Raw genomic sequence first — 56,735 nt, 5'->3', positions numbered from 1 at the left:
AGGAGAACCAGAAGTGGCAGAACCGACTGAAAAGAAAAACAATTATGATTTCTTAAAGACTAGCCAAATATACAATAAAGATCAGCACAAGTTGAAACCACAGCCAATCAAACAAGAATTGGATTTAACCCATCTAGATCAAGAATAAGGAGAAAACATGTCTAATACATACCATTTTATTGGAATTAAAGGAGCAGGGATGAGTGCTTTAGCCCTCATGCTTCACCAAATGGGACATACGGTTCAAGGGTCAGATGTTGAGAAGTATTACTTTACGCAACGTGGCTTGGAACAAGTAGGAATTCAAATTTATCCATTTGATGTGAAAAATTTGGAAGGCGACAAGATCCTCATTGCCGGGAATGCTTTCCGTCCAGATAACAATGTGGAAATTGCTTATGCAGATGAGCATGGCCTAACTTATAAACGCTACCATGAATTCCTTGGTGAATTTATGCGTGACTTCGTCAGCATGGGGGTTGCCGGAGCACACGGAAAAACCTCGACAACAGGGATGCTTTCTCACGTCTTATCAAATATCACTGACACCAGTTATTTGATTGGTGACGGGACAGGTCGTGGCTCTGCAGCAGCCAAATACTTTGTCTTTGAATCAGATGAGTATGAACGCCACTTTATGCCTTACCATCCTGAATACAGCATCATCACCAATATTGACTTCGACCATCCAGACTATTTCACGAGCTTGGAAGATGTCTTTAATGCTTTTAACGATTATGCCAAACAAATCAGTAAGGGCCTCTTCATCTACGGAGAAGACAAAGAATTGCGTCGGATTACCTCATCAGCACCAATTTATTACTATGGTTTTGATAAGGAGACGAACGATTTTGTGGCAAGCAACTTGCTTCGCTCAACGACAGGTTCAACCTTCAACGTTCATTTCCGTGGAGAAGATTTGGGGCAATTCCATATCCCAACATTTGGTCGTCACAACATCATGAATGCTACAGCAGTCATTGGTTTGCTTTACATTGCAGGATTTGATTTAGATTTAGTCCGCGAGCATTTGAAGACCTTTGCTGGAGTGAAACGTCGCTTTACTGAAAAAGTAGTCAATGGAACAGTGATCATCGATGACTTTGCGCACCATCCAACGGAAATTATTGCAACCTTGGATGCGGCCCGTCAAAAATACCCAAGTAAAGAGATTGTGGCCATTTTCCAACCACATACCTTTACACGGACCATTGCCTTGTTAGATGAATTTGCAGAAGCCTTGAATCAAGCAGATGCTGTTTACTTGGCACAGATCTATGGCTCTGCGCGTGAAGTCGATCACGGCGATGTGAAAGTTGAAGATTTGGAAGCAAAAATTGTCAAACGCTCAGCGATTATTACAGCTGAGAATGTTTCTCCTCTTCTTGACCATGATAATGCAGTCTATGTCTTTATGGGAGCAGGAGATATTCAAACCTATGAATACTCATTTGAGCGTTTATTATCTAGTTTGACACATAGTGTACAATAAGAGATGATTGAGTCTGGAATCTTTTGGTTCCAGACTCAAATTTATCTGTCCACTGAAGGAGTATGAGATGAGGAAAGCAGGATGATGATTCGATCAATCACCCCAGCTGATCAAGAACAGCTGCTGTTACTAGAAGAAGAACTTCATGGCAATGAAGGAAAGGAGCACAGGGCCACTCTTGAGGAAGCGCTAGGTTCGAAGGAAGCCATTTCTTTGCTTGCAGAGCAGGCGGGGGATGCTGTGGCTTACTTGTTGGCGACAGAAGACCAGCCTTTAAAAAGAGACCTAATTGTATTGCGACTAGCAGTGAGACCAGCCTTTCAAGGTCAAGGCTATGGTTCTATTTTAATCGCTGCTTTAAAGGATCTAGCTGTTCAAAAGGAAAAGGAAGCCATTTGGATCGATTGCCCAGAAGACTTACTATCTTATTTTTCCCAGCAAGGATTTCGAGATGAAGCTGAGTCTGATCGAGGTGTCCATATGGTTTGGGAACGATAGAAGGAGTAAATGATGAAAGAAAAGATTCACATTAGACAGGCAGAGCTGCAGGATTTGGATGCCATCGAGCGCATTGAGCTTGAGAATTTCTCAGAAGAAGAAGCGATTGCGCGTGAGATTTTAAAAGATCACATCGAAAAGATTCAAACGACATTTCTTGTAGCAGAGTGCCAGGGTCAGATTTTAGGCTATTTAGAAGGACCTGTTAGACCGGAGCGCTATTTGATCGATTCCTCTTTTTCAGAGGTTGAAGATCTAAGTCAGTTAGAACAGGGCTTTATTTCCATTACGAGTCTATCCATTGCTAAAGAAGCTCAAGGACTTGGAGTGGGAACCCTTTTGCTTGAAGCGATGAAAGAGATTGCGTTGAAAGATAATCGCCAAGGGATCAATTTGACCTGTCATGATTATTTGATTCCTTATTATGAAAAGCAAGGATTTACCAATGAAGGCCGGTCAGAATCCCAATATGCGGGTGAAGTTTGGTACAATCTGGTCTGGGAAAATGAAAAACTTGATTAAATAGGTATTTTAAAGAAGAAAGGCGATTTGTATTGCTTTTCTAAATCTTTTAAGATATAATATTAAGGATTATGATGAGGGAGGTCAATTATTTGACTGATAAATCACAAGACAGTGAGAAGTTATTAAGCTTCAAAGAGCAGATCCTCAGAGACTTAGAAGAGGCCAATGAGCAACTTCTAAAAATCGAAAAAGAGTATGATCTACCTGATCGAAGTATTGAAACCCCTTCTTCACTGAAAGAGGAGGAAGAAGCAACACTACCTCCAAAAGTAGAAGAATCTGCGTTGGCTCCCAAAGAAGAACCAGTGGAGCCGGTAAAGGCGACTCCTGCTGTGGAAGAAAAGAGTGAGCTTACAAAGCCTGCTAAAAAAGAACCAAGTCAGGAACCGGTAGAGGAAAGCTTATCGCGCTCTTCTCGTAACCAGCGCCAACAAAAACAAAAGAAACAAAATAAAATCGCTAAACGAATTGTGCGGACAGTAGTCAGCCTTTTGCTGATTGTGATCGTAGCTACAGGGATCTTTGCTGTGACCTATATCCATTCAGCTGTCAAGCCGATGGATAAAAATGCAACAGAATTCGTAACGGTTGAGATTCCAGCAGGTTCAAGTAATCGTGAGATTGGCGCGATCCTTGAGAAAAAAGGACTCGTGAAAAATGGTCAGTTCTTTAACTACTATACCAAGTTCAAGAACTATAGCAATTTCAAATCTGGTTATTTCAATTTGCAAAAGAGCATGGATCTAGAAACCATCATCCAAAAACTGCAAGAAGAGGGAACCAAAACTCCTCAGGCTCCAGTTCTTGGAAAGGTCACGATTCCAGAAGGTTATACGATCGATCAGATTGCGACGGCTATCACCACCAATGTCTCCACTAAGAAGGCAGGCAAGACTCCATTTAAGAAAGAAGATTTCTTGAAGGCTGTCCAAGACGATGCCTTTATTGAGAAGATGGTGGCCAAATATCCTAAGCTCTTGGCGAATCTGCCAAGTAAGGATTCTGGTGTTCGCTACCGTTTAGAAGGTTATCTCTTCCCAGCAACTTATAACTATGGGAAAGATACCACAGTGAAAGAGATGATCGATCAGATGCTTGCGGCAATGGATCAAAACTTAAGCCCATACTATGAAACACTTGAGAGCAAGAACATCAATGTAAACGAAGTATTGACTCTTGCTTCCTTGGTTGAAAAAGAAGGGGCGACGGATCAGGACCGCAAAGATATCGCGAGTGTCTTCTATAACCGTTTGAACCAAGATATGCCTTTGCAAAGTAATATTGCAATTCTTTATGCCGAAGGGAAACTTGGTCAAAAGACGACCTTAAAAGAAGATGCAACGATCGATACAGAGCTGGATTCACCTTATAATATTTATAAGAATACCGGCTTGATGCCTGGCCCAGTGGATAACCCTGGAGTATCAGCGATCGAAGCGGCAGTGAACCCAAGTAAGACCGATTACTTGTATTTTGTCGCAAATGTCGAAAATGGTGAAGTTTTCTTCGCTAAGACATACGAAGAACACAATAAAAATGTTGAAGAACATGTCAATAGTAAATTGACACAAGCAAGTTCAAACTAGAAAAAGCATGTGGCGCGTCCACAGCTTTTTCATTCAAATAATAGAAAGAGAAGAATAATGGCAGAAAAAACATACCCAATGACACTAGCAGAAAAAGAAAAATTGGAACAAGAATTAGAAGAATTGAAATTGGTCCGTCGACCTGAAGTGGTAGAACGGATTAAGATCGCTCGTTCATATGGTGACCTCTCAGAAAACTCTGAGTATGAAGCAGCAAAAGATGAACAAGCTTTTGTGGAAGGTCAAATCTCTAGCTTGGAAACAAAAATCCGTTATGCAGAAATCGTCGATAGTGATGCTGTTGCAGTAGACGAAGTTGCGATCGGAAAAACCGTTACAGTCCAAGAAGTTGGCGAAACAGATGAAGAAGTTTACAGCATCGTCGGTTCAGCAGGGGCAGATGCCTTTGCAGGAAAGATTTCTAACGAAAGCCCAATCGGTCACGCTTTGATTGGTAAGAAGACAGGTGACGTTGTCACTGTTGAGACACCAGCTGGAAGCTACCAAGTGAAAATTTTGAACGTAGAAAAAACAGCGTAACTATAAAACGCAAGCCCTCCAAGAGGGCTTGTTTTTTTGTGCTCTTAATCTTTTTGTGAGAGTGAAAATTCTTTGCTGACTGAACGATATCAAAAAAAGCACTTGAACCTTGGGTTCAAGTGCTACTGTATACCGCTAGAATTAGTAGTTTGTACTACTTTCTATTGCGTTGTTTTCCTGCATTGCGGTTGTTTTTTGGTTTGTGTTGGATTTGTGTCGTTGCAGTAGGTGTGACATCTTTTTTCACGCGGTGACTAGTCGCTTTAGGAGGATTGTTTTTGTATTCCTCAGCGACTCGTTTGCGAAGATTTGGACGAATCAAGTAGTTGATGACAAATTGTTGGATAATTTGGATCACCCCACCGACTACCCAGTAAAGAGTTACTCCGGCTGAGGAGATCAATGAGAAGACACCGATCATAATCGGACTCATCAGTGATGCTTTGCGCATGCTTTCCTTTTGGGTTTCATCTTCAATTCCATGAAGAGAAAGCATACTTTGGATATAGTAAAGAACTGCTACGATCGCTGTCAAGAGCAAGCTTGGTTTGCCGAGAGCAATGCCAAGGAAGCTACTATCTGCTACCCCTTTGGTGTGCTGAGCTGCAAAGAAGAGAGCTGAGAAGAATGGCATTTGGATCAAGAGTGGCAAACACCCAACTCCACCAAACATGCTAACTCCATTTTCACGTTGAGCAGCCATTAATTCCTGTTGCGCCAATAGCTTTTCTTCTTGTGTGCTAGCGTTCTTTATGCGCTCTTGGATTGGCCCAAGGATAGGTTTTAAGTAGTTCATCTTTTCAGATTGGTAGGTTGCCTTCCATGATTGGTACAAACCAAGTGGCAAGATGATTAACCGTACGATCAAGGTGACGATAATAATCCCGATCCCAAAGCCTAAGCCAAGGTTGTTGGCAAAGAATTTGATGGCTTCGCCCATTGGACGGCCAAGAAGATTCCAGATCAATCCAGTCGGATTTCCAGTTTTCCGATCGACACTCACGCATCCTGATAAGAAGACAAGCGAAGCTAGTCCCATCGATGCAAGTAATGCAAGTTTATTTTTTTTCACAAATAGTTCCTTCTTTTTTTTAATGTTACCTTTCTATTCTACTGTTTTTTTTGAAAATACACAATAGTTCTCTAGTCTTAATTTGCAATTTTGAAGTCTGTATAGTTTTCAAAGTTTGCGAGCGTAACATCTAAATAAGTCACATGCGCAAAAGGCGTAGGACCTTTGCGAATTTCTTGGATGAATTTGGCCATTTGGCTACTAGACTCTGCCTGTGCCAGAATGCCAACTGTTCCGTCGTCATTATTCCAGACACGGCCAGTGATCCCACCGATCTCTAAAGCAAGACTGTAGACTCCCCAGCGAAAGCCAACCCCTTGAACCCGTCCTTGGGCAATCATTTTTACCTTTTGCATGTGCGACCTCCTTGACTCGAAGAAATCTATCTGAGGTATGATTTCTTCTTTTTCTTTGTGCTATAATAGTTCTATGAATATTATAACGTCTAAATCCAATAATGTAATCAAAAATGCAAAAAAATTACATCAAAAAAAATACCGGACAGATTCTTATCTCATTGAAGGCTGGCATCTGTTTGAAGAGGCAGTAGAAAATCATGCGAAGATTCGGCAGGTCTTTGTTTTAGAAGCCTATTTAGACCGGGTAGAGGACATCCAAAAAGTCACTATCGTGACTCCGGAGATCTTAAGCCTCTTGGCAGATTCGAAGACTCCTCAAGGGATTGTCGCAGAGATTCTTCTAGAGCAGCCAGAGCTTCCGGATCAGCTACAAGGGCGATTCCTCTATTTGGAGGATGTACAGGATCCTGGCAATGTAGGGACGATGATTCGAACAGCAGATGCAGCAGGTTTTGATGGCGTCATGCTTTCGAAAGCCTCCGCTGATCTATACAGTCTCAAGACCCTTCGATCCATGCAGGGCAGTCATTTCCATATTCCTATCTGGAAACTGGATCGAGAAGAACTATTGGAGCGAGCTGCGCACTCTCATCTAGCAGTTCTCGCAACGACGCTTTCAGAAGCTTCCATTGACTACCGTCAGCTTTCTCAGACCGATCAGTTTATCCTGGTTATGGGGAATGAAGGAAATGGCATCAGCCAGGAAATGGCGGCACAAGCAGACCAGCTGGTTCATATTCCCATGCCAGGTCGGGCAGAGAGTTTAAATGTTGCAGTGGCAGCAGGAATTTTGATGTTTTCTTTAAGGAAATTTTGAGAAAAAGAAGTATACTTAACCTGTAAGAAGAAGTTGATGGAGATCTTATTGGGAGAGCTTATCAACAAAAGGTGGTTATCTTATGCAATATCATCGTGACAAAGAATACATGACCTATGTAGGCCATCTGATCCAGCATCCTAAGGTTCAAAAATTAGCCGACATTCCCCACCATATTCATTCCAATCGTTTGGAGCATTCCATTCATGTTAGCTATACTAGTTATAAATTGGCAAAAAAATTTGGCTGGGATGCCAAAAGTACGGCTCGGGGTGGGCTCTTGCATGACCTCTTTTACTATGATTGGCGCGAGACCAAGTTTACCAAGAGTCACGCCTGGATCCATCCCCGCATCGCCGTGAGAAATGCGCGAAAGATTACAGATCTCAATGCCAAGGAAGAAGACATCATCATTAAACACATGTGGGGAGCTACCCTTGCTCCGCCTCGCTACAAAGAATCCTTCGTAGTGACCATGGTAGATAAATACTGGGCTGTTAAAGAAGCTTCAGAACCTTGGCGTAAAAAGATGGCTAAAAAGAGATTTTTTCATCGAAAAATGTTAAAATCGTAGTAAACAAATTTGAAAGGAACTTGTTAATATGTATAATGATTCAGTAATCCAAGAACAAAGTGGATTGAATGCTTTTTATAACAAAATCTATTCATTAGTTGGGATCGGTGTAGGGATTTCAGCCCTTGTGTCTGGCCTGATGATGACAGTCTTTCAAGACTTCTTCGTACAAATCTTGACAACCGCACCAATGGTTTACTACGCAGCAGTTGTTGTAGAATTGATCTTGGTCTTTGTTGCAAGTGGGAAGGCTGTTAAAAATAGCCCGTCTGCTCTTCCGATCTTCTTGATCTACTCAGCTTTGAATGGCTTTACCTTGAGCTTTATCATTGCTCGCTACATGCAAGCGACTGTCTATAAGGCTTTCTTGGTCAGTGCCTTGATGTTTATTGTCATGGGAGCTATCGGACGCGTCGTGAAAAAAGACCTGTCTGGTATGGGACGTGCCTTGATGGGAGTCTTGATCGGTGTGATCATCGCTTCTGTTGTGAATATGTTCTTGAGAAGTTCTGGAATGGACTATATCTTGAGTATTATCTCTGTCTTCCTCTTTGCAGGATTGACAGCTTGGGATAACCAAAAGATTCGCTATGTCTATGATCAAACAAATGGTCAACCTGCTACAGGCTGGGCAGTTGCCATGGCTTTGGAACTTTATCTTGACTTTATCAACCTCTTTATCAGCCTTCTTCGTATCTTCGGAAGAAACGACTAATCAAAGAGTAATTGAGCTGGGGCAGTTGCCTCGGCTTTTTTTGTCTTCCGACTTGTGCTATACTAATAGTGACTAAAGTATAGAAATGAGCGCTTATGAAAACACCTTTTGTAACCCGTGAACAATTAGAAAGCCTGACCCAAGAATTTCCGACCCCTTTCCATCTCTATGATGAAGCAGGAATTCGTGAAACGGCTCGTGCCCTCCATCAAGCTTTTGCTTGGAATGAAGGATTTAAGGAATATTTTGCCATCAAGGCGACTCCTAACCCATCGATCCTAAAAATTTTGCAAGAAGAGGGCTGTGGTGTCGACACTGCCAGCTATGTCGAATTGTTAATGGCGGATAAACTGGGCTTTAGTGGAAAAGAGATCATGTTTTCTTCTAACAATACGCCAGCAGATGAATTTGTCTATGCTAGAGAATTAGGGGCAACGATCAATCTGGACGCCTATGAAGACATTGCTTTCTTGAAGTCTGTGACTAGCATTCCCAAGGTCATTTCTTGCCGCTATAATCCTGGTGGAGTTTTTGAACTGGGAACCGATATTATGGACAATCCTGAAGAAGCCAAGTTTGGAATGACCAAGGAGCAATTGATCCAAGCCTTTATCGAGTTGAAAGAACTAGGTGTGGAAGAGTTTGGCATTCACGCTTTATTAGCTTCTAATACTGTATCCAACGACTACTATCCAGAGCTAGCGCGTCAACTTTTTGAATTAGCAGTAGAAGTCGTAGAGAAAACAGGTGTCCACTTGGGCTTCATCAACCTCTCTGGTGGAGTTGGGGTCAATTACAAGCCAGAACAAGAACCAAATGATATTGCCATTATTGGGGAGGGCGTGCATCGCGTTTTTGATGCGATTCTTAAACCAGCAGGACTTGGTCATGTGAAAATCTATACCGAGCTTGGTCGCTTTATGCTGGCTTCACACGGCCTCTTGGTAACCAGAGTGACGCATAAAAAGAAAACCTACCGGACCTATGTGGGTGTCGATGCTTCAGCTGTGAATCTTCTTAGACCGGCTATGTACGGTGCTTATCACCATATTACCAATATGGATCGTTCAGATGAACCAACTGAAGTGGTCGATGTCGTGGGAAGTCTCTGTGAAAACAACGATAAATTTGCCAAACAACGAGAACTACCCGTGACGGAGATTGGAGATTTACTCGTGATCCATGACACTGGAGCCCATGGATTTTCAATGGGCTATCAGTACAATGCCAAGTTGCGTTCGGCAGAAGTTTTGCTTCAAGAAGATGGGCAGGCCCGTTTGATTCGTCGAGCAGAAAAACCAGAAGATTATCTTGCGACACTCTACGGCTTTGACATTGAAAAATAAGCGATTGTCTGATATAATGATAGTTATGTAAAAATAATGGATCGGAGAAAATTGTATGAATCTCTTTTTAGGAATTTTGTTGATTATTTTAGCTTTCTTTGGTGGGATGGTTGCAGGAATGTTCTTGCTTCGTCGTCAATTTGAAAAAGAATTTGCATCAAACCCACGTTTGAATATTGAAGCAGTCCGTACGCTTTTAGGTGCGAGTGGCCAACGTCCAAGCGAAGCAAAAGTTCAACAAGTCTATCGCCAAATTGTGAACCAACAAAAATCAGCAATGGCGAAAAACAAGAAAAAATAAGAGTGGGGCAATCTCACGATAATAAATGAGAGGGGCTTGGAGGAATTTCTTAGTCCCTCCTTTTGGAAGGAAGAGATATGGATAACCGACCGATTGGTTTTTTAGATTCTGGAGTAGGGGGCCTAACTGTTGTCCGCGAATTGCTCCGTCAGCTTCCTCACGAAGATGTCGTCTATATTGGAGATTCAGCTCGTGCACCTTATGGTCCTAGACCAGCAGACCAAATTCGCGAGTATACTTGGCAGATGGTGAACTTCCTTCTGACCAAAAATGTCAAGATGATTGTCTTAGCCTGTAATACAGCGACGGCAGTTGTTTGGGAAGAAGTCAAGGAGAAACTTGATATTCCTGTTTTAGGAGTGATTTTGCCCGGAGCTTCTGCAGCCATTAAATCGACGACCCATCAAAAAATTGGGGTCATTGGGACACCGATGACGGTTTCTTCTGGAATTTATAAAGAGAAGATTCAAAGTCTAGCACCAGACATGGAAGTCAGCAGTTTAGCTTGTCCCAAGTTTGTTCCTTTAGTGGAATCAAACGAGTTGGCATCCAGTGTGACCAAAAAGGTGGTTTACGAAACCCTAAAACCACTAGTTGGAAAGGTTGATACCTTAGTCTTGGGATGCACCCATTATCCCCTTTTAAAACCGATCATTCAAAATGTGATGGGACCGGATGTCAAATTGATTGATAGTGGGGCAGAGTGTGTTCGGGATATTTCCGTCTTATTAAACTATTTTGAGCTCAATAAGAGTCGCGAACTCTTAGAGCAGACCTACCGCTTTTATACCACTGCAAATGCCAATAGCTTTGCAGCGATTGCCGAAAAATGGCTAGAACGTTCAGTGAATGTGGAGCATGTAAATTTATGAGTGACAAACTATTTGAATACAAAGATCCCCAAGATTGGTATATTGCCCAATGGGGAGAAGATGCAGACTACAACCAATTTAGTCAAGTGCCTGCGGAAGCTTCCACTCTGTTAGATCAGCTGGAACTTCTCTTTGCCAAGGATCCTGAAGGATTCCCTCTCAATCTATCGGTGGTGCGCTATGGTTCAGCCTTTCGTTTTCTGACCTTTTTGACCGAAATCTTGAATGAAGTCAAGGGAAGAGCTTTTGAAATCGTACAGCGTCAAGGAGCCTTGCTCTTGGTTGAAAAAGGGAAATTGCTTTACTTGCATTTGCCAAGTGATGGGGTGGATGTGGAAGCCTTCTTGGGTAAAGACAAGGTCAAAGATACGATTCTTATTGCGACTCGAAATGAGGGAAAAACCAAAGAATTCCGTAATATGTTTGAAAAGCTGGGCTTTGAAGTGGAAAATCTCAATCAATACCCAGAGCTTCCAGAAGTCGAAGAGACAGGTCTGACCTTTGAAGAGAATGCCCGCCTAAAAGCTGAAACGATTGCAGAGCTAACTGGGAAAACAGTCTTAGCGGATGATTCAGGTTTGAAGGTAGATATCTTGGGAGGCTTACCAGGAGTTTGGTCAGCTCGCTTTGCGGGAGTTGGTGCGACAGATGCGGAAAACAATGCGAAATTGTTGCACGAATTGGCCATGGTCTTTGACTTGAAAGATCGCTCAGCTCAGTTCCATACGACCTTGGTGGTTGCAAGACCAGGCAAGGAAAGCCTAGTGGTGGAAGCAGATTGGCCAGGGTATATTAATTTTGAGCCCAAAGGGGAACACGGCTTTGGCTATGACCCTCTCTTCTTAGTTGGGGAAACGGGCCGTGCTGCTGCTGAATTAACGCTAGAAGAAAAAAATACACAATCACATCGTGCTTTAGCTGTTAAAAAGTTATTGGAGGTATTTCCATCATGGCAAAGCAAACAATCATCGTTATGAGTGACTCGCATGGAGACCGCTCCATTGTTGAAGCTATTAAAGAAAAATACCTAGGCCAGGTCGATGGGATCTTTCACAATGGGGATTCTGAACTAAAAAGTGATGATCCTGTCTGGGAAGGGATCCACGTTGTCCAAGGAAATATGGATTTTTATGATGGCTATCCGGAACGCTTGGTGACCCAACTAGGGCCAACACGGATCATCCAGACCCATGGGCATCTCTTCCAGATCAATTTTAGTTTTCAAAAATTGGATCTGTGGGCCCAAGAGGAGGAAGCAGATATCTGTCTATACGGCCACCTTCATATCCCAGATGCTTGGAAGGAAGGAAGAACCCTCTTTGTGAATCCTGGATCCGTTAGTCAACCACGTGGTCTGATTCGCGAATGTTTGTATGCCAAGATAGAGATTACCGATTCGAACTTCAAGGTAGAGTATTATACGCGAGATCATGAATTGTACCCTGAATTGACAAAGGAGTTTAGCAGATGATAGCAAAGGAATTTGAACGTTTCTTGCTGGCGCAGGAAGAGACGTTCTTAACTCCTGCCAAAAATTTAGCGGTCTTGATTGATACCCACAATGTAGACCATGCGGTTTTGCTGTTGAGCCAGATTAGCTATAGTCGCATCCCGGTAGTGACGGATGAACGCAAGTTTGTGGGGACGATCTCCCTAACGGATATTCTATCTTATCAATTGAAACACGAGATTCCTGAGGAGACTTTTGCTTCGATGGATATCGTAGACGTTGCAAAGAAGGAGGTCGGGGTCATCGGCTTAGACTTCAATTTGACAGAAGTCCTTCACAAGTTGGTGGATGACTCCTTCTTATCAGTGGTGGATGAAGAAGGTTATTTCCAAGGGATTATTACGCGGAAATCGATCCTCAAAGCCATCAATTCGCTCATGCATAATTTTTCAAATGAATACGAGATGATTCCAAAATGAAAGAATTTATTGCAAGTTTTATTGATCAAAAAGAACTAAGTGAAAATTCTCAGTCAGCCTATTTCTATGATTTGGACCAATTTGTTGAATCAATTCATGGAAAAGTGACGCCGACAAATTTGAGAATTTACCAAGCTTCGATTAAAGATTTTAAACCGGCGGTTCAAAAACGAAAATTATCCGCTGTTAACCAATTTTTATATTATTTGTATCAAGAACGCTTTATTTCTGAATACCATCGTTTGGTCTTGCCTAAAATTCAACCGGTCAAGACCCATGATCGTGAATTGTTGGATCTGACCCATTTTTGGGAAGAATCAACTAACCCACAGGGACGCTTGATGGCCTTATTGATTCTGGAGATGGGCTTATTGCCAAGTGAGATCCTCCAAGTCAAGGTCGAAGATATTCAGCTGGACTTTCATGTCATTCGAGTGGGCAAAGATGGCCAAAAACGGGTTTTAAAAGTTCCAGAGCCTTTACTGGAAGAGTTGCAACTCTTCCTCGATGGTGTCTATCTCTTTGATAATAAAGGAAAATCATACTCCCGTCAGTGGGGATTCCGACAATTAGAAGCCTTCTTGATCGAAAAAGGCAACCAAGACCTTTCGGCACAATCGATTCGTGAGCAATATATTTTGAAACAACGAGAACTCGGTGTGGATCTTTTTAGTATTGCGCGTGAATTGGGCCTAAAAACCATGGTGACATTAGAAAAATATAAATAATGGATATTAAAATTAAAGATTTTGAAGGGCCTTTGGACCTCTTGCTCCACTTGGTCTCTAAATACCAGATGGATATTTATGAGGTTCCCTTGATTGAGGTGATCAAACAGTATCTGGCTTATCTGGCGACCCTCCAGGCTATGAAACTAGAGGTAGCAGGGGAATACATGCTGATGGCTAGTCAACTAACCCTGATAAAGAGTCGTAGACTTCTTCCTAAGGTCGCAGAGGAGATGGATGAAGCAGAGGATCTAGAGCAGGTCCTCCTTTCTCAATTGGAAGAGTACCGTACTTACAAGCAATTAGGAGAGTTGATGGCCTCGCAGCATGAGGAGCGCGCCCTCTATTATTCAAAACCGAAGATGGAATTGGTCTATGACGATACCGAATTACTTCATGATCGCACTACGGTGGATCTCTTCTTGGCTTTCTCAAAATTATTGACTAAGAAAAAAGAAGAATTCCGCCAGAACCATACAACCATTGTAAAGGATGAATACAAGATTGAGGATCTGATGGACCAGCTGCGTCACCGATTCCACGATCGCTCACAAGTTCTCTTGCAGGACTTGTTTCTAGAAGCAGCGGATCTCCAAGAGGTCATTACCCTATTTCTTGCAACCCTTGAATTAATCAAGATTCAAGAGGTCACAGTGGTACAGGATACGGCTTTCGGAGAAATTTACTTAAATAGGATTGAACATGAGCAAATTAGCTGAAATTGAAGCACTCTTATTTGTAGCGGGTGAAGAAGGAATTACTGCCAGACAAATCGCAGATCTTCTCTCTTTACCCCCAACAGGTGTGGTGCAAAGTTTAGAAAAATTGGCCCAAAAATACCAGGAGGACTCAGATACCAGTCTGTGTTTGATGGAGACAGCTTCCCGTTATAAATTGGTGACAAAGGCAGACTACGCTTCGGTTTTACGAGACTATTCTAGAACGCCTATGAACCAAAGTTTGTCTCGGGCTGCCCTTGAAACCTTGTCAATCATTGCTTATAAGCAACCGATCACCCGCGTGGAGGTCGATGACATTCGAGGCGTCAATTCCAGTGGTGCTATTACCAAACTACTGTCATTTGATCTGATCCGTGAAGATGGAAAAAAAGAAGTCATCGGGCGTCCTAATTTGTATGTTACGACGGAGTATTTTTTGGATTACATGGGGATCAATCATTTGGAGGAATTGCCAAAGGTTGAGGAAGTGGACATCGATCCAGAAGAAGGTCAATTATTTTCAGAGAGAACAGAGGAACTAGATGAGAATTAATAAATATATTGCCCATGCAGGTGTGGCTAGTCGTCGCAAGGCCGAAGAACTGATCAAGCAAGGCTTGGTGACGGTCAATGGCCAAGTTGTGCGTGAATTAGCGACCATCATTAAAACCGGTGATCAGGTTGAAGTAGAGGGGACTCCAATCTATAACGAAGAAAAGGTCTACTATCTTTTAAATAAGCCACGTGGCGTCATCTCTAGTGTATCGGATGATAAAGGGCGGACAACAGTCGTTGACCTTTTATCTCAAGTACCAGAGCGCATCTACCCAGTGGGACGTTTGGACTGGGATACATCTGGTGTCTTGATTTTGACCAATGATGGTGATTTTACAGATGAGATGATTCACCCGCGCAATGAAATTGATAAGGTCTATGTGGCGCGTGTCAAAGGGATTGCCAATAAGGAAAACTTGCGTCCCTTGACGCGAGGGGTGACCATTGATGGAAAGAAAACCAAGCCAGCGACTTATGAGATCTTAAAAGTGGATGTCGAAAAGAACCGTTCAGTGGTTCAGTTGACCATTCATGAAGGGCGTAACCACCAGGTTAAAAAGATGTTTGAAGCTGTGGGACTTTTAGTGGATAAACTCTCCCGGACCCAGTTTGGAAATTTGGACGTCTCAGGGCTACGTCCGGGTGAATACCGTCGCTTGAACAAAAAAGAAATCAGCCAGTTGCACAATCTAGCAGTGACTAAATCTAAAAAAGCATGAAAACAATCCTGATTGCGCTGGTCAGAGGCTATCAAAAATGGATCTCTCCCCTATTTCCGCCTTCTTGTCGCTTTCAACCGACCTGTTCCAATTATATGATCCAAGCGATTGAACGTTTTGGTGTGAAAGGTGTCTTGATGGGGATTGCAAGGATCTTACGATGCCATCCTGGAAGCCAGGCGGGGCCAGATCCCTTGCCAGACCACTTTAGTCTGAAGCGAAATGAAGAATCAAAATAGGATGATCGCAAATAAACAGAAACACCCTTAGAAATTATTTTTCTAAGGGTGTTGATTTTGTACAAGAGTTGTCTATCAGCGTTTAGACCATGTTTTAGGGAGGAAGAGAAGAATCATTGGATAGATTTCAAGCCGTCCGGAAATCATGGCTAAGGAAAGCAACAGTTTTGAAATCGGACTAAAGATGGAGAAGGTTTGACCTGTTCCAATCATAGGTCCAATGTTGTTGAAACAACTAAAGACAGCGCTGACAACCGTCATGAAGTTATTATTGTCTAGACTGACTACAAAGAGCAGACCGATCGTGATAAAACTGTATATTGTAAAGTACTTGAGGATCTGATGCTGTGTATCCTTATCCAATACCGTATCATTGACATGCAAGGTCAGAACGCGATTCGGAGACAAGGTCGAAAGAACCTGATTTTTTGCGATTCGCCATAAGGTCAAGCACCGAATGACTTTAAGCCCCCCAGCGGTCGATCCAGCAGAACCACCGATGACCATCAGCATTAAGAGGATAAACTGAGAAAAGAGAGGCCATTTTTCCGTCGTTCCATAACCAAAACCGGTAGTGGTGATGATATTGGAAACTTGGAAGAAGGAAATCTCAAAACTCTTAGCGACATTGGCATAGAGATGAAGGACATTGTAAGCGATCAAGACACTGGACACGAGGACGATGGTGATATAGGTCCGCAATTCCTCGTCTTTAAAGAAGGCCTTGAATTTTCGGATCATGAGGAAGTAGTAGAGGTTAAAGTTAACCCCGAAGACTAAAACCCCGATACTGACTAAATAGGTGATCAAACTACTATTGTAGTGGGCGATCCCATCGTTAAAAACGGTAAAGCCCCCAGTCCCAGCCGTCCCCATGGCGATGACAAAACTATCATAAAGGGGCATGCCGGCAAGGAAATAAAGAACCACAAAGAGGAAGAACAAGCCCAAGTACAAGAAGTAGAGGATTTGAGCTGTGTTTTTTAATTTGGAAACGACCTTTCCAAAAACTGGACCAGGAACTTCCGCCTTCATGACTTCGAGGTGGCTGTTCTTGTTATTGTCCATAATGGCAAGGGCGAAGACCAATACTCCCATCCCACCGATCAAGTGGGTGAAACTGCGCCAAAAGAGGAGGGAGTGGCTGAGGACACCCACATCATCTAAAATCGTTGCCCCTGTTGTTGTAAAGCCGGAGCTGACTTCAAAGAAGGCATCGATAATGTTGGGGATTTGTCCCGAAAAGACAAAGGGAAGGGCACCAAAGAAGGACCAGAGAATCCAACAGAGTGCTACAATCAGGACTCCTTCTTTAGCATAAATGTGAAAGTCCTTTGGTTTGTGAAAACTACCAAGTAGCCCCAGCCCAAGTAAGATGGCCATGGTTGCCCCAATAGAGACAAAGACCTTGGCAGGTTCCTGATAGATCGTAGCGACGACTAAGGGAACGATCAGGAGAGCTGCCTCGATTAAGAGGAGCTTGGACAAGAGGTAACGAATCATGCTTCTATTCATCAGGCTTACCTCTCAAGTAGATCGTAGATTTTTGTGACATTTTGAATCAAGGTGGTTACGATAATCCGATCTCCTACCATCAAACGGTCATCTCCATTTGGGAAAATAGCCTTGCCGTCTCGAATAATGGCAGCGATCAAGACGCCTTTTTTCAATTTCAATTCAGAGAGGGGATATTGGGTTAGTTTATTGTCTTCCTTAATTTGGAACTGCAAGGTTTCAATCCGGCCGTTTGCGACATGATGCAAGGCTTCTAGGTTTGAGAACTGTGCATTGTAGCGTCCACGAATAAAGTGCATAATGGTATCTACAGCGATGCGTTTTGGCGTAACGATACTGGTCATATCTTGATCGCCAATGATCTCCAACAGACTAGTTCGGTTGACCTTGGTAATGTTCTTTTTGACTCCGACAGAATTTAAGAACATGGAGGTGATGATGTTTTCTTCATCGACCCCTGTCAAAGTAGCCACAGCATCGAAGTTATTGGCACTCTCTTCTAAAAGAATGTCTTTAGCAGTTCCGTCTCCATGGACGACATAGAGATCAGGAAATTCCTGACTAAAGAATTCCGCCCGTTCGCGATTGACCTCTAAGACCTTGAGATCGATCTTGCGGCGCACATCTTGAAGAATGTTGAGTAGGTAATAGGCAATTTTCCCAGCACCAATGATCATCATGCTCTTAATGACCTGAGGGCGAACATTGTTGTGGAAGAGAACGACCTCGATCCGATTACCTGTTACGAAAATCTTGTCTTGAGGTTGCAAGACAAAGTCTCCGTTTGGAATGGTGAGTTCGTTGCCACGCTCGATTGCACAAACAATGACATTTCCGTATTTCTTCCGGAATTGGGATAGACTCATATTGCAGAGATTGCTATCTGGCTTGATTTTAAATTCCATCAAGGCTACCCGACCATTGGCAAAATGCTCCACAGAAAGCGCATTTGGGAAATCGATAATATTGGCAATATAACGTGCTGTCAGCAATTCCGGATTGACAACCAGGGAGAAGCCCAAGATATTTTTTTCCTTGAAGTAGGAATTGGAATATTCCGGATTCCGCACCCGAACGATGGTCTCTTTGGCTCCCATTTTTTTAGCCAAAACTGCAGAGACCATATTAACCTCGTCGTACTCGGTCATGGAAATGAAGATGTCGCAGTCTTCAACATCCGCCTGCTCCAAGATCTTGAAATTTGCCCCATTTCCTAAAATTCCAATGATATCAAACCGTTTGGTAATATGGTTAAGAACGGATTCGTCTTTTTCGATCAAAATAACATCGTGGTTTTCAGCAACGAGAGAACGACAAAGGGCCGTTCCGACCTTTCCTCCACCAACAACAATAATTTTCATAGAATACCTCCAGAGTATGCTTCTATCATACTCTATTTTCAAGAAAAATTCATCTTTTTTAAGGATTTTCTGGTGGAATTTTGAGAAGCTAAGAACAAGTAGGAGAAATCGTCAAAAGAGTAGAGCTAGGAGGGATTGAAAACTTTGATAAAGTTTCTTAAAAAAATCTAAAAAAACTATTGACAGGAGCTTCAAAAGTGATATACTTAGAAAGTACCTTCGTTGATTTACCTCAAACCTGTTGTGAGTTAAGTTAATGAAGCTGTAACCACGCTGTTTGCTGAGCTTGACTCCGGGCAGTGTGGCTATTTTTTTATCAGAAAGAGATCGAGTATGAATATTGAAGAACTGGACTACCAAGAGTCAGCTGCTCAAAACCACATCGTCTTGTTCCAACCTCAGATTCCACAAAATACGGGAAATATTGCACGGACTTGTGCGGCGACCAATTCCCCCTTACATATCATTCGCCCCATGGCTTTTCCGATCGATGATCGCAAAATGAAGCGAGCAGGACTTGATTATTGGGACAAGCTGGATGTCCGCTTTTATGATAGCCTGGAAGAGTTTATGGAAGCGGCGCGCGACGGTCAGGTACACCTAGTGTCCAAGTTTGCAAATCAGACCTATTCGGATGTTTCTTATCAGGATGGGAAGTCCCATTATTTCTTGTTTGGACGCGAGGATAAAGGTTTGCCGGAAGATTTTATGCGCCAGCACGAGGAGAAGGCCATTCGCATTCCGATGAATGATGAGCATGTCCGTAGTTTAAATGTCTCCAATACTGTCTGCATGATTGTCTATGAGGCACTCCGCCAGCAAGGTTTTAAGGGGCTGGAGTTGAGCCATCGTTATGAGCACGACAAGCTCAAATAAGAACGAAAAATTAAAACCCGAACGATGTAATCCATGACGTTACAAAAACTTGCCTAGGCAAGTTTTTTTTGTTATCATAAAAGGGTCTTCAGGGCAGGGTGTAATTCCCGACCGGCGGTGACTTTTACTAGGAAATGTTCTTTTCCATACTCTAAAAGAAGTCCGCGAGCGCAAGCTGATGTGGTGTGACTCCACAACCGACAGTATAGTCTGGATGGGAGAAGACGAGAGACGAATAGACTGACATCTATTCTGATCTGTTTAGAGCTGATGCATGAAAATGGAACGTTAGGGTCTAAGACTGACTAACGGCATGTTTCGATGGAGACCAGCTAAAGTAACTAGAATATTTTCTAGTTTAAGCTTTGTTTAAATAGTTTAGAGTAGAATGATGGAGTAGACGTCTTTCCAGCTTCTCTAATTTTTAAAAAATTGGAGGAACCTGTTATGACAAATACACGTAAACTGACCCTAGTGGCTGTTTTATCCGCTTTATCTTTTATTTTGATGTTCTATCAATTTTCTTTCTTGATAGATTTCTTCAAAATTGATTTGAGTATCATCGCCATTTTGTTGGCCTTGGTCCTGTTGGATTTTAAAAGTGCCGTTTGGGTGACCTTGATCCGATCTGTCCTTAAGTTAGCCCTTAATAATAAGGGGCTTGAAACCTTGATCGGATTGCCAATCAATATCATTGGAGTTCTTGTTTTTGTCCTTGCTTTTGCATGGATTTGGAACAAGGAACGGACCCATGGTCGATTTGTCCTGGCAACGATTGTTGGAACGATCAGCTTGAGTATCACCATGGTATTGGTGAACTATGTCTATGCAATCCCTTTGTATGCTCGTTTTATGAACTATGATATTTCGAAAACACTAGGGCTTGTCCACTATTTAGCCGCAATGGTTGCACCGTTTAACCTAATCGAAGGGGTGATTTGGGCCGTCGCATTTGGGTTGATCTATACCTTATTGCAACCGATTTTGAAAAAATATGAAAAATAAACAACAACATTGGGCGAGGGCAAGCTTCGCCCTTCTCATTTTTGTGATTCTCGGGTATGTGATTCGCTTTTACCCGCAACAATTAACAGGCTTTGATAGCACGATTCAATCTGCTATTCGAGGCGATCTGCCTGCAGCACTGACGGCTTTCTTTACCAAAGTGACCCATGTCATGGATACCAAGATCATTGTCATCTGGGTGGGTCTTTTGCTGGCGGTCTTTGCCTATAAGAAATGGTACAGTGAAGCTCTTTTTCTAGGGAGCAATCTGGTATTGACTGGTCTTTTGGTGCTTCTTCTAAAGAATATCTACCAGAGACCGAGACCAAGTATTCTTCATCTAGTAGAGGAAAAAGGCTTTTCTTTCCCGAGTGGTCATTCACTGGCGTCTACCCTTGTTTTGGGAAGTTTGATCATCATCATCAGCCAACATGTAAAACATAAAACAGCCCGCTATTGCCTTCAAGGCTTGCTGGTTCTGGGAATCGTGACCATTGTGGTTTCCCGCGTTTATGTCGGGGTCCACTACCCATCAGACGTTCTCGGCAGTATGATTTTGGGTCTTGCTGTCTTACAGTTTGAGTATCCCTTGTATGATCGCTTGCGGTTTCAATGGCGCTTTACAGGGAAGCAAAAATAAGCATCTAACAACTAGGAGTTGAACTCGCGTTTTGAGTTCGATTCTTTTTTTGCTATAATGAAGGGTATGAAATCCTATAATACCTTGAATAATTATTATCGAACCTTATTTGGAGAAAAGACCTTTAAAGTCCCTATTGATGCAGGCTTTGATTGTCCCAATCGAGACGGAACAGTCGCCCACGGTGGCTGTACTTTTTGTACGGTCTCAGGTTCAGGAGATGCCATTGTGGCCCCAGAAGCTCCGATTCGAGAACAGTTTTACAAAGAGATTGATTTTATGCATCGGAAATGGCCAGATGTGAAGAAGTACCTGGTCTATTTTCAAAATTTCACCAATACCCACGATAAAGTGGAAGTCATTCGAGAGCGGTATGAACAGGCCATCAATGAACCAGGAGTGGTAGGAATCAACATTGGTACGCGTCCGGACTGTTTACCAGATGAGACCTTGGCCTACCTAGCAGAGCTGACAGAGCGCATGCATGTGACGATCGAGTTGGGGCTTCAGACGACTTATGAAGCAACTTCTGAATTGATCAATCGGGCCCATAGTTATGATCTCTATGTTGAAACAGTCAAGCGTATTCGCAAACAGGTGCCCAAGGCAGAGATCGTATCCCATTTGATCAATGGCCTTCCTGGGGAGACGCATGAGATGATGGTGGAAAATGTTCGCCGTTGTGTGACCGATAATGAAATTGATGGCATCAAGTTACACCTCTTGCATTTGATGACCAATACACGGATGCAACGGGACTATCATGAAGGACGACTTCAACTCATGAGCCAGGAGGAGTATGTCAAGGTCATCTGTGACCAGTTGGAGATCATCCCCAAACACATTGTCATCCACCGGATTACAGGGGACGCGCCACGGGATATGTTGATTGGCCCTATGTGGAGCCTCAACAAATGGGAAGTCCTAAACGCCATTGAAACTGAAATGCGTCGGCGTGGAAGTACCCAAGGATGTAAGCTAGAAGAAAAGGAGACTGCTGATGCTTCGACCACTTGAAATGGCCCATCAATTTTTAGCAGAAGTCATCACCAAAGAAGATGTGGTGGTGGATGCGACCATGGGAAATGGACATGATACGGCCTTTTTAGCCCAACTAGCAGGCCAGGTCTATGCCTTTGATATTCAAGAGCAGGCACTTGTCAATACCCAAGAAAGATTGGAAAAGTTGGGACTTCAACATGTCCGGTTGATTTTGGATGGCCACCAGCATGTGGACCAATATGTGGAGACCATCAAAGCAGCTATTTTTAATCTGGGTTATCTGCCATCTGCGGATAAATCGGTCATTACTCTTCCAGCTACCACGATTGAAGCGATGGAGAAAATTTGTGTTCGCCTAGAAAAAGGTGGGCGAATGGCTATTATGATCTATTATGGTCATGAGGGAGGAGACATCGAGCGTGATGCAGTGCTGGACTTTGTCAGTCAGCTCCCTCAAAAAGACTATACAGCGACCATCTACCGGACACTGAATCAAGTGAATCAGCCACCGTTTTTGGTCATGATCGAAAAATTAGAAAGCTACCGTCATGGATAAAGAATATTTAAAGAATAAAATTGAAGGATTGAGACATCATTTTGTCGAATCAACCATCCACGAGCGTGCAATGGGTTTTTATGATGAAGCTCATATGACCAAAAAGATGCTCAAAATAAAAAAGAAATTGGTTTCGCTTGAGATGGAACGGTCCCAAAAGAAGATTGAGCACAAGGATGTAACCAAGACAGACCAAAAGATTGCGGAGTTAAAACAGCAATTTGAGACCTGCTGCCAAGAACGCTAAGGAGGGAGTGATATGGAACTACTCCTTTATGCAGTGATCTTTTCGATGATTTTGATCATCTCAAATGCCACGAATAAACTTGTGCCGAGTCTTCCTCTACCCTTGATTCAAATTTTACTAGGGATTGGTTGGGCTCTCTTTGTGCCAGAAGAAAATTTTCATCTGGATACCGAGCTCTTTCTGGCCTTGGTCATTGGCCCTCTCTTATTTCGAGAAGCAGAAGAAGCAGATATTACTTCCGTCTTAAAGCACTGGCGGATCATCCCCTATTTGATTTTCCCAGTGATTTTTATCTCAACCATTAGTTTGGGCTGGGCAGCTCACTCCTTGTGGCTGAGCCTTCCTTTAGCAGCCTGTATGGCAGTTGGGGCAGCCCTTGGGCCTACCGACTTAGTAGCCTTTGCTTCCCTGTCTGAGCGCTTTAGCTTTCCAAAGCGGGTTTCGAATATCTTAAAAGGCGAAGGATTACTAAATGATGCCTCAGGTCTAGTTGCCTTTCGAGTGGCCTTGGCAGCTCTTGCGACCGGGAGTTTCTCTCTTGGAGAGGCAGGGATTTCCTTAGGAATCTCCATTATTGGAGGATTTGCGGTGGGGATCTTGACGGCCTTTGTGAACCGTTGGCTGCAAACCTTACTCTTGAGTGTTCGCGCCAGTGATATTGCCAGTGAATTGTTATTAGAACTGAGTCTCCCTTTGTTGACCTTCTTCTTAGCAGAAGAACTCCATGTCTCTGGTATCATTGCAGTAGTTGTGTCAGGAATCCTAAAAGCCAGTCGCTTTAAGCACATTACCCTCCTTGAAGCGCGGGTAGATACTGTGAGTCATACTGTCTGGAATACGGTCAACTTTATCTTAAATGGGTCGGTCTTTGTCATCTTAGGAATGGAATTGGAAATGATTTCCAAGCCCATCTTAAGTAGTCCCATTTACAATAATCTGCTTTTAGTTCTTTCTGTCTTTTTGTTGACAGCATTGCTCTTTTTGATTCGTTTTGTCATGGTTTACCTCTTTTATTGGTTCCGAACGGCTCGATTAAAAAAATCGTTGAGAAATTATCTAAAAGATGCCTTATTGCTGACCTTTTCGGGTGTGAAGGGAACGGTTTCGATTGCGACGATTCTTTTGATTCCAACCAAGATCGAAAAAGAATACCCTATCCTACTCTTTTTAGTGGCAGGAGTTACCCTTGTCAGCTTTATTGCTGGCTTAGTGGTACTTCCAAAATTATCAGAAGACAAGGAAGAAACCAATGACTACCTGATGCAGATCGCGATTTTAAATGATGTCGTCATGGAATTAGAAGCAGACCTAAAGAATAGCAAGCACAAAGGTCCCTTATATGCGGCGATTGATAACTACCATGGGCGCATAGAAAACTTGATTCTGGGCCAAGAAAACAGGCTCATTCAAAAGGACTGGGAACAGTTGAAGCTCCTGATTTTGAGTATTGAAAGTGACGGCTTGGAACAGGCTTATGAAGAAGGGAAGATTCGAGAGCGGGGCTACCGTGTCTACCAACACTATCTTCGCAATATGGAGCAACGTGTCAATCGCAATCTTTCGTCTCGCTTAACCTATTACCTCTTGGTGTCTTTCCGTCTTTTGCGTTTATTAGTCCATGAGATCTTAACTTTTGGGTCTGGCTTGCGAAACTGGTGGACCCGAGAAGACAGTAAGTTAGAGGCCATTGATTATGACCAGATTGCGGCCCTTTATTTGGCCAATACAGAAATCATTATCGAAAGTTTGGAAGACCTCAAGGGGATTTATCGGAGCAGTTTGATCTCTTTCCTACAAGAATCTCGTCTGAGAGAAACTGCTATTATTACCAGTGGGGCCTTTGTGGAGCGGGTTATTAATCGCGTGAAACCAAATAATATCGATGAAATGTTGAGAGGCTATTATTTGGAGCGTAAGATTATTTTTGAATATGAAGCGCAACACCTGATTACCGCCAAGCAAGCGCGCCGTATGCGGCAAAATGTCAATGAATTAGAAAGCTATTCCCTAAGAGAAAGTGCCAATACGCTTCCATACGATTTGATCGAGTATGCACGGAATCGTTGAGATAAGAGTAAAAGAGACTGGGACAAAAGTCCTAGCCTCTCAATTATTTTTAGGTTGTCGAGCAAGACGCAGTGGTTGAGTGGGCTCTACTACGCTGATCCCATCAGCTTTTACAGCCCTACTCAACTGTGCGGAGGTGGGACGACGAAATCGAATTCTGACGAATTACCGATTTCTGTCCCACTCTCTTTTTGCTTTATTCATTTTCTTTTCAGTGTGCGATTTCTGGTTTGACAAAGAGTCGCTCATCACCAAGATCAATAAGGGATACTGGTGCTTCATAAAATTGGCTTAGGACATGGGGAGTTAGGATCTTTTCCTTTGGTCCTTGCTCGACCACTTGGCCATGTTTGAGTAAGAGGACATGGGTCATGTCTGTTGTAATTTCCTCGGCATGGTGGGTGACGTAGATCATGGTTGGTGCGTGATCCAGTTGTTTGATATGATGGATCTGACGGAGGAGTTTTTCTCTGGCAAAGAGATCCAATCCACTAGAAGCTTCGTCAAAAATGATCAGATCTGGCTGGTCCATGAGGCTTCGTGCAATGAGAACGGTCTGCTTTTCTCCCTGGGAGAGCTCCCGGTATTTGCGACCGATCAAAGAGCTAGCCCCAATTGAAGTTAGCATATCCCGTGCCCAGTTTAGTTCTTCCTCCCCGTAAGCAGCATATAAGATACTACTCTTGTATTGACCAGTTAGGACAATTTGTTCTGTCAAAAGATGTTCTGGCAGTCTTTCTGAAATAAAGGAGCTAACGATCCCAATACGCTTCCGCAACTCTGGAATGCCCCCTTCTCCAAAGCGGGTTCCAAGGACAGTTACCTGGCCAGAACTAGCCCAGTATTCAGACATGAGCAGTTTGAGGAGGGTCGATTTTCCTGCTCCATTTAAGCCTAAAATCGCCCAACATTCATTTTCTTTTACTTGCCAGTTAATCTCTTTTAAAAGGGCTTTTCCATTGCGGATCAAATTGACGTCTTGTAGTTCAATCAAATTATTCATAACTTCATCCTTTTGATTAAAATCTCCTTTATTCTATCATAAAATATGGTAGAATAGAAAACAGGAGGTAAGGAATGTTTCGAAATAGTAAATTGTTATTCTGGACATGTGAGATCTTATTATTGACGGTGATTTTCTATATTTGGAAATCAATGGGGACTTTAATTTCTCCATTTGTATCTGTTCTGAATACCATCCTCTTACCATTTTTAATTGCAGGTTTTTTATATTACATTACCAATCCGATTGTTGAATTGTTGGAAAAACACTTAAAAATCAAGCGTGTGTTTGGGATTTTGATCACCTTAGTACTGTTGTTTGGGATCATTGGCTTAGGGATCTTTTATCTGCTCCCTATCTTAATCAATCAGTTAACCAGCTTGATCAATTCAACTCAAGGACTTTACTGGGAAGTTCAAAGTTTGGTTCGAAAACTCTCGACCAATCCTTTGTTCCAGAATGTGAATATCCAGTCGACGATTCAGCAGTTGAATCTCTCTTATATGGATATCCTACAAAATCTCTTGAATAGTGTGACCAACAGTTTAGGAAGTGTGGTTAACACTATTGTCAATACGGTCTTTATCTTGATCATGACCCCTGTCTTCTTAGTTTATTTCTTGGTCGATGGGAAGAAGTTATTACCGATGTTGGAACGGACCATTTTACGCAATGACAAACTCCACATTTCAAGCCTCTTGATTAGTTTGAATGAAACGGTCTCTCGCTATATTAGTGGGATTTCGATCGATGCCTTTATCATTGGAACCCTAGCCTACATTGGCTATAGTTTTATTGGATTGAAGTACGCTTTGGTCTTTGCCATTTTTTCTGGATTAGCCAACCTCATTCCATATGTAGGACCAACCATCGGGTTGATTCCGATGATCATCACCTATGCCTTCACAGATATGGATATGATGATCAAAGCAGTCATTTACATGTTGATTATCCAGCAGATCGATGGGAATATTCTTTATCCGCGTATCGTTGGAGGCGTGATGAAGGTTCACCCGATTACCATTATGGTTCTCTTATTGCTCTCAAGTAATATCTACGGCATTATCGGGATGGTCGTTGCGATTCCAGTCTATTCGATTGGAAAAGAAATTGTAAAATTCTTGGTAAATCTTTATGATAACCACCGTGCTGCTAAGGAGCAGAAGAAAAAAGAAGAATTTGGTATCATTAATAAATCATAGACTCTAGCGCCTATATGGGCCTTGGAGTCTTTTTTGTACAGTTTTTTGAAAAAATGCTGGAAAAAAGTCAACAAGTGCTATGAAATGTGTTAAAATATAAGTGATTTTGAAAGAAAATATGAAAAGGTAGGAAAAGATGAGACTGCTCTTATCGAAAAAACAAAGACGGCAATTGCAATTATTGGAAATCTTGATTAAGGAAAAAAGATGGTTCCACTTGAAAGAGTTGGCCAAGCGTTTGGATTGTACAGAACGTTCGTTAAAAGAAGATTTGTCTAATCTTCGTAGTACATTTGATGACTTTTTAATTGAATCCTCTACCAATGGGATCAAGATCAGTTATGAGGATTCGGTTGGGCTAGAAGTGATCTATCATCACTTTTTTAAAGAATCACAAGCCTTTGCCTTGATTGAATATCTTTTCTTCAACAAGGATGTTTCTAATGAATATATTTGCAGAAAGTTTGATCTGAGTTACCAATCTTTCTACCGCTTGATTCGGACGATCAATCAGAAGCTTCAAACCAAATACAATGTAAAGATTGATTTGAAACCCTTGAATCTTGTCGGGGATGAGATTGACGTTCGTTTCTTTTATGCCCAATATTTTGCGGAACGTTATTACTACATGGAGTGGCCTTTCCCAGAATTTAAGGAAGAGGCTGTAACCGATTTGATCACCTTCTTCTTCAAGCTCTATGGCTATCCATTGACCTTCTCTGTACTCAGGTCTTATAAAGTTCTCTTGACAGTCTACTTATCACGGATTAAGCAGGGCTATTTTATTGACATGCCAACGAACTATGATGTGTATAAGGACCAGTATCAAGGGGTGACCAATGTCGAGGAGATGTTGCGCTACTTTAGCTTGCAGTTGGGTGTCGAGTTGAATGAAAAAGTGCTGGAGCAGTTCTTTATTATCTTTATTCAAGAGAATTTCTATTTCAGTCCAGAAAGCTTGATCGAAGCTGCAGAAACAGATCCTTATGCCAAAGAATCAACGACGCTCATCAGAGATATGTTCAAGGATCTATGCTTTACCTATGATTTAGACATTGAAAATCTTGATGAGATGTTGATGCATGTCCATAACACGTCTCATCTCGATCGGAAGGAATTATTCTCGGAGTTCCTCTTATTTGATACCAAGACCAATACCAACGAAGATTTCATGAGCATCTTCCCAGCCTTCTATGATGATTTGAAGAAGCATATCATCACTTATATGAAGACCATGAAGCATGATCTGAACGAAGAGATCATCAAGCACATGATCTACACGGTCTACACTCACTGGGAACGTCTCTTGCCGCAGTTATTGCGCCGTCGGAAGTCCATTAAGGTCTTGATTATCAGTCGTTTTGACGATCACCATGCCAAATCCATGATTGATTTCCTAGATTTCTACTGTACGGATAACTTTGAATTTACGCAGATGATCAAGTACAATCTAACCGTAAACGATATCGAAGCTTCGGATGCAGATGTGGTGGTAGCCAACTTTATGATGCCCGAATTAAAGAACAAACCATTTATTTGTACAAGTAGTCTCTCATCGCTTGAGCTGGTTGAAAAACTCAATGCCTTCTTTTATGATTTTACCAGTGCAGAACACTAAAATCAGGACTTGTTCCTGATTTTTTGATGGTAAAAAAAGAAAATTTTATAGAAGAATGCAGGCTCTCCTATTTTGTGGTATAATATACAATATTATATACTGGAGGAAACTATCCATGGAAGACCCTGGCAGTCAGGAAATTTTACTGGAATTTATTTTATTGATTGTTTTGACATTGTTGAATGCCTTTTTCTCGGCGACTGAAATGTCAATGGTATCGTTGAATCGCTCTCGTGTAGAGCAAAAGGCTGAAGAAGGAGATAAAAAATACATTCGTCTTCTTAGCGTATTGGAGCAACCGAACCATTTCTTATCCACTATTCAGGTGGGGATCACCTTGATTACCATCTTATCTGGGGCGAGTCTTGCGGATAGCCTTGGACATGTCATTGCTGGATGGATGGGCAATACTAAAACGGCTATTGCAGCTGGAAGCTTTTTATCTCTAGCGTTTTTGACTTATATTTCGATCGTATTTGGGGAACTCTATCCGAAACGAATCGCTATGAACCTGAAAGATGAGTTAGCTGTTCGAACAGCTCCGATTGTCATTTTATTAGGAAAAATTGTTAGCCCCTTTGTTTGGTTGCTTTCAGCGTCGACCAACCTTTTGAGCCGTATCACGCCAATGGAATTCGATGATCCGGATGAAAAGATGACGCGGGATGAAATCGAGTATATGCTGACCAATAGTGAAGCAACACTAGATGCGGACGAGATTGAGATGCTCCAAGGGATCTTTTCATTAGATGAAATGGTAGCGCGTGAAGTCATGGTGCCACGGACAGATGCCTTCATGGTTGATATCAATGATGATACCAAAGAAATCATTGAAAGTATCCTTAAGCAAAACTTTTCACGGATTCCTGTCTATGATGATGACAAGGACAATGTCATCGGTCTCATCCATACCAAACGTCTCTTGAACGAAGGATTTATCAATGGCTTTGATAATATTGTCTTAAGAAAGATTTTACAAGAACCTTTGTTTGTTCCAGAGACCATTTTTGTGGATGATCTTTTGAAGGAATTGCGCAATACCCAAAATCAAATGGCTATTCTGCTTGATGAATATGGTGGGATGTCTGGTTTGGTTACTCTTGAAGACCTTTTGGAAGAAATCGTCGGTGAAATTGACGATGAGACTGACAAAGCAGAAATTGATGTCTTTGAAATTGCGGACAATACCTATGTCGTACAAGGAGCCATGTCACTAAATGACTTTAACGAATATTTTGATGTTGAGTTGCAAAGTGATGATGTGGATACCATTGCAGGGTATTATCTGACAGAGGTTGGGCGAATTCCAACCTTGAAAGAGCGACTCAGCTGTGAAGTCGATAGTCAAAAGAAACACCTCATTTTGACAAACGACAAAGTAAAAAATGGTCGTGTGACCAAGGTGAAAGTTGAAATTTCTGAAATCGTCGAGGAAGATGAAGAAACTAAATCAAAAGAAGATTAAAAAATAGAGGCCTGGACGTGTTCCAGCCTCTGTTTTTTTCTTGTCAGGAGCAGTTGAATTTTCAAAAAATTTCAAAAATTTCTGAAATAGTCTTGACAGCCAAAAAAAATTAAGGTAAGATAATACCCATAAAAAAAGAAAGCAGAAAATAAACATGAAGCAACAAGCCATTTCAACTCAAAAATTTTACTTTAGCTACTTTAGATAGTGTTTGTAGACATGATCTCATGGATGCAAACAACCCAAGCAATTTGTTTGTATCTATGTGGCTAAGATTTTTGATGATGGTCCATAGAGCTAGTATCTAAATGGACCGAGGTTTTGTAACTTGTTGGAGAATTTCAAGCATCCGTTTAGAGTATCATCTAAGCGGATTTTTTGTTTATTTTGCAGAAAAGGAGTCAATAAATGAAAGTAGTGAAAAAATTGCTAGCACCTGTCCTGGTTGTAGGACTTCTGTTAACATCATTGGTGACCTTACACAATCTAAAGGATACTAAAAAAGACAATGTCTTTCGAATTGGGATTTCCCAGTACATCACCCATAAGTCGCTCGATGCGACACGAAAAGGCTTTATCGAGGAGTTGAAGAAAGAGGGTTATGTAGATGGGAAAAATATTCAGATCGATTTCCAAAATGCTCAAGGGGAGCAACGAAATCTGAAAAATATTTCTAAACAATTGGCAGAAAAAAGTGATCTAGTCTTTGCGATTGCAACCCCTTCTGCACAAAGTTTGGCTAATACCACTAAATCAACACCTATTGTCTTCTCAGCTGTCACAGATCCTTTGGCAGCGAAATTGGTGAAAAACTTGAAAGAACCAGGTGGCAATATCACAGGGACAAGTGACCAGTCAGAAGATGCGATCGCTACACAGGTAGACATGATTAAGCAAGTGCTTCCAACGGCGAAAACAGTTGGGATTCTCTATACGCAAAGTGAGCCTAACTCCGTCGTCCAAAAAGACAATGCGAAGAAGATCCTAGAAGCTAAAGGCTATCAAGTGGTTGAAAAAACAATTCTCGATAGTAACAATGTGAAAGCTGCAGCAGACAGCATCATGTCAGAGGCAGATATCGTCTTTGTTCCGACGGACAATATTATCTCTTCTACAATGGACACTGTCAAACAGGTTTCTATCAGCCATAAGGTGCCCGTTTTTGGTGGATCTGCTGAGATGGTGGCCACTGGTGGTTTGTACAACTTTGGTACCGATTATGAGGAATTGGGGAGACAAGCTGCTCGGATGGCTATTCGTATCATGAAGGGTGAAAAACCTGGAAAAGTCGCAGTTGAAACACCTGAAAAATTAGAATTGCATACCAATAAAGAGATGGCTAAAGAACTAGGAATTGATATTAGCTCGTTGAAGGTAGAAAAATAGGAGGTTTGAGATGAATTTCGTTTTATCAAGTTTATCAGAAGGTTTATTGTGGTCGATCATGGCGATCGGTGTTTACTTAACATTTCGAATTTTAGATATTGCCGATATGACGGCAGAAGGAGCCTTTCCACTTGGGGCAGCAGTTGTAGCCTCACAAATTCAAGCAGGAAGAAACCCTTGGCTGGCGACCTTATTGGCTTTTCTGGCAGGGATGATCGCAGGATTGGTTTCAGGAATTCTCCATACAAAAATGAAAATTCCAGCCCTCTTGACAGGGATTGTCACTTTGACCGGTCTCTACTCTATCAATATTAAAATCATGGGGGGAGTACCCAACCTCTCTATTGGCGATGCCAGTACCATTTTCAAAAGTGTCATGAAATTGGGCTTGTCCAATGAAGAAGCTGTCTTTTTGATTAGTATTTCTTGCTTGATCATCGTCTGTATCTTGTTAACTCTCTTAATGAAGACGCAACTTGGCTTGGTTTTGCGCTCGACTGGTGATAACATTCCAATGAGTGAGGCAAATGGGGTCAATGTAGATAACATGAAGATGTTGGGCTACATGATTTCCAATGGCTTGATTGCCCTTTGTGGAGCCATGTTTGCACAAAATGATGGTTTCTCAGATGTGACTTCTGGTACAGGGACGATCGTAGTCGGTTTGAGTGCGGTGATTATCGCTGAAGTTTTGATCCACGAATTGACCATTGGTTGGCGCTTGCTTTCCATCGGGGTTGGAGCCATTGTGTATCGTTTGATTATCTTAAATATTTACGAGATTCCAAATCTCGATCAAAATATGGTCCGTCTCTTCAATGCGATCTTGCTCGCGATTGTCTTGTTCGCTCCTGAGGCGCAAAAACGTCTTCGTGTTCGTGGACTGAAGTTAGGAAATAAGTAGGAGAAAAGTATGGCAACATTATTATCAATTGAAGGTATTCATAAGACATTTGAAGCTGGAACAGTCAATGAAAACCATGTCTTAAAAGGCTTGGATCTCCAAGTAGAAGAAGGGGACTTCATTTCGGTCATCGGTGGAAATGGAGCTGGGAAATCAACCTTGATGAACATCTTGGCAGGAAATCTGGTCGTGGATGAAGGGGATATCTTGCTAGAAGGTAACTCCATCAAAAATACGAGTGTTCGTAAGCGTGCGAAAGATATTGCGCGTGTCTTCCAAGATCCTAAGATGGGGACAGCTTCTCGTTTGACCATTGAAGAAAATATGGCCATTGCCCAACGTCGTGGAAAATCTCGTGGTTTGGGCTGGGGCGTTCGGGAGAAGGATCGTGAATGTTTCCGTGAAGCCTTGAAGGAACTGAATATTGGTTTAGAGAACCGTCTCAAAGTCGATACTCAATATCTATCTGGTGGGCAACGTCAAGCTTTGACTTTGGTCATGGCAGCCTTGGTCAAACCCAAACTCTTGCTTCTGGATGAACATACCGCAGCGCTTGATCCCAAGACCAGTGAAATGGTCATGGAATTGACACAAAAGATCGTGGAAAGCCATGATTTGACAACCTTGATGATTACGCATGATATGAACCATGCTATCGAATACGGCAACCGCTTGATCATGCTCTACCAAGGCAAGATCGTTGTCGACGTCAAAGGAGAAGAAAAGAAAAACCTAACGGTTGAAGATTTGGTGCACCTCTTCCAACAAAACAGTGGTGAAACTTTGGTGAGTGATGAATTGGTATTAGGATAAAATAAAAGAGAGTGGGACAGAAATCGGTCATTCGTTAGAATTCGATTTCGTCGTCCCACCTCTGCAAAGTTGAGTAGGGCTGTAAAAGCTGATGAAATCAGCGTAGTAGAGCCCACTCAACCACTGCGTCTTGCTCGACAATTCAAAAATAATTGAGAGGCTAGGACTTTTGTCCCAGCCTCCTTTTTTATTTCCTCCGCTCTGCATAGTCGACAAAATGAAACTTGTCTAATTTGTGACGGCTTTCGGTGAATTGGAATTGTCGTCCGTCTGCTAAGTAAACTTGGGAACGGACCGTCACCACGTGTTGGTCTTTTCCAAGATCCAGTAAGATCTTATCGAGATTATCGATTGGTGAAATCAAAATTTCTTTCTTGGCATAGCCAATCTGCAATTTCAAGTCTTCTTCTATATATTGATAAATAGATTGCTGGGCAATTTCCTTGGTTAGGCCAGGAATCAGTTCTCTATCCAGGTAATCAATATCTAAGACAGAAGCGACGCCATCCACCACTCGTTGCCGGGTCACCTTCCAAACTAAGCGGTGAAGGGGAAATCCAGTTTTTTGGCTCCTTTTTCATCGATAGTGATTTTTTCCAAACGAATGACATTGGTTTCTGACTGAAGACCCGAAGCTTTGACGATTTCTTGGTAGCTGGTTAATTGCGAGACAGGAAAGTCAAAATGGGATTGCCTACAAATTTGAGACCCCATCCCTTGAACAGTCTCGATAAAGCCTTCCTCCTGCAAGAGCTTGAGGGATTTGCGGATGGTATCTCGGCTGACCTGGTAGTGCTCTTTTAAGTCGTTTTCGCTAGGCAGAAAATCCCCGACTAGATATTTTTCTTCTACTATTTGCTCTTTTAAAATTTGATAGATATGTTGCTATTTTTTCATGATTTGGACTCGCTTGTCTGTTTTTTTGAAAAATATTTTTGAAAGCGCTTGAAAATGTAAAACCATTCCCTTATAATAAAAGAGGAAAACTTTTTAGGGATGGAGAGAAGCATGAGAAATAACGGAAAAAAGATTCGATTATTAGCAGTAGCTACCTTATTGGTTAGTCAGTTGGGGGTCTTTAACAGTGCCCTCACGGTAGTTGCTGACGAGACCACAGCTTCGACTTCAGAGCCAGCACTTGTGACGAACACTAGTAGCGAGGAAGGCTTGACAAATCATTCGACTTCCGCAACAACAACTACAGAAGCTACGACGAGAGCTTCGAGTGATAGAGGAGAGATATCTAGCAGTTCCTCGGAGGATACCGAAGAGAAAACGGTTAAGATTGGGGAGATTCAAGGGGAAGCGCAACGCTCTCCACTTGAAGGCCAAAAGGTAGCCATCAAAAATGCGGTCGTGACCAAAACAGACCGCTATGGTTTTTATGCTCAAGACATTGAATCGGATGGTAATAGTCGGACTTCAGATGGGATTTATGTAGTTTCTAAATACAAGGTCAAGGTCGGTGACAAGGTAAAAATTACCGGTACTGTCAAGGAAGGTTATATGGAAGAAGTCACCTTGGGAGCTGGGAAGACCTTTAAGGAACCGACGAATAGTTTAACGGTGACCATGTTGGTTGATGCTTGGATCACAAAAGACGGGACAGCCCCACTTCCAGAAGCTGTGAATATCACTGCGGGGATGCCGGCAGAGGTGAAGACTAATCCAACTGCTTATGCTCCAGAAACCGATGCCCTCGATTATTGGGAAAGTCTGGAAGGCATGCTCACTGTAGTAAAGAAACCGCATGTTCTAGGTCCCCAGTATAAAGGAGATATCTATGTATTGGGAGAAGATTTTACAGGCCTTCCTTTAAACAATATTGGAGGTCTGAATCTACGGCCACATGCGCAAAATACAGTGACGATCCCGATTTATGTTGGTAATCAGTTTGTCGCAAAAGCCAAAGATTACTTTGCAGAAGATGTGACAGGAGTGGTAACGTATCGGAATAGCTTTTATAAGGTAGAGCCCACTCAACAGTTGACAGTCCAAGATGGTGGCTTGCAGCGTCAAGCAGCTCAAACCCAACCAAGTGAGGACAAGCTGACCATCGCTTCCTATAATATTGAAAATTTCTCGGCCAACAATGCCAAAAATGAAACGCCAGAGGATAAGGTGACGCTGATTGCCAATTCCTTTATCCATGAAATTCACAATCCGGATATTATCACTTTGATCGAAGTGCAGGACAATAATGGTAGTGTGGATGACGGGACGACCAGTGGTGTGGAAAGTGGACGCAAACTAGCTAGTCGGATCAAGGAATTGGGTGGCAAGAGCTATGAGTATACGGAGGTTGCTCCACTAGATGGCGCTGACGGTGGAAAGCCCGGTTCTAATATTCGTTTGGGAATCCTCTACAATCCAGAACGCGTGAGCTTAGCCAAAAAAGAGGCAGCGACTAGCAACGAAGCGGCGCAATTTGACAAGGGACACCTGGTTAAAAATCCAGCTCGGATTGCCCCTAGCGATCCATCGTTTGATCATACTCGCAAGTCTTTAGCTGTTGAGTTTGAATTCAAAGGCCAACCTGTTGTGGTGATTGCCAATCACTTGAAATCAAAAATCGGAGATGATGCTATTTATGGGGCAAGCCAACCAGCAGTGGAACATACCTTGCCAACTCGTGAAGCACAAGCAAGTGTCATTCATCAATTCGTCCAAGAAGGCTTGAAGCAAAATCCGAAGACTACCTTCGTTTTGACGGGTGATTTTAATGATTACGATTTCTCAACCACGGCACAGATCCTTGCGGGTAGTGAACTAACCAACTTAATGGCTCAACATGATGTAGGCGATCGCTATTCTTATTTCTACCGTGGAAGCAATCAAGTTTTGGATAACATTTTTATCTCAAACAACATGGCAGCCAAAGCAAGGTTTGAACCCGTCCATATCAATGCTTCCTTTATGAAGGAACATGGTCGTGCATCAGACCATGATCCTGTCTTGGTCCAAATCGACTTTAGTGGAGCACAAACTCCAGGAACGCCGACGGATGATCAACAAGGGAATACAGGACAACCAACGGATCAAACCATCCCTTCCTCATCGAATACAGGATCTCAACTAGTCCCTCATCAGGCTCAAGCCAATGAACAAAAGAGTTCACCATCTGAAAGCAAAGAGAAGGGCAAGAACGAAGATGAGAAGCAAGACGACAAGGAAGAGGCAGCAACAGAAACGAAGACACCAGGCAAGCGGAAAATCCTCCCATCTACTGGACAAGAAACAAGCTATCTAGCTCTTTTTGGAGTTGCAGTAGCTACGATGAGTCTTGTCTGGTATAAGAAGAAAAAGACTTACTAACGTTTTCAAAAGAAAGATCTAAAAAAGGAGTCGCTGGCTCTTTTTTTCTCCTAAAATACAGGACAGATAGTCCCATATTGGAAACTGTACTAGGACAATGAAAACTACTGAAAAGAACAGTTTCTTTTCAAAAAGAAGCTTAAACTCTTTAAAATAGATGGAATCGTGTTATAATAAAATCATAAAACGTTTTCAAGAGAAGAGGTTCCTCAATGGAAAATGAAACAGTTGACTATGGAAAAGTAACAGGAATGGTACACTCAACAGAAAGTTTTGGTGCAGTAGACGGGCCTGGGATCCGCTTTATTGTCTTCCTTCAAGGCTGTCAAATGCGGTGTCAATACTGCCACAATCCAGATACTTGGGCAATGGAAACCAACAAGTCCCGTGAGCGGACGGTGGATGATGTCTTAGAAGAAGCCCTCCGTTATCGTGGATTTTGGGGCGAAAAAGGGGGAATCACTGTCAGTGGTGGAGAAGCCCTCTTACAGATAGACTTTTTGATTGCACTTTTTACTAAGGCTCAAGAGTTGGGAATTCATTGTACCTTGGATACCTGTGCCCTTCCTTTCCGGAATACACCTCGTTATTTGGAAAAATTCGACCGCTTGATGGCGGTGACAGACTTGGTGCTTCTTGATATCAAGGAAATCAATGATGAACGGCACAAAATTGTGACCAGCCATACCAATAAAACGATCTTAGCTTGTGCTAAGTACTTGTCTGATATTGGAAAACCAGTCTGGATTCGCCACGTTTTGGTGCCAGGTTTGACGGACCGAGATGATGACTTGATCGAGCTTGGAAAATTTGTTAAGACCCTGAAAAACGTTGATAAATTTGAAATTCTCCCTTATCATACCATGGGGGAATTCAAATGGCGTGAGTTGGGAATTCCCTACAAATTGGAGGGTGTGAAACCACCGACAAAAGAACGGGTCCAAAATGCGAAGGATTTGATGGAAACTGAAAGTTACCAAGATTACCTGAAACGGGTCAAAGGATAAAGAAGAAAAACAGTTGGCAATCCCAACTGTTTTTTCTAACGAAATGCACAACTATTCCCTTTCTTTAAACGGAAAAACGTGCTAAAATAGAGTAACAATAGAAATGAAAATGAAGAGGTAGAAACATGTCAAAAATTCTAGTATTTGGTCACCAAAATCCAGATTCAGATGCTATCGGCTCATCTGTAGCTTTTGCTTATCTTGCAAAAGAAGCTTATGGTTTGGATACAGAAGCAGTGGCTCTTGGAACTCCAAATGAAGAAACAGCTTTCGTATTGGACTATTTTGGTGTGGAAGCACCACGCGTCATCACATCCGCTAAAGCAGAAGGTGCAGAGCAAGTCATCTTGACGGACCACAATGAATTCCAACAATCTGTTTCAGATATTGCTGAAGTAGAAGTTTATGGTGTAGTGGATCACCACCGTGTGGCTAACTTCGAAACTGCTAGCCCACTTTACATGCGTTTGGAACCAGTAGGATCAGCATCTTCTATCGTTTACCGCATGTTCAAAGAACACGGTGTAGCAGTGCCAAAAGAATTGGCAGGTTTGATGCTTTCAGGTTTGATTTCAGATACCCTTCTTTTGAAATCTCCAACTACACACCCATCTGATAAAGTGATTGCACCAGAATTGGCAGAATTGGCTGGTGTCAACTTGGAAGAATACGGTCTTGCCATGCTTAAAGCTGGTACCAACTTGGCAAGCAAATCAGCAGAAGAATTGATCGACATCGATGCCAAGACTTTTGAATTGAACGGAAACAACGTTCGTGTGGCTCAAGTGAATACAGTTGATATTGCGGAAGTTTTGGAACGCCAAGCTGAAATCGAAGCAGCTATCCAAGCTGCCAATGCAGCTAACGGCTACTCTGACTTTGTTTTGATGATTACAGACATCGTCAACTCAAACTCAGAAATTCTTGCCCTTGGTGCTAATATGGACAAGGTAGAAGCAGCTTTCAACTTCAAACTTGAAAACAATCATGCCTTCCTTCCAGGTGCCGTTTCACGTAAGAAACAAGTGGTTCCTCAATTGACTGAAAGCTTTAATGCATAATGATAGGTGGGAAAACCATCGTTAAAAAGGAGTTTCGGCTCCTTTTTTGCTAGGAGAGAAGTATGTTAGAAAATGGTGATTTGATTTTTGTTAGAGAAGATACGGAAATGGGGCAGGCCATTCAGACTTCGACAGGTAACTACAGCCATGTGGTTATCTTTTTGGACGGTTCCATTTATCATGCCACGGTGGAAGGTGGCGTCCTTGCCCAATCCCCTGAAAATTTCTTTGAAGACGGGAAAGTATATGACCTTTATCGCTACCCGAAAATCGATCTCAAAGAAGTCAAGAAGCGGGCAGAGAGCCTTTTAGGGGCTCCCTACAATGCGTCCTTTTATCCAGATGGAGATGGTTTCTATTGTTCCCAGTTCATCGCTGAATTACTTCCTATTTTTGAGACCATTCCCATGAAGTTTGGAGATGAGGATGAGGAGATTAGTCCGTTCTGGCTGGATTACTACAAGGAACTTGGCCTAGCCGTTCCCCTAGATCAGCCCGGGACCAATCCAAGTCAGTTAGCCCAATCACCACAGCTACAGTTTAAAGAAAGGTATTTGGATGATTTGGATTCATGAAACAACAATCTGAATCTTTGATACAGTTTATAAGAGTTACATCAAACTAAAGAAAAATAATATTTTAAAAATATGTTCTACCTTCGAATACAACTTGTAAAAGTTGTATTTTTTTCTAATATCCTCTGGATGTTTCTTGTTTAGACAGATAAAATATGATATACTTCACAAAAAAACTAACCACTGGTTAGTTTTTGATGGAAATCAAAGGAGGAAGTAAATATGTCTTTCTTGTATCGTTTATTAACACGTACAAAACAAATCAGTCCACATATAAGAAAGTTTGAGTTCGAATTGGGTGTTTTTGTTGTCAGCATATGGCTAGTTGAATCATCTGGTCGCTTTTATGTGATTGATACGGGAATGCGAGGAATGGAGAAGTACGCTGCCCAGTTTTTACTCCCACAAAAAATTGAAGCAATTTTTCTGACCCATGGACATCCAGATCATATCAAAGGTTTGCCCTATCTTAGACAGCACTTTGGGAACATCCCGACTTTAATCAGTGAGAAGGAATTCCCCTATATTTCAGGCAAAGAACCTTTTCCTAATAGAAAAGAGACGGAAAAAGTGATTTTTGATCCGGCTACTTTTATAACTGTTGAAAGTCAAGAAGGTCAAGACTTGATAAGTAGTGCAGGACTAAAACCACTATTTTCTCCTGGTCATTCCCCTGGTCATGTTGTTTATTACCATGAAGAGGATCAAGTTTTAATTGCTGGAGATCTTTTTACAGCTACGAGAAATGGAAAGTTGCGTCCACCAATGAAAGGATATACAGCAGATATGAGACAGGCTTTAGCTAGTGGTGAAAGAATTCTCAAGGATTATTCACAGGCACTTGTTAGTGTTTGTCATGGTAGTGAGGTAAAAGATGCAGTACGAGATTTTGAGGCATCGGATGGGTTTAAAGGGAGTTTGTAATGGCAAAGGATACAAGGTCCAGAATTATCAGAGTAGCAGAGGAAATTTTCCGAAAAGAACCTTACCAGAAGGTGGGAATTAGGCAGATTGCTCAAGCTGCAGGATGTTCACATACAGCTATTTATCAGTATTTTAAAAAGAAAGAGGATATATTATATGCAGTAGCGGAAAAACCGTTAACTCACCTCTATCATACTTGCTTAGAAATCAGTCATTCCAAGCAGAATGATAAGGAACGTCTGCTTCAAATCTGTCAAACATACGTGGATTTTGGGTTTAGAGAACGTAATTTTTATGAATTATTGATTTTTTACCGTGGAGAGCATGAAGATTCAGGCGATTGTTCGCAACCGTTGATGCAATTGAGAATGAAAAGTTATCGTTTATTGGAAGAAGCTATTGATGTCTTTTTACCGAAAGACTTATCTGATGCAGAAGCGCTAAATATTCGTAGTGGAATCTTTATTTTTTTACATGGCTTAGTGAGTATCTACAGTAGGGACAATGAAGAATGTCCAGAACGCATTAAGCAACTACTGACTGATTTTATTTCTTTTAAAATAATAGAAATGAAATGAGTTGGAATAACTTATGGGGCTTCTACAGTAAACTTGGATTGAAAAGACTAAGTTCTTTTATTGCCTTATTTTCCCCTCTTGTCTGCCTATCCATAAATTGAAGATTTTGTCCTTTGGTATTGATTTCGCTTAAACTAATTTTTATGTTACAATAAGAACGAACCGATAAAACAGTAAACGAGACCTATTTATGATTACAATCATTAATCCCACACGTTTGACACGTCAGCCATTTTTCAAGGACTTGATCAACTATTTGGATCAGCATGACGATGTGATCCTGCGGCAAATTAAGGCCCAATTTCCGGATCAACCAGTGGATAAGCTGATGGAGGAATATATCAAAGCGGGCTTCATACTTCGAGAAAATAAACGCTACACCCTCAACCTGCCCTTCTTGGAGTCAGCTGATCTTGTTGACTTGGATCAGGAGGTCTTTGTCCGAGAGGACAGTGCAGTTTATCAAGAATTAAAAGCCAGGATCTTCCAAACGGAACTTCGCAATAGTACCAATGAAGCGATTTTGGTGGAGGAGACGGACTTTGCGCGAAATGCACAGACCCTTTCCAATTACTTCTACAAGGTGAAACACCAATATCCATTGACGGAGGAGCAAGAAAAGCTCTATGCTATCTTGGGAGATGTCAATCCTGAGTATGCTCTCAAGTATATGACCAGCTTTTTGCTCAAGTTCCTCAAAAAAGAAGTAGTCCAGCAAAAGCGCAAGGACATCTTTGTCGATAGTTTAGAAGTCTTAGGCTATATCCGCAAAAATGCTGAAGGCAAATATGAATTAGCAGTGGACTTGGACAAGGAAAGACTGATGTTTATCAAATAATAAACAAGGCTAGGAAAATTTCCTAGCCTTGTTTCGTTTGATTATAGATAACGTTCAGCAATGGCGGCGTCACCTGGATACTCTTCTTTTACGCCATTGACGATTTGGTAGCAATCCGCTCCTTTTCCGGCGATAATGACGGCATCTTCAGGCTTGCTGGTTGTTGCCATAGCCACTTGAATGGCTTCTTCGCGATCTGCGATTTTCTCGACAGGGCGCGTGATAAAACTACTAATCTCTTCAGCGATAGCCAAAGGATCTTCATAGTTGGGATCATCCGCTGTGAGGAAGACTTGGATCTCAGGATGGTCTTCTAAGAGTAAGCCAAAGTCTTTGCGGCGGCTCTCTCCTTTATTACCAGTTGATCCAAGGACCAGTGAAATCGTCCCTGTTTGATGGGTTTCGACAACTGAGAGCAGTTTTTTCAAGCTATCTCCATTATGGGCGTAGTCGATGAAGACCTTAGCGCCGTTTTTCTGAGTCAAGACTTCCATTCGGCCTGGAACGCGCGTCTTAGCAATCCCTTTTTGGATATCCTCGAGGCTCGCACCTAGGCGAAGGCAGGCAAGACCTGCTGCTACAGCATTTTCTTGGTTGAAATGTCCAATCAGTTGGATTTCATAGTTTCCAGCTAATTTACCAGTGGCTGAGAAGCTGAAGGCCTTAGAGTTTTCAATTTGATTCTCAGACTGGCTTCCATAAAAATCGTGGTCTTGGTTCGCGACTTGGTCCGCTAAAACTTGGAAATGATCCATATCACTATTGATGACAACGGCTTGGCTGTTCTTCATGAGGAGACGTTTGTGGTAGAAATAATCCTCAAAAGTTGGGTGTTCAATCGGGCCAATATGGTCAGGACTGATGTTGAGAAAAACACCAACGTCAAAAGTCAGACCGTAAACCCGTTTCACCAGATAAGCTTGACTGGAAACTTCCATAATCAGGTGGGTCCGATCATTGGCTACTGCCTGAGCCATCATGGCAAAAAGATCCAAACTCTCTGGCGTTGTCAGGGTCGATTTAAAGAAGTTTTTACCATCCAGTGTCGTATTCATGGTAGACAGCATAGCTGGTCGGTGACTTTGTTCCAAAATATGGTAAGCAAAATAGGCCGCGGTTGTCTTTCCCTTAGTCCCTGTGAAGGCCAATAGTTTTAATTGTTTCTCAGGGTGCCCATAAAACTCCATGGCAATTAAGCTCATGGCCTGTTTGATATCATTGACGAGGATAGCAGGAATACCAACTTCATAATCTTTTTCAGAGACATAAAAGCCGAGTCCATTAGAAATAGCCTGTTCCAGGTATTCTTTTTTGAAGTTGGCCCCTTTGACAAAAAAGAGGGTGCTAGCAGAAACCTTCCGGCTATCATAGCTAATAGCATCAAAACTTGTTCCTTCTAGATGGTAGTAGTATTCACCATTTACTAGAATTTCTCGGAAATTTTGGTCATGTTTTAAAATGTTGAGGGTTTGTTCAATTGTAATCATAAAACTATTGTAAACCTAAAGTCCCTATTTTACAAGTGTCATGGAAAAGTTTATAATGAAGAGAAGAAGAAACGAAAGAGGACACCAATGAGTCACGAACAAAATGACCAGCAAGCCCAGATGCTACGCGGGACTGCCTGGATGACAGCCAGCAACTTTATCAGCCGTTTGCTAGGAGCCGCTTATATTATTCCTTGGTATATTTGGATGGGAAAATATGGGCCACAAGCCAATGGTCTTTTTACAATGGGCTACAATATCTATGCTTGGTTTCTCTTGATTTCGACAGCCGGAGTACCCGTAGCCGTTGCCAAGCAAGTAGCCAAATACAATACCCGAGAACAAGCCGATCATAGTTTTGCTTTGATTCGGGGTTTCTTGAAGTTCATGGGAATTCTAGGCCTTGGATTTGCCATTCTCATGTATCTTTTGTCTCCTGTCTTTGCTAGTCTTTCAGGTGGGGGAAAAGAGTTGATTCCGATCATGCAGAGCCTTTCTTGGGCTGTCTTGATCTTTCCTTCCATGAGTGTCATCCGGGGATTTTTCCAAGGTTTTAACAACATGAAGCCTTACGCCATTAGCCAGATCGCTGAACAAGTGATCCGGGTCATCTGGATGTTGCTCACGACCTTCTTCATTATGAAGATTGGCTCAGGAGACTATGTGCAGGCTGTGACGCAGTCGACCTTTGCGGCCTTTATCGGTATGGGAGCGAGCCTTCTGGTGCTCTTTTATTACCTTGCAAAGACAGGCTTGCTCTCTTCTATTTTTAGAAAGCAAGAGGGAAGTGAAGGGATTGACACTCGGGCTCTCTTGATCGATACGATTCGGGAAGCTATTCCTTTTATCATTACTGGTTCTGCGATTCAGCTCTTCCAAATTGTTGACCAGATGACCTTTATCAATGTCATGTCTTGGTTCACAGACTATAGTCAAAAGCAGCTCATGGTCATGTTTAGTTATTTCTCTGCTAATCCAAACAAAATTACCATGATCTTGATAGCAGTAGCGACTTCGATTGGGGGAGTTGGGATTCCTCTGTTGACAGAGAATTATGTGAAGGGGGACCTAAAAGCAGCTGGGAAGCTCGTACAGGATAACTTGACCATGTTGCTAGCTTTCTTGCTTCCAGCCACCTTTGGTGCAGTAGCAGTCGCAAAACCACTTTATACGGTTTTCTATGGGCAACCAGATAGCTTGGCCTTAGGACTCTTCATCGTAGCGATGTTGCAGACGGTAATTCTCGGTCTTTACACGGTCTTATCGCCAATGATTCAAGCCCTCTTTCAAAATCGCAAGGCCATCCGCTACTTCTTTTATGGTGTAGTGGTGAAATTGGTCCTACAAATTCCATTTATTTTGGTCTTTCGTTCTTATGGGCCGCTTTTGTCAACGACCATTGCCTTAATGGTGCCAATCGTTCTCATGTATCGGGAGATCCAAACCATTACTCAGTTTAATCGAACCATCATCTTCAAGCGGACCTTGCTTGGTTCTATCCTGACTGTAGTGATGCTACTTGGAGTCTTGATCGCAGGCTTGATTTTGGGCTGGATTTTCCCACCAAATGGCCGTGTATCGAGCATGATTTATATCATCGTCATAGGCGGATTAGGAGTTGCTATTTATGGAGCCTTAGGATTATGGCTACGGTATTTTGACCGCTTTATTGGAGGTCAAGCTGCACGTCTCAGACAAAAATTCCGGATTAAATAAATCAGAGGTTGGGTAAAAAGTGCCCAGCCTTTTCTTATAGTTTGAAACTATAGCTAGGTCTTGAAAATGGGAAAACCGCTCTCCTCATAATAGTGATAAAATAGTAAGCAGTTAGATTGAATGTTTATCGGAGGGCAATATGAGTAAAAAACGCAATATCAATACTATCTTGGCACAGGCAGGAATCAAGTCGGATAAAGCAACGGGAGCTTTGACGACTCCTTTGCATTTCTCTACGACTTACCAACACCCAGAATTTGGTCAGTCTACAGGTTTTGACTATACCCGTACGAAAAATCCAACACGCGCAACAGCTGAGAAAACTTTGGCAGCTATCGAAAGTGCAGACTATGCTTTGGCGACAAGCTCTGGAATGTCAGCTATTGTGCTTGCTTTTAGCATTTTCCCTGTTGGTTCAAAAGTCTTAGCCGTTCGTGACCTTTATGGAGGTTCTTTCCGCTGGTTTAACCAACAAGAGCAAGAAGGTCGTTTCTCTTTCACCTATGCCAATACGGAAGAAGAACTGATCCACCATCTAGATCATGGTCCGGTGGATGTCCTCTATATTGAAACACCAACCAATCCATTGATGTTGGAATTTGATATTGCTCATTTAGCCAAATTGGCCCATGCAAAAGGTGCCAAAGTCGTGGTGGACAATACCTTCTATAGCCCGATCTATCAACGCCCGATTGAAGAGGGAGCGGATATTGTTCTTCATTCAGCAACCAAGTACCTGGCTGGTCACAACGATGTCTTGGCTGGTGTTGTCGTGACAAATGATGCAGACTTGTATGACAAACTCTTTTACAATTTGAACACGACAGGTGCTGTTCTTTCCCCATTTGACAGCTATCTGCTGATCCGTGGTCTCAAAACGCTCTCTATCCGGATGGAGCGCTCCACAGAGAATGCTCGCAAGGTGGTCGAGTTTTTGAAAACCTCCCCTCAGGTCAAAGAAGTCCTCTACACTGGAAAAGGTGGAATGGTCTCCTTTAAAATTCAAGATGAGAAAAAAATTCCTAACTTGTTGAATTCCCTTCAAGTCTTTACCTTTGCAGAAAGCCTTGGCGGAGTTGAAAGTTTGATCACTTATCCTACCACCCAAACTCACGCGGACATTCCTGCAGAAGTTCGTCATTCATACGGTTTGACAGATGATCTTCTTCGGTTGTCCATCGGAATCGAAGATGCGGATGATTTGATTGAAGATTTGAAACAAGCATTGGAGGCTTAAGATGACCAAATATGATTTCACGACTTTACCGAATCGCTTGACCCACCATACCTACAAATGGAAAGAAACAGAGACCGATCCAGAAATCATTCCAGCTTGGATCGCGGACATGGATTTTAATGTCATTCCAGAAGTACGAGAAGCTGTTATCGGCTATGCAGACCAAATGGTCTATGGCTACACCTATGCATCGGATAGCCTCTACCAGTCTATCCTTGATTGGGAAAAAGAAGAGCATGGCTATTCCTTTGACAAGGAAGCTGTCGTCTTTATCGAAGGCGTTGTTCCAGCTATTTCAACAGCTATTCAAGCCTTCACCAAGGAAGGGGATGCTGTCTTAATCAATACACCGGTCTATCCTCCATTTGCCCGAAGTGTCAAACTCAATCGTCGAAAATTGATCGAAAATTCATTAGTTGAAAAGGATGGTCTTTTCCAAATTGATTTTGATCAGCTGGAAAAAGATATTGTGGAGCAAGAGGTTAAACTCTATGTTTTGTGTAATCCGCACAATCCTGGAGGCCGTGTATGGGATTGTGAAGTCTTGGAAAAAATCGGCCACCTTTGTCAAAAACATGGTGTCCTTCTCGTTTCAGATGAGATCCACCAAGATTTGGCCTTGTTTGGCCACCGTCATACCAGTTTTAACACGGTTGATCCAAGCTTTAAAGATTTCAGTTTGATCTTAACTAGTGCTACCAAGACTTTCAATATTGCAGGAACAAAAAATTCCTATGTGGTCATTGAAAATCCAAAACTTCGTACAGCTTTTAAACAACGGCAATTGGCTAATAATCAACATGAAATCTCAGGCTTAGGGTATATTGCTACAGAAGCGGCTTATCGTCATGGCAAGCCTTGGTTGACAGAGCTCAAGCAAGTCTTTGAAAAACACATTGACTATGTCGTAGATGAATTGCATGAAAACACTAAAATCCGTGTCATGAAGCCCCAAGGAACCTATCTTCTTTGGTTGGACTTTTCAGCCTATCCTTATAGCGATGATGAGCTGCATGCTAAAATCCATGACCAAGCCAAATTGATTTTGAACCGTGGAACAGATTTTGGAAAAGAAGGAAACTTGCATGCCCGCCTCAATGTGGCAGCTCCCTTCACCCTCATTGAAGAAATTACCAAACGTTTGGTGGAAACTTTTCACAAATAAGTGTTGACTTTCTGTAAGTGAAGGAGTACAATAAACTCGAAATACGGTAGGTGAGGCTACCACAAGGATACGGATGACTACCGCAAAGCAGTGGAGACACTACTCGTTGGTCAACAGTCCTGATCGCAAAGGTCAAGACTAAGCTCATTTCATTGCCTTGTGGAGCTAAAGCTTGGACGGTCAGTTTTTTGAGAGTTTTGATTGAAAAATAAATGACGAGTTTCATGAGTCCTACCGATCGAGGGTAGGACTCTTTTTTATGCCTTACCAAGAAAAGAGAAAGGAGAGAGCTATGATACAAATCGACGATCATCCCGAACCGCACCGAACCAGCCAATCGCTGATTTGTGTCGTAGGGACTCCAAAAGTGATTGGCTCCTGATTGAAAAAGGAGATACCAATGCAAACAAATAAAGAAAGACTCATTGCTGCCCTTCAAGAACCACTTGAAAGCACCTTTGCCGACTACAAAACCAGTGCCCTTGGTTTAGTTGACGATCAAGTAGAAGAAAACCGCGATATTTATGGCGAAAATGTCATCACAAAAGGTCAAGAAGATTCCATGATCAAAAAGATCTATGAATCGATTATCAATCCTTTTACGGTGATTTTGTTGGTCATTGCGCTGGTTTCCTTCATCACTAATGTCTGGCTAGCAAAACCAGGTGAACAGGATCCAACGACCTCTATCATCATTGTGATCTTGGTCTTGATCTCAGGTGGGATCCGCTTCATTCAAGAATTGCGGAGTGATAAAGCTGCCAGCAACCTATCACGTATGATAGTCAATACAGCGACCGTTCTGCGTGATGGGTCGGAACAAGAAATTCCGATCAATGAAATCGTCGTAGGAGATGTGATCAAACTGAGTGCTGGCGACATGATCCCAGCAGATGTGGTCTTGATTGATTCCCGTGACTTCTTTGTCCAACAATCTGGTCTCACAGGGGAAAGTGATGCTGTTGAAAAGGTTTGTCTCAGAAAAGCCGACAGTCAGAATCTAGATAGTCTCTTGGAGAGTGAAAGCTTGGCCTTTATGGGAACCAATGTCATCTCCGGACGGGCGACAGCCTTGGTCTTGGTCGTGGGGGATGAAACCATGATGGGTGCTATTGAGCAAACCATCAACACCTATGACGAACCAACCTCATTTGAGAGAGAAATGAATACCATCTCTTGGCTCTTGATTCGGCTCATGTTAGTGATGGTGCCCGTTGTCTTTGTGATCAATGGTCTCACAGATGGTGACTGGTTAGAAGCGGGTGTCTTTGCCCTCAGCGTTGGGGTTGGTTTGACTCCGGAAATGCTGCCGATGATTATTACAGCGAGTCTTGCTAAAGGCTCCATCATCATGGCAAAAGAAAAAGTCGTTATCAAAAAACTCAATGCCATCCAAGACCTTGGGGCTATTGATATTTTGTGTACAGATAAGACAGGTACCTTGACTCAAGATGAAATCGTTTTGGAGTATCCGCTTGATATCCATGGCGAATTGGATCTATCAGTTCTTCGTCGGGCTTACTTGAATTCCTATTTCCAAACCGGGCTAAAAAATTTGATGGACCGAGCGATTATCAATCGGACCCAGAAAGAAGCCAAGAAACATGAGATTGTTCGCGATCTGGATCAAACCTTCCATAAGATTGATGAATTGCCCTTTGATTTTGAACGTCGTCGCATGAGTGTCATTGTCAAAGACGAAGACGGTGTGGTCAGCATGGTGACCAAGGGTGCCTTGGAAGAAATGCTTTCTGTATCGACTTATGTTGAGTACAAGGGTGAGATTAAACGCCTGACAGATGAAGTCCGTCAAGAGGTCCTCGCTGAAGTTGCTCAGTTAAATGAACAAGGTCTTCGTGTTTTGGGCGTCAGCTACAAAACCGACTTGGACGAAAATGACATCTTTAGTGTTGAAGATGAACGAGACATGATCCTAACCGGTTACCTTGCCTTTCTTGATCCACCAAAACCTTCTGCAGCTCCAGCGATCAAAGCTCTTGCAGAATATGGGGTAACCACTAAGATCTTAACTGGAGACAATGAAAAGGTCACCCAAGCTGTCTGTGAAAAAGTAGGACTAGATGTCGAGCGGATTCTTTTAGGAAGCGAAATCGATACGATGACTGACCAAGAGTTAGCACAAGTTGTGGAAACAACAACGGTCTTTGCCAAATTATCACCCGATCAAAAAGCGCGGATCATTCTCTGCCTCAAGAACAATGGCCACAAGGTTGGTTACATGGGAGATGGGATCAACGATGCTCCATCCATGAAGGTCTCAGACGTTGGGATCTCTGTGGATACCGCTGTTGATATTGCCAAGGAAACAGCAGATGTCATCCTTCTAGATAAGGACTTGATGGTTCTTGAAAAAGGCTTGGTCGAAGGCCGCAAGGTCTATGCCAATATGACCAAGTACATCAAGATGACGGTCTCTTCTAACTTCGGGAACATCTTCTCTCTTCTCTTTGCCAGCATCTTTTTGCCTTTCCTTCCAATGGCTCCCGTTCATTTGATTGTGCTCAATCTTATCTATGATCTTTCTTGTATCGCCCTTCCTTTTGACAATGTCGACAAGGAATTTCTCAAGAAACCTCGTATCTGGGAAGCAAACTCTATCATGCGCTTTATGGCCTGGATTGGTCCAATTTCATCTGTATTTGATATTATTACCTACATGCTTCTTTACTTCCTTGTTGTTCCTATGATTTTAGGTCATGGCTACAACCATGGAGCAGCAGATGCAGCAGCCTTTATCATGGTGTTCCAAACTGGATGGTTTATCGAATCTATGTGGTCTCAAACCATGGTTATCCATATGTTGCGTTCACCAAAACTTCCATTTATCCAAAGTCGTCCAGCCTTCTCAGTCGTGGTGACGACCCTAGCAGCAGCCTTCTTTGTAACCTCCCTTCCATATAGTCCTTTGGCTTCTATCTTGAAGTTGAGCCAACTAAATGGATTGTACTTTGTTCTATTGTTTGCGATTATCGTCCTCTATATGCTGAGTGTGACGGTTGTCAAACGTATCTATATTAAGAAATACAAAGAATGGTTGTAATTGATTGATAGAAAGAGTGAGTCCGAACTTAAAAAATTAAGTGTAAGGGCTCTCTTTTTTTTGTAAAATTTGGTATAATAAGAAGAATGTAAAGTTGGAAATGAAGATTTCCATGTGCTGTGAGTATCAAAGAGGGACTGAAAGAAAGAGTAGAGCTTGACTCCGCTTTTATCATAGCTCTTTTTTGAATAATAACAGCTTAGAAAGAAGGATCTCAAAATGGGAAAATTAGAAGTTATTACACATCCACTGATTCAACACAAATTGTCTATTCTCCGTCGCACGGATACCTCTACGAAGGCCTTTCGTGAATTGGTAGATGAAATTGCTATGTTGATGGGCTACGAAGTGTTGCGTGAATTGCCTCTTGAAGATGTTGAGATTGAAACTCCTATTACTAAAACCGTTCAAAAGCAAATCGCAGGGAAGAAATTGGCTATTGTCCCAATTCTTCGTGCAGGGATTGGGATGGTCGATGGTCTCTTGAGTTTGGTACCAGCTGCTAAGGTTGGCCATATCGGGATGTACCGTGATGAAGAAACCTTGAAACCAGTTGAATACTTGGTGAAATTGCCAGAAGATATTGATCAACGTCGTATCTTTGTAGTAGACCCGATGCTTGCTACGGGTGGATCCGCTATTCTAGCTATTGATTCCTTGAAAAAACGTGGCGCTAGCCATATCAAATTTGTCTGCCTAGTATCAGCGCCAGAAGGGGTGAAAGCTCTTCAAGAAGCTCACCCAGATGTTGATATCTTTACAGCAGCTCTCGATGATCATTTGAATGAACATGGCTACATTGTTCCTGGTCTTGGAGATGCAGGTGACCGTTTATTCGGTACCAAATAAGAAACCATTCATGATTCGTCCAAAAGGTGCTTTAGATTTGACCTTTTTTGACCATTGGTTTATAATAGCACATATACTTTGAACCTCACGAATCGTGAGAATGAATGGATACTAAAGGAGAAGAATAGATGATTCCAGTAGTTATTGAACAAACCAGTCGTGGAGAACGTTCTTACGATATTTATTCCCGTCTGTTGAAAGATCGAATTATCATGGTAACAGGACCAGTTGAGGACCAAATGGCTAACTCCATTATTGCTCAATTGCTCTTCTTGGATGCCCAAGATAATACAAAAGATATCTATATGTATATCAATACACCAGGAGGCTCTGTCTCTGCAGGTCTTGCCATCGTAGATACCATGAACTTTATCAAGTCAGATGTCCAAACCATTGTCATGGGGATGGCAGCTTCTATGGGAACAATTATCGCTTCAAGCGGTGCGAAGGGCAAACGCTTCATGTTGCCAAACGCCGAGTACATGATTCACCAACCAATGGGTGGTACTGGTGGTGGTACCCAACAAACCGATATGGCGATTGCAGCAGAACACTTGCTCAAAACACGGAATAACTTGGAAAAAATCCTTGCGGAAAATTCAGGTCAACCGATCGAAAAAGTGCATGCTGATGCTGAACGTGACAATTGGATGAGCGCACAAGAAACACTTGAATATGGCTTTATTGATGAAATCATGGCCAATAATAAATTGGGCTAAACCATTCTATGGGAAGGTCTGTAAAGAGACTGGGACAAAAGTCCTAGCCTCTCAATTATTTTTAGGTTGTCGAGCAAGACGCAGTGGTTGAGTGGGCTCTACTACGCTGATTTCATCAGCTTTTACAGCCCTACTCAACTGTGCAGAGGTGGGACGACGAAATCGAATTCTAACGAATTATCGATTTCTGTCCCACTCTCTTTTTTGCTCTCATAAAAGAGTAGTTCTTTTTCTTGAAATTTGATATACTAGTAACAGAACGAGAAAGGGATTGACCATGTTTGAGAAACAAGAAAGAACAGGCTTAATTGTTAAATTGTATTACAATCGAGACGGGAAAAAATTACAATCTGTCGGAGATGTCTTGTACCATTCTAAGAAATGCCGTTATGTCCAATTGTATGTGGACAGTGACAAGGCGGATCAAGTCATGGAAGACTTAAAGAAAGAACGTTATGTCAAAAAAGTCTTGCCTTGCCATCTCAAAGATTTAGATACAGATTTTGTGGGGAGTTTGCAACGATTGGAGACCCTATCTGTGGTCACAGAAGGTTAGAAAACGCAATCATTTGATGGATTGCGTTTTTTTTATTGACAATTGTCAGATAATTCGGTATATTCTTAATGTATTTAATTTAAGATTCATTTAAGGAGATCATTACAAATGAAGAAAAAATTTGCTCTTTCATTTTTAACCATTGCAAGTGTCGCTCTTCTTGCTGCTTGTGGTGAAGTTTCTACTTCAGGTTCAAACACAACTGGTAACGAAATCGGCAAAGAACTAAAAGTCGGTTTTAACTTTGAAAAAACTGGTGAAGTAGCAGCCTACGGTAGCGCTGAACAAAAAGGTGCTCAATTAGCCGTTGATGAAATCAACGCTAAGGGTGGAGCTGACGGTAAGAAGATCGTTGTCACAGATAAAGATAACAAATCTGAAACAGCTGAAGCAGCTACTATTACAACAAACCTTGTGACCCAATCAAAAGTGAACGCTCTTGTAGGACCTGCAACTTCAGGGGCTACTGCAGCAGCCGTTGCCAATGCTGGTAAAGCAGGTGTGCCATTGGTTACACCATCTGCAACTCAAGATGATTTGACAAAAGGTCAAGATTACCTTTTCCGTGCAACCTTCATCGATAGCTTCCAAGGAAAAATCATTGCTAAATACACAACGGATAACTTGAAAGCGAAGAAAGTCGTTCTTTACTACGATAACTCATCTGACTATGCTAAAGGGATTGCTGAAGCCTTCAAGAAATCTTACAAAGGTGAAATCGTAGCAACAGAAACATTCCAATCTAAGGATACAGACTTCCAAGCTGCCCTTACAAAAATCAAAGATAAAGACTTCGATGCGATTGTTCTTCCAGGTTACTACACTGAAACTGGTAAGATCGTAAACCAAGCGCGTGGTATGGGAATCAAACAACCAATCATTGGTGGGGATGGATTTAGCGATGCTAAGTTCGTTGAACAAGCAACACCTGCTGCAGCTACAGATATCTACTACGTAGCTGGATTCTCTACTGAAGGTGAAATGACTGATAAAGCCAAGAAATTCGTAGAAGCATACAAAGCGAAATACAATGAAGAACCTTCAATGTTCGCAGCTTTGGCTTATGATTCAGTTTACATGGTTGCAGAAGCATCTAAAGGTGCTAAGAACTCTGTCGAATTGAAAGATAACCTTGCGAAGTTGAAAGACTTGGAAGGTGTGACTGGTACAATGTCAATTGACAAGAACCACAACCCGGTTAAATCAGCTCTTATGATTGGCTTGAAAGATGGTAAAGTCAAATCAGTTGAGTCTGTTAAACCATAATTATCATTTGTTGTTTGTACAAGAGGCTGGGAGAATGAAAATTCCTGGCCTCGCTCTTTATTGTTAGAAAGGATGGTTCAAATGCTCCAGCAATTAGTGAACGGTCTAATCTTGGGAAGTGTCTATGCACTCTTGGCCCTTGGTTATACTATGGTGTATGGAATTATCAAATTGATCAACTTTGCCCATGGGGATATCTACATGGTAGGTGCCTTTATGGGATATTTCTTATTGAACTCGTGGAAAGTAAACTTCTTTGTAGCCTTGCTCCTAGCCATGGTTGGGACAGCTATTTTAGGGGTTGTAATTGAATACCTGGCTTATCGTCCGCTTCGTCATTCGACTCGGATTGCTGCCTTGATCACAGCCATCGGGGTTTCCTTCTTGCTCGAATATGGGATGGTCTTCTTCGTCGGTGCCAATACCCGTTCCTTCCCGCAAGTGATTAAAACAGTTCGTTACAACTTTGGTCCTATTTCAATCTCCAATATTCAGTTGATGATCTTGGGAGTGTCTGTTTTCTTGATGGTCGCTCTTCAATTTATTATTCAAAAAACAAAGATGGGGAAAGCCATGCGGGCTGTATCTGTTGATAGTGATGCCGCTCAATTGATGGGGATTAACGTAAACCGTACGATCAGCTTTACCTTTGCTTTGGGATCAGCTTTGGCAGGTGCTGGTGGTGTCTTGATTGGTTTGTATTACAACTCGATCGAGCCTTTGATGGGGATGACACCAGGGATCAAAGCCTTTGTCGCAGCCGTTCTTGGGGGAATCGGAATCATTCCAGGTGCTGCCCTAGGTGGATTTGTTATCGGTTTGTTAGAAACCTTCGCTACAGCGATCGGTCTTTCAGACTTCCGTGATGCCATTGTGTATGCCATCTTGATTGTGATCTTGCTCATCCGTCCAGCAGGTATCCTCGGTAAAAATGTGAAAGAGAAGGTGTAAGCCATGAAACAAAATTTAAAAGTGAATTTAGTCTGGCTTGGTCTTTTGGTCGCAGGTTTTGCCTTGATCCAAGTCTTGGTTGCAGCGGGTGTGCTCAACCTCTTCTATATCCAAATTTTAGAACAAATCGGAATCAATATTATCCTTGCAGTTGGCTTGAACCTCATTGTTGGTTTCTCAGGTCAATTCTCACTCGGACATGCCGGATTTATGGCGATTGGTGCCTACTCTGCAGCCATTCTCGGTTCCAAATCACCAACCTACGGGGCTTTCTTTGGCGCGATGGTTTTAGGGGCTTTGATTGCTGGTGTCGTTGCCTTGATCGTTGGGGTTCCAACCCTTCGTTTGAAAGGGGACTACCTCGCGATTGCGACACTTGGGGTTTCTGAAATCATCCGGATCTTGATCGTCAATGGTGGTACTCTAACAAATGGTGCTGCTGGGATCCTTGGTTTGCCAGCCTTTACAACTTGGCAATTGGTTTACCTCTTTGTTGTCATTACAACGATCTTTACGATTAACTTCTTACGCAGTCCAATTGGACGCTCTACCCTTTCTGTTCGTGAAGATGAAATCGCGGCAGAATCTGTTGGGATCAATACGACCAAAGTCAAAGTCATCGCCTTTGTATTTGGTGCGATCACAGCGGCGATTGCTGGATCTCTCCAAGCCGGCTTTATCGGCTCTGTTGTTCCTAAAGACTACTCTTTCACCAATACTATTAATGTCTTGATCATTGTCGTGTTTGGTGGTTTGGGATCAATGTCCGGAACAGTTGTGGCAGCCATCGTCTTGGGTATCTTGAACATGGTGCTTCAAGACTTCTCAAGTGTCCGTATGATCATTTACTCATTGGCTTTGATTCTCGTGATGATCTTCCGTCCAGGTGGTCTTCTTGGAACATGGGAATTCAGCTTGAAAAAACTACTCTCAAAAAAGGAGGCTAACTAATGGCACTTCTTGAAGTAAAAAATTTAACAAAAAACTTTGGTGGTTTGACAGCCGTTGGTGATGTGACCATGGAACTCAATGAAGGGGAATTGGTTGGATTGATCGGACCAAACGGTGCCGGTAAAACAACCCTCTTCAACCTCCTAACAGGGGTATATGAACCAAGTGAAGGAACCATTACCTTAGATGGTCAGCTGCTAAATGGTAAAGCACCCTATAAAATCGCTGCAGGTGGTCTGGGACGGACTTTCCAAAATATTCGTCTCTTTAAAGATTTGAGCGTTTTGGACAATGTTTTGATTGCCTTTGCTAATCACCACAAACCACATGTCTTTGCGAGTCTTTTCCGCTTGCCAAGCTATTACAAGAATGAAGAAGCTTTGAAAGCGAAAGCCCTTGAATTGTTAGCGATTTTTGGTTTGGAAAAAGAAGCAGATACCTTGGCCAAAAACTTAGCTTACGGACAACAACGTCACTTGGAGATCGTTCGTGCCCTTGCGACAGAGCCAAAAATCCTCTTCTTGGATGAACCTGCTGCAGGGATGAACCCTCAAGAAACAGCAGAATTGACCCAATTGATCCGTCGCATTCAAAAAGAATTTAATATTACGATCATGCTGATCGAGCACGATATGAGCTTGGTCATGGAAGTAACAGAACGGATTTATGTATTGGAATATGGTCGCTTGATTGCCCATGGTACGCCAGATGAAATCAAGACCAACAAACGCGTAATCGAAGCCTATCTAGGAGGTGAAGCCTAATGTCTATGTTAAAAGTTGAAAATCTTTCTGTACACTATGGCATGATCCAGGCTGTCCGTGATGTCAGTTTCGAGGTAAACGAAGGGGAAGTTGTTTCTCTTATCGGTGCTAACGGTGCTGGGAAAACATCTATTCTTCGTACCATTTCAGGTTTGGTGCGTCCAAGTGCTGGAAAAATTGAGTTTTTGGGTCAGGAGATTCAAAAGGTTCCGGCTCAAAAGATTGTAGCAGCAGGACTCTCTCAAGTTCCAGAAGGCCGCCACGTCTTTCCAGGCTTAACTGTTATGGAAAACTTGGAGATGGGAGCTTTCTTGAAGAAAGATCGAGAAGAAAATCAAGCTAACTTGAAGAAAGTCTTCTCCCGTTTCCCACGTTTGGAAGAACGGAAGAACCAAGATGCAGCAACCCTATCTGGTGGGGAACAACAAATGCTAGCAATGGGTCGTGCACTTATGTCAACGCCAAAACT

58 protein-coding genes, 1 pseudogene and 2 riboswitches (2 of these 61 cut by a window edge) are annotated in these 56,735 nt (G+C 42.3%); of the genes and pseudogenes, 52 read left to right on the top strand and 7 right to left on the bottom strand.

Annotated features, from left to right (window positions below):
- The 6 genes from HMPREF2893_RS06495 to greA form a co-directional block, all read left to right on the top strand.
- Nucleotides 1-148, top strand: partial view of a divisome accessory protein ZapJ gene (locus tag HMPREF2893_RS06495; protein WP_003017389.1) — the 3' portion only. It extends 503 nt beyond the left edge of the window; 148 of the gene's 651 nt are visible here — the last part of the coding sequence; the start codon falls outside the window, past its left edge; the stop codon is at nt 146-148.
- Between the two features lie 9 nt (nt 149-157).
- The gene (gene murC / locus HMPREF2893_RS06490) at nt 158-1,492 is read left to right on the top strand and encodes a UDP-N-acetylmuramate--L-alanine ligase (RefSeq protein WP_024054775.1); all 1,335 of its coding nucleotides are present in this window, start codon (nt 158-160) and stop codon (nt 1,490-1,492) included.
- Between the two features lie 81 nt (nt 1,493-1,573).
- Nucleotides 1,574-1,990, top strand: a complete 417-nt coding sequence (locus HMPREF2893_RS06485; protein WP_024054776.1) for a GNAT family N-acetyltransferase — start codon at nt 1,574-1,576, stop codon at nt 1,988-1,990.
- A 12-nt stretch (nt 1,991-2,002) separates the two neighbouring features.
- Nucleotides 2,003-2,512: a GNAT family N-acetyltransferase gene (locus HMPREF2893_RS06480; RefSeq protein ID WP_176745539.1), complete on the top strand. Its 510-nt coding sequence runs from the start codon at nt 2,003-2,005 to the stop codon at nt 2,510-2,512.
- Between the two features lie 71 nt (nt 2,513-2,583).
- On the top strand, nt 2,584-4,101 hold the full coding sequence (gene mltG / locus HMPREF2893_RS06475) for an endolytic transglycosylase MltG (protein ID WP_186822245.1): 1,518 nt from the start codon (nt 2,584-2,586) through the stop codon (nt 4,099-4,101).
- A 57-nt stretch (nt 4,102-4,158) separates the two neighbouring features.
- The gene (gene greA, locus HMPREF2893_RS06470) at nt 4,159-4,641 is read left to right on the top strand and encodes a transcription elongation factor GreA (protein ID WP_003005389.1); all 483 of its coding nucleotides are present in this window, start codon (nt 4,159-4,161) and stop codon (nt 4,639-4,641) included.
- Nucleotides 4,642-4,795: 154 nt separating this feature from the next.
- Here greA and yidC read toward each other — a convergent pair whose 3' ends face one another.
- Nucleotides 4,796-5,713, bottom strand: coding sequence for a membrane protein insertase YidC (yidC, locus tag HMPREF2893_RS06465; protein WP_070675096.1), 918 nt, complete (start codon nt 5,711-5,713; stop codon nt 4,796-4,798).
- A gap of 77 nt (nt 5,714-5,790) precedes the next feature.
- Entirely contained in the window at nt 5,791-6,069 is a 279-nt protein-coding gene (locus HMPREF2893_RS06460; protein ID WP_023918900.1) for an acylphosphatase, read from the bottom strand.
- 73 nt (nt 6,070-6,142) lie between these two features.
- Between HMPREF2893_RS06460 and HMPREF2893_RS06455 the strand changes: the two genes are divergently transcribed.
- From HMPREF2893_RS06455 to yidD, 14 genes are all read left to right on the top strand, one after another.
- Nucleotides 6,143-6,889 carry a TrmH family RNA methyltransferase gene (locus tag HMPREF2893_RS06455; RefSeq protein WP_049523730.1) on the top strand — a complete coding sequence of 249 codons (747 nt, stop codon included), beginning with the start codon at nt 6,143-6,145 and terminating at the stop codon, nt 6,887-6,889.
- A gap of 82 nt (nt 6,890-6,971) precedes the next feature.
- A complete protein-coding gene (locus tag HMPREF2893_RS06450) occupies nt 6,972-7,463 on the top strand; it encodes an HDIG domain-containing metalloprotein (protein WP_049482905.1) in 492 nt (163 codons plus the stop codon).
- Nucleotides 7,464-7,491: 28 nt separating this feature from the next.
- A complete protein-coding gene (locus tag HMPREF2893_RS06445; RefSeq protein WP_003008369.1) occupies nt 7,492-8,178 on the top strand; it encodes a Bax inhibitor-1/YccA family protein in 687 nt (228 codons plus the stop codon).
- A 95-nt stretch (nt 8,179-8,273) separates the two neighbouring features.
- Entirely contained in the window at nt 8,274-9,524 is a 1,251-nt protein-coding gene (locus HMPREF2893_RS06440) for a diaminopimelate decarboxylase (protein ID WP_049482903.1), read from the top strand.
- 55 nt (nt 9,525-9,579) lie between these two features.
- Complete coding sequence (locus HMPREF2893_RS06435) at nt 9,580-9,825, top strand: YneF family protein (RefSeq protein WP_031575486.1); 246 nt, start codon at nt 9,580-9,582, stop codon at nt 9,823-9,825.
- 77 nt (nt 9,826-9,902) lie between these two features.
- A complete protein-coding gene (gene racE / locus HMPREF2893_RS06430; protein WP_045759764.1) occupies nt 9,903-10,697 on the top strand; it encodes a glutamate racemase in 795 nt (264 codons plus the stop codon).
- Nucleotides 10,694-11,674 (top strand): nucleoside-triphosphate diphosphatase, encoded by a 981-nt coding sequence (locus HMPREF2893_RS06425; protein ID WP_049492478.1) that lies wholly within the window; start codon nt 10,694-10,696, stop codon nt 11,672-11,674. The genes racE and HMPREF2893_RS06425 overlap by 4 nt, the downstream gene beginning before the upstream one ends.
- Nucleotides 11,647-12,168, top strand: coding sequence for a metallophosphoesterase (locus tag HMPREF2893_RS06420; protein ID WP_003008356.1), 522 nt, complete (start codon nt 11,647-11,649; stop codon nt 12,166-12,168). The genes HMPREF2893_RS06425 and HMPREF2893_RS06420 overlap by 28 nt, the downstream gene beginning before the upstream one ends.
- Nucleotides 12,165-12,626, top strand: coding sequence for a cyclic-di-AMP-binding protein CbpB (cbpB, locus tag HMPREF2893_RS06415; protein WP_003008353.1), 462 nt, complete (start codon nt 12,165-12,167; stop codon nt 12,624-12,626). Before HMPREF2893_RS06420 ends, cbpB begins: the two co-directional genes overlap by 4 nt.
- Nucleotides 12,623-13,354 (top strand): site-specific tyrosine recombinase XerD, encoded by a 732-nt coding sequence (gene xerD / locus HMPREF2893_RS06410; protein ID WP_049492482.1) that lies wholly within the window; start codon nt 12,623-12,625, stop codon nt 13,352-13,354. Before cbpB ends, xerD begins: the two co-directional genes overlap by 4 nt.
- A complete protein-coding gene (locus HMPREF2893_RS06405; RefSeq protein WP_049492485.1) occupies nt 13,354-14,073 on the top strand; it encodes a segregation/condensation protein A in 720 nt (239 codons plus the stop codon). Before xerD ends, HMPREF2893_RS06405 begins: the two co-directional genes overlap by 1 nt.
- The gene (gene scpB / locus HMPREF2893_RS06400) at nt 14,057-14,626 is read left to right on the top strand and encodes an SMC-Scp complex subunit ScpB (protein ID WP_023918890.1); all 570 of its coding nucleotides are present in this window, start codon (nt 14,057-14,059) and stop codon (nt 14,624-14,626) included. The genes HMPREF2893_RS06405 and scpB overlap by 17 nt, the downstream gene beginning before the upstream one ends.
- Nucleotides 14,616-15,347 carry a pseudouridine synthase gene (locus HMPREF2893_RS06395; RefSeq protein WP_003005375.1) on the top strand — a complete coding sequence of 244 codons (732 nt, stop codon included), beginning with the start codon at nt 14,616-14,618 and terminating at the stop codon, nt 15,345-15,347. Before scpB ends, HMPREF2893_RS06395 begins: the two co-directional genes overlap by 11 nt.
- Complete coding sequence (gene yidD, locus HMPREF2893_RS06390; RefSeq protein ID WP_024056192.1) at nt 15,344-15,586, top strand: membrane protein insertion efficiency factor YidD; 243 nt, start codon at nt 15,344-15,346, stop codon at nt 15,584-15,586. The genes HMPREF2893_RS06395 and yidD overlap by 4 nt, the downstream gene beginning before the upstream one ends.
- 75 nt (nt 15,587-15,661) lie before the next feature.
- Here the strand turns inward: yidD and HMPREF2893_RS06385 are convergent, their stop codons facing one another.
- Nucleotides 15,662-17,101 carry a TrkH family potassium uptake protein gene (locus tag HMPREF2893_RS06385; RefSeq protein ID WP_049497800.1) on the bottom strand — a complete coding sequence of 480 codons (1,440 nt, stop codon included), beginning with the start codon at nt 17,099-17,101 and terminating at the stop codon, nt 15,662-15,664.
- A 5-nt stretch (nt 17,102-17,106) separates the two neighbouring features.
- The gene (gene trkA / locus HMPREF2893_RS06380; protein ID WP_003008340.1) at nt 17,107-18,462 is read right to left on the bottom strand and encodes a Trk system potassium transporter TrkA; all 1,356 of its coding nucleotides are present in this window, start codon (nt 18,460-18,462) and stop codon (nt 17,107-17,109) included.
- Between the two features lie 333 nt (nt 18,463-18,795).
- Here trkA and trmL point away from each other — a divergent pair, with 333 nt between their 5' ends.
- From trmL to HMPREF2893_RS06345, 7 genes are all read left to right on the top strand, one after another.
- The gene (gene trmL, locus HMPREF2893_RS06375; protein WP_003008338.1) at nt 18,796-19,338 is read left to right on the top strand and encodes a tRNA (uridine(34)/cytosine(34)/5-carboxymethylaminomethyluridine(34)-2'-O)-methyltransferase TrmL; all 543 of its coding nucleotides are present in this window, start codon (nt 18,796-18,798) and stop codon (nt 19,336-19,338) included.
- 80 nt (nt 19,339-19,418) lie between these two features.
- Nucleotides 19,419-19,568, top strand: a riboswitch (FMN riboswitch).
- A 202-nt stretch (nt 19,569-19,770) separates the two neighbouring features.
- Entirely contained in the window at nt 19,771-20,343 is a 573-nt protein-coding gene (locus HMPREF2893_RS06370; RefSeq protein ID WP_324250337.1) for an ECF transporter S component, read from the top strand.
- On the top strand, nt 20,333-20,983 hold the full coding sequence (locus HMPREF2893_RS06365; RefSeq protein WP_070675090.1) for a phosphatase PAP2 family protein: 651 nt from the start codon (nt 20,333-20,335) through the stop codon (nt 20,981-20,983). The genes HMPREF2893_RS06370 and HMPREF2893_RS06365 overlap by 11 nt, the downstream gene beginning before the upstream one ends.
- Nucleotides 20,984-21,040: 57 nt before the next feature.
- Complete coding sequence (locus HMPREF2893_RS06360; RefSeq protein WP_083312245.1) at nt 21,041-22,000, top strand: tRNA modification radical SAM protein MnmL/YtqA; 960 nt, start codon at nt 21,041-21,043, stop codon at nt 21,998-22,000.
- A complete protein-coding gene (locus tag HMPREF2893_RS06355; protein WP_070675084.1) occupies nt 21,984-22,541 on the top strand; it encodes a tRNA 5-(aminomethyl)-2-thiouridylate-methyltransferase MnmM in 558 nt (185 codons plus the stop codon). The genes HMPREF2893_RS06360 and HMPREF2893_RS06355 overlap by 17 nt, the downstream gene beginning before the upstream one ends.
- Nucleotides 22,534-22,788 (top strand): hypothetical protein, encoded by a 255-nt coding sequence (locus tag HMPREF2893_RS06350; protein WP_045759757.1) that lies wholly within the window; start codon nt 22,534-22,536, stop codon nt 22,786-22,788. Before HMPREF2893_RS06355 ends, HMPREF2893_RS06350 begins: the two co-directional genes overlap by 8 nt.
- A 12-nt stretch (nt 22,789-22,800) precedes the next feature.
- Entirely contained in the window at nt 22,801-24,855 is a 2,055-nt protein-coding gene (locus tag HMPREF2893_RS06345; protein WP_070675080.1) for a cation:proton antiporter, read from the top strand.
- Nucleotides 24,856-25,066: 211 nt separating this feature from the next.
- Here the strand turns inward: HMPREF2893_RS06345 and HMPREF2893_RS06340 are convergent, their stop codons facing one another.
- Nucleotides 25,067-25,858 carry an ABC transporter ATP-binding protein gene (locus HMPREF2893_RS06340; RefSeq protein ID WP_024054785.1) on the bottom strand — a complete coding sequence of 264 codons (792 nt, stop codon included), beginning with the start codon at nt 25,856-25,858 and terminating at the stop codon, nt 25,067-25,069.
- Between the two features lie 74 nt (nt 25,859-25,932).
- On the opposite strand from HMPREF2893_RS06340, the gene HMPREF2893_RS06335 reads away from it, so the two are divergent.
- The 6 genes from HMPREF2893_RS06335 (at nt 25,933) to HMPREF2893_RS06310 (ending at nt 33,246) form a co-directional block, all read left to right on the top strand.
- Entirely contained in the window at nt 25,933-27,060 is a 1,128-nt protein-coding gene (locus HMPREF2893_RS06335; protein ID WP_003008322.1) for an AI-2E family transporter, read from the top strand.
- 136 nt (nt 27,061-27,196) lie between these two features.
- Complete coding sequence (locus tag HMPREF2893_RS06330; RefSeq protein ID WP_070675077.1) at nt 27,197-28,678, top strand: AcpB/EbpR/MafR family transcriptional regulator; 1,482 nt, start codon at nt 27,197-27,199, stop codon at nt 28,676-28,678.
- 115 nt (nt 28,679-28,793) lie between these two features.
- On the top strand, nt 28,794-30,143 hold the full coding sequence (locus tag HMPREF2893_RS06325) for a hemolysin family protein (protein ID WP_031574335.1): 1,350 nt from the start codon (nt 28,794-28,796) through the stop codon (nt 30,141-30,143).
- Between the two features lie 408 nt (nt 30,144-30,551).
- Nucleotides 30,552-31,529 carry an ABC transporter substrate-binding protein gene (locus tag HMPREF2893_RS06320; RefSeq protein WP_070675074.1) on the top strand — a complete coding sequence of 326 codons (978 nt, stop codon included), beginning with the start codon at nt 30,552-30,554 and terminating at the stop codon, nt 31,527-31,529.
- 10 nt (nt 31,530-31,539) lie between these two features.
- A complete protein-coding gene (locus HMPREF2893_RS06315; protein ID WP_070595307.1) occupies nt 31,540-32,433 on the top strand; it encodes an ABC transporter permease in 894 nt (297 codons plus the stop codon).
- 9 nt (nt 32,434-32,442) lie between these two features.
- Nucleotides 32,443-33,246, top strand: a complete 804-nt coding sequence (locus tag HMPREF2893_RS06310; protein WP_070675071.1) for an ABC transporter ATP-binding protein — start codon at nt 32,443-32,445, stop codon at nt 33,244-33,246.
- Nucleotides 33,247-33,433: 187 nt separating this feature from the next.
- Here HMPREF2893_RS06310 and treR read toward each other — a convergent pair.
- Nucleotides 33,434-34,125, bottom strand: a pseudogene (gene treR / locus HMPREF2893_RS06305) (trehalose operon repressor).
- Nucleotides 34,126-34,254: 129 nt separating this feature from the next.
- Between treR and HMPREF2893_RS06300 the strand changes: the two are divergent.
- The 7 genes from HMPREF2893_RS06300 (at nt 34,255) to HMPREF2893_RS06270 (ending at nt 41,544) form a co-directional block, all read left to right on the top strand.
- Nucleotides 34,255-36,561 (top strand): endonuclease/exonuclease/phosphatase family protein, encoded by a 2,307-nt coding sequence (locus tag HMPREF2893_RS06300; protein ID WP_070675068.1) that lies wholly within the window; start codon nt 34,255-34,257, stop codon nt 36,559-36,561.
- A gap of 212 nt (nt 36,562-36,773) precedes the next feature.
- Nucleotides 36,774-37,568, top strand: coding sequence for a pyruvate formate-lyase-activating protein (gene pflA, locus HMPREF2893_RS06295; protein WP_003005017.1), 795 nt, complete (start codon nt 36,774-36,776; stop codon nt 37,566-37,568).
- A 125-nt stretch (nt 37,569-37,693) separates the two neighbouring features.
- Nucleotides 37,694-38,629, top strand: coding sequence for a manganese-dependent inorganic pyrophosphatase (locus tag HMPREF2893_RS06290; RefSeq protein ID WP_003005572.1), 936 nt, complete (start codon nt 37,694-37,696; stop codon nt 38,627-38,629).
- A gap of 62 nt (nt 38,630-38,691) precedes the next feature.
- Nucleotides 38,692-39,204, top strand: a complete 513-nt coding sequence (locus HMPREF2893_RS06285) for a YiiX/YebB-like N1pC/P60 family cysteine hydrolase (RefSeq protein ID WP_070675064.1) — start codon at nt 38,692-38,694, stop codon at nt 39,202-39,204.
- A gap of 222 nt (nt 39,205-39,426) precedes the next feature.
- Entirely contained in the window at nt 39,427-40,128 is a 702-nt protein-coding gene (locus HMPREF2893_RS06280) for an MBL fold metallo-hydrolase (RefSeq protein WP_023918823.1), read from the top strand.
- Nucleotides 40,128-40,706: a TetR/AcrR family transcriptional regulator gene (locus HMPREF2893_RS06275; RefSeq protein ID WP_070595302.1), complete on the top strand. Its 579-nt coding sequence runs from the start codon at nt 40,128-40,130 to the stop codon at nt 40,704-40,706. Before HMPREF2893_RS06280 ends, HMPREF2893_RS06275 begins: the two co-directional genes overlap by 1 nt.
- Nucleotides 40,707-40,896: 190 nt before the next feature.
- On the top strand, nt 40,897-41,544 hold the full coding sequence (locus tag HMPREF2893_RS06270; protein WP_023918819.1) for a DUF1803 domain-containing protein: 648 nt from the start codon (nt 40,897-40,899) through the stop codon (nt 41,542-41,544).
- Between the two features lie 41 nt (nt 41,545-41,585).
- Here the strand turns inward: HMPREF2893_RS06270 and HMPREF2893_RS06265 are convergent, their stop codons facing one another.
- Nucleotides 41,586-43,031, bottom strand: a complete 1,446-nt coding sequence (locus HMPREF2893_RS06265) for a UDP-N-acetylmuramoyl-L-alanyl-D-glutamate--L-lysine ligase (protein ID WP_070675062.1) — start codon at nt 43,029-43,031, stop codon at nt 41,586-41,588.
- Between the two features lie 87 nt (nt 43,032-43,118).
- Here HMPREF2893_RS06265 and HMPREF2893_RS06260 point away from each other — a divergent pair, with 87 nt between their 5' ends.
- From HMPREF2893_RS06260 to HMPREF2893_RS06205, 12 genes are all read left to right on the top strand, one after another.
- A complete protein-coding gene (locus HMPREF2893_RS06260; protein ID WP_070675059.1) occupies nt 43,119-44,747 on the top strand; it encodes a putative polysaccharide biosynthesis protein in 1,629 nt (542 codons plus the stop codon).
- Nucleotides 44,748-44,886: 139 nt separating this feature from the next.
- Complete coding sequence (locus HMPREF2893_RS06255) at nt 44,887-45,984, top strand: cystathionine gamma-synthase (protein ID WP_070595297.1); 1,098 nt, start codon at nt 44,887-44,889, stop codon at nt 45,982-45,984.
- 1 nt (nt 45,985) lies between these two features.
- On the top strand, nt 45,986-47,149 hold the full coding sequence (locus tag HMPREF2893_RS06250) for a MalY/PatB family protein (RefSeq protein WP_070588765.1): 1,164 nt from the start codon (nt 45,986-45,988) through the stop codon (nt 47,147-47,149).
- A gap of 35 nt (nt 47,150-47,184) precedes the next feature.
- Nucleotides 47,185-47,342: riboswitch (M-box (ykoK) riboswitch) on the top strand.
- A gap of 207 nt (nt 47,343-47,549) precedes the next feature.
- Nucleotides 47,550-50,210 carry a magnesium-translocating P-type ATPase gene (gene mgtA / locus HMPREF2893_RS06245; RefSeq protein WP_070675056.1) on the top strand — a complete coding sequence of 887 codons (2,661 nt, stop codon included), beginning with the start codon at nt 47,550-47,552 and terminating at the stop codon, nt 50,208-50,210.
- Between the two features lie 219 nt (nt 50,211-50,429).
- Nucleotides 50,430-51,059, top strand: a complete 630-nt coding sequence (upp, locus tag HMPREF2893_RS06240) for a uracil phosphoribosyltransferase (protein ID WP_003005574.1) — start codon at nt 50,430-50,432, stop codon at nt 51,057-51,059.
- Nucleotides 51,060-51,187: 128 nt separating this feature from the next.
- Nucleotides 51,188-51,778 (top strand): ATP-dependent Clp protease proteolytic subunit, encoded by a 591-nt coding sequence (locus HMPREF2893_RS06235; RefSeq protein ID WP_070662483.1) that lies wholly within the window; start codon nt 51,188-51,190, stop codon nt 51,776-51,778.
- Nucleotides 51,779-52,055: 277 nt separating this feature from the next.
- Entirely contained in the window at nt 52,056-52,334 is a 279-nt protein-coding gene (locus HMPREF2893_RS06230; RefSeq protein WP_070675052.1) for a DUF2129 domain-containing protein, read from the top strand.
- Between the two features lie 108 nt (nt 52,335-52,442).
- Complete coding sequence (locus tag HMPREF2893_RS06225; RefSeq protein WP_049506475.1) at nt 52,443-53,600, top strand: ABC transporter substrate-binding protein; 1,158 nt, start codon at nt 52,443-52,445, stop codon at nt 53,598-53,600.
- 81 nt (nt 53,601-53,681) lie between these two features.
- The gene (locus HMPREF2893_RS06220) at nt 53,682-54,551 is read left to right on the top strand and encodes a branched-chain amino acid ABC transporter permease (protein WP_021153669.1); all 870 of its coding nucleotides are present in this window, start codon (nt 53,682-53,684) and stop codon (nt 54,549-54,551) included.
- A 3-nt stretch (nt 54,552-54,554) separates the two neighbouring features.
- Nucleotides 54,555-55,502 carry a branched-chain amino acid ABC transporter permease gene (locus tag HMPREF2893_RS06215; RefSeq protein WP_003008278.1) on the top strand — a complete coding sequence of 316 codons (948 nt, stop codon included), beginning with the start codon at nt 54,555-54,557 and terminating at the stop codon, nt 55,500-55,502.
- A complete protein-coding gene (locus HMPREF2893_RS06210) occupies nt 55,502-56,266 on the top strand; it encodes an ABC transporter ATP-binding protein (RefSeq protein WP_003005595.1) in 765 nt (254 codons plus the stop codon). The genes HMPREF2893_RS06215 and HMPREF2893_RS06210 overlap by 1 nt, the downstream gene beginning before the upstream one ends.
- Nucleotides 56,266-56,735: the 5' portion of an ABC transporter ATP-binding protein gene (locus HMPREF2893_RS06205; protein WP_003005434.1), read on the top strand. The gene runs 241 nt beyond the window's last position; 470 of the gene's 711 nt are visible here — the first part of the coding sequence; the start codon lies at nt 56,266-56,268; its stop codon lies off the right edge, out of view. The genes HMPREF2893_RS06210 and HMPREF2893_RS06205 overlap by 1 nt, the downstream gene beginning before the upstream one ends.

The organism is Streptococcus sp. HMSC072C09 (assembly GCF_001813105.1).
Classification (GTDB): Bacteria; Bacillota; Bacilli; order Lactobacillales; family Streptococcaceae; genus Streptococcus.
The sequence above is the reverse complement of the archived record's forward strand: the minus strand, read 5'-3'. Positions and strand labels throughout refer to the sequence as shown.

Bases quoted from the DNA above. Each gene is read 5' to 3' on its own strand.
- HMPREF2893_RS06215 (WP_003008278.1), top strand. From the start codon at position 54,555: ATGAAACAAAATTTAAAAGTGAATTTAGTCTGGCTTGGTCTTTTGGTC.
- HMPREF2893_RS06220 (WP_021153669.1), top strand. From the start codon at position 53,682: ATGCTCCAGCAATTAGTGAACGGTCTAATCTTGGGAAGTGTCTATGCA.
- HMPREF2893_RS06260 (WP_070675059.1), top strand. From the start codon at position 43,119: ATGAGTCACGAACAAAATGACCAGCAAGCCCAGATGCTACGCGGGACT.
- HMPREF2893_RS06450 (WP_049482905.1), top strand. From the start codon at position 6,972: ATGCAATATCATCGTGACAAAGAATACATGACCTATGTAGGCCATCTG.
- xerD (WP_049492482.1), top strand. From the start codon at position 12,623: ATGAAAGAATTTATTGCAAGTTTTATTGATCAAAAAGAACTAAGTGAA.
- HMPREF2893_RS06265 (WP_070675062.1), bottom strand. From the start codon at position 43,031: ATGATTACAATTGAACAAACCCTCAACATTTTAAAACATGACCAAAAT.
- yidD (WP_024056192.1), top strand. From the start codon at position 15,344: ATGAAAACAATCCTGATTGCGCTGGTCAGAGGCTATCAAAAATGGATC.
- HMPREF2893_RS06420 (WP_003008356.1), top strand. From the start codon at position 11,647: ATGGCAAAGCAAACAATCATCGTTATGAGTGACTCGCATGGAGACCGC.
- greA (WP_003005389.1), top strand. From the start codon at position 4,159: ATGGCAGAAAAAACATACCCAATGACACTAGCAGAAAAAGAAAAATTG.
- trmL (WP_003008338.1), top strand. From the start codon at position 18,796: ATGAATATTGAAGAACTGGACTACCAAGAGTCAGCTGCTCAAAACCAC.
- HMPREF2893_RS06340 (WP_024054785.1), bottom strand. From the start codon at position 25,858: ATGAATAATTTGATTGAACTACAAGACGTCAATTTGATCCGCAATGGA.
- HMPREF2893_RS06460 (WP_023918900.1), bottom strand. From the start codon at position 6,069: ATGCAAAAGGTAAAAATGATTGCCCAAGGACGGGTTCAAGGGGTTGGC.
- HMPREF2893_RS06315 (WP_070595307.1), top strand. From the start codon at position 31,540: ATGAATTTCGTTTTATCAAGTTTATCAGAAGGTTTATTGTGGTCGATC.
- HMPREF2893_RS06335 (WP_003008322.1), top strand. From the start codon at position 25,933: ATGTTTCGAAATAGTAAATTGTTATTCTGGACATGTGAGATCTTATTA.
- HMPREF2893_RS06310 (WP_070675071.1), top strand. From the start codon at position 32,443: ATGGCAACATTATTATCAATTGAAGGTATTCATAAGACATTTGAAGCT.
- HMPREF2893_RS06250 (WP_070588765.1), top strand. From the start codon at position 45,986: ATGACCAAATATGATTTCACGACTTTACCGAATCGCTTGACCCACCAT.
- HMPREF2893_RS06345 (WP_070675080.1), top strand. From the start codon at position 22,801: ATGGAACTACTCCTTTATGCAGTGATCTTTTCGATGATTTTGATCATC.
- HMPREF2893_RS06325 (WP_031574335.1), top strand. From the start codon at position 28,794: ATGGAAGACCCTGGCAGTCAGGAAATTTTACTGGAATTTATTTTATTG.
- HMPREF2893_RS06270 (WP_023918819.1), top strand. From the start codon at position 40,897: ATGATTACAATCATTAATCCCACACGTTTGACACGTCAGCCATTTTTC.
- upp (WP_003005574.1), top strand. From the start codon at position 50,430: ATGGGAAAATTAGAAGTTATTACACATCCACTGATTCAACACAAATTG.
- HMPREF2893_RS06425 (WP_049492478.1), top strand. From the start codon at position 10,694: ATGAGTGACAAACTATTTGAATACAAAGATCCCCAAGATTGGTATATT.
- HMPREF2893_RS06225 (WP_049506475.1), top strand. From the start codon at position 52,443: ATGAAGAAAAAATTTGCTCTTTCATTTTTAACCATTGCAAGTGTCGCT.
- pflA (WP_003005017.1), top strand. From the start codon at position 36,774: ATGGAAAATGAAACAGTTGACTATGGAAAAGTAACAGGAATGGTACAC.
- HMPREF2893_RS06235 (WP_070662483.1), top strand. From the start codon at position 51,188: ATGATTCCAGTAGTTATTGAACAAACCAGTCGTGGAGAACGTTCTTAC.
- HMPREF2893_RS06365 (WP_070675090.1), top strand. From the start codon at position 20,333: ATGAAAAATAAACAACAACATTGGGCGAGGGCAAGCTTCGCCCTTCTC.
- mgtA (WP_070675056.1), top strand. From the start codon at position 47,550: ATGCAAACAAATAAAGAAAGACTCATTGCTGCCCTTCAAGAACCACTT.
- cbpB (WP_003008353.1), top strand. From the start codon at position 12,165: ATGATAGCAAAGGAATTTGAACGTTTCTTGCTGGCGCAGGAAGAGACG.
- HMPREF2893_RS06440 (WP_049482903.1), top strand. From the start codon at position 8,274: ATGAAAACACCTTTTGTAACCCGTGAACAATTAGAAAGCCTGACCCAA.
- HMPREF2893_RS06255 (WP_070595297.1), top strand. From the start codon at position 44,887: ATGAGTAAAAAACGCAATATCAATACTATCTTGGCACAGGCAGGAATC.
- HMPREF2893_RS06485 (WP_024054776.1), top strand. From the start codon at position 1,574: ATGATGATTCGATCAATCACCCCAGCTGATCAAGAACAGCTGCTGTTA.
- HMPREF2893_RS06210 (WP_003005595.1), top strand. From the start codon at position 55,502: ATGGCACTTCTTGAAGTAAAAAATTTAACAAAAAACTTTGGTGGTTTG.
- HMPREF2893_RS06455 (WP_049523730.1), top strand. From the start codon at position 6,143: ATGAATATTATAACGTCTAAATCCAATAATGTAATCAAAAATGCAAAA.
- HMPREF2893_RS06275 (WP_070595302.1), top strand. From the start codon at position 40,128: ATGGCAAAGGATACAAGGTCCAGAATTATCAGAGTAGCAGAGGAAATT.
- HMPREF2893_RS06280 (WP_023918823.1), top strand. From the start codon at position 39,427: ATGTCTTTCTTGTATCGTTTATTAACACGTACAAAACAAATCAGTCCA.
- HMPREF2893_RS06300 (WP_070675068.1), top strand. From the start codon at position 34,255: ATGAGAAATAACGGAAAAAAGATTCGATTATTAGCAGTAGCTACCTTA.
- HMPREF2893_RS06435 (WP_031575486.1), top strand. From the start codon at position 9,580: ATGAATCTCTTTTTAGGAATTTTGTTGATTATTTTAGCTTTCTTTGGT.
- HMPREF2893_RS06405 (WP_049492485.1), top strand. From the start codon at position 13,354: ATGGATATTAAAATTAAAGATTTTGAAGGGCCTTTGGACCTCTTGCTC.
- murC (WP_024054775.1), top strand. From the start codon at position 158: ATGTCTAATACATACCATTTTATTGGAATTAAAGGAGCAGGGATGAGT.
- HMPREF2893_RS06230 (WP_070675052.1), top strand. From the start codon at position 52,056: ATGTTTGAGAAACAAGAAAGAACAGGCTTAATTGTTAAATTGTATTAC.
- racE (WP_045759764.1), top strand. From the start codon at position 9,903: ATGGATAACCGACCGATTGGTTTTTTAGATTCTGGAGTAGGGGGCCTA.
- HMPREF2893_RS06480 (WP_176745539.1), top strand. From the start codon at position 2,003: ATGAAAGAAAAGATTCACATTAGACAGGCAGAGCTGCAGGATTTGGAT.
- HMPREF2893_RS06355 (WP_070675084.1), top strand. From the start codon at position 21,984: ATGCTTCGACCACTTGAAATGGCCCATCAATTTTTAGCAGAAGTCATC.
- scpB (WP_023918890.1), top strand. From the start codon at position 14,057: ATGAGCAAATTAGCTGAAATTGAAGCACTCTTATTTGTAGCGGGTGAA.
- HMPREF2893_RS06395 (WP_003005375.1), top strand. From the start codon at position 14,616: ATGAGAATTAATAAATATATTGCCCATGCAGGTGTGGCTAGTCGTCGC.
- HMPREF2893_RS06360 (WP_083312245.1), top strand. From the start codon at position 21,041: ATGAAGGGTATGAAATCCTATAATACCTTGAATAATTATTATCGAACC.
- HMPREF2893_RS06385 (WP_049497800.1), bottom strand. From the start codon at position 17,101: ATGAATAGAAGCATGATTCGTTACCTCTTGTCCAAGCTCCTCTTAATC.
- mltG (WP_186822245.1), top strand. From the start codon at position 2,584: ATGATGAGGGAGGTCAATTATTTGACTGATAAATCACAAGACAGTGAG.
- HMPREF2893_RS06330 (WP_070675077.1), top strand. From the start codon at position 27,197: ATGAGACTGCTCTTATCGAAAAAACAAAGACGGCAATTGCAATTATTG.
- HMPREF2893_RS06445 (WP_003008369.1), top strand. From the start codon at position 7,492: ATGTATAATGATTCAGTAATCCAAGAACAAAGTGGATTGAATGCTTTT.
- HMPREF2893_RS06350 (WP_045759757.1), top strand. From the start codon at position 22,534: ATGGATAAAGAATATTTAAAGAATAAAATTGAAGGATTGAGACATCAT.
- HMPREF2893_RS06320 (WP_070675074.1), top strand. From the start codon at position 30,552: ATGAAAGTAGTGAAAAAATTGCTAGCACCTGTCCTGGTTGTAGGACTT.
- HMPREF2893_RS06285 (WP_070675064.1), top strand. From the start codon at position 38,692: ATGTTAGAAAATGGTGATTTGATTTTTGTTAGAGAAGATACGGAAATG.
- trkA (WP_003008340.1), bottom strand. From the start codon at position 18,462: ATGAAAATTATTGTTGTTGGTGGAGGAAAGGTCGGAACGGCCCTTTGT.
- HMPREF2893_RS06290 (WP_003005572.1), top strand. From the start codon at position 37,694: ATGTCAAAAATTCTAGTATTTGGTCACCAAAATCCAGATTCAGATGCT.